This is a genomic window from Streptomyces sp. NPDC058678 (genome assembly GCF_042714835.1).
In the GTDB taxonomy this organism is placed as follows: domain Bacteria; phylum Actinomycetota; class Actinomycetes; order Streptomycetales; family Streptomycetaceae; genus Streptomyces.
Genome location: NZ_JBHXSG010000057.1, coordinates 1 through 56,014 on the forward strand (window position 1 = coordinate 1; position 56,014 = coordinate 56,014).

Genomic DNA, 56,014 nt, shown 5'->3' on the forward strand with positions numbered 1-56,014 from the left:
CGGCGGTTCCGCACCGACCGCCACCGCTCCACGAGCCGCGCGTACGCCTCGCCCGCCGTGACCCCGTCACCGCTTCGTAGCGCCGCGATGCCCTCAGCCACGTCGGCCGCCGAGTGGTCGTCCTCCAGCTCGCCGGCCGGCAGCGTGTGCACCAGGCCGCCGTAGTCCAGCTCCACCAGCGAGCGCGGGTGGAACTCCTCCAGCCAGCGTCCGACGTCCACCAGGCCGTCGATCAGCGGCCCCTCGTCCATGGCCTCCCTGAGCGCCCGCAGGGCCCGGGCCACGCGCCGCCGGGCCTGCACCATCGGCGTCCGGTACCGCAGCGCCGGGGGGACCTCGCCGGAGCCCTTGTCGAAGCGCCGTTCCTCGTCGGAGACCAGCACGAACCAGCTCAGCGGCACCTGCCAGGTCGCCGTACGGATCCAGGGCCGGGCGTCCGGGTTGCGGGCCAGCCAGCGCTCGTAGTCCAGGGCCGCCTGGCGCCGTACGACCTCGGGCAGCACCGCTTCCAGGACAGGCCGGGGCAGTTCCTCGCCGAGCTCGCCCAGGGCCTGCCAGCCGCGCAGCCGGGTGCGCCACGGGCACACGCACACCACCCCGTCGACCTCCAGCACGAACGCGTCGCCGCTCTCGTGCACCGGCACCGCGATGGGCGGGGTGGGCAGCAGATCGGCCAGGGAGCGGCGGAGTTCGTCCTGGTACGAGGGACGGTCGGGGCGGCGGGCGTAGCGCGTCCAGTGGTCGCGCTCCGGTTCCGGGAAGGCGGCCAGCGGCTCGTACACGCGCAAATAGGTCGCGTACGGGACGATCACCGAGGACACCTTGGGCACGCCTGCTCCCTCCCCCGCCGTCTGCCAGGAAAACCTGCGAAACCCGCACACGAACGAGCGGGAAAATCATGCAGATCGTCGCACGGACGTACTCCAGGAGGAGGTGATCCCGCGCACTGCGCGGCGCCCGGGGACACCCAGGGCCTAATCTCATGCTCACAGCCCCCGCCACCCTTACGGGAGCTGGTCACCGACCGCCGCTCTTTACTTCAGGAGTCACCACAGTGACCGACGTAACCGGCGCACCTGCTGATGTACTGCACACCCTGTTCCACTCGGACCAGGGTGGCCATGAGCAAGTCGTGCTCTGCCAGGACCGTGCCAGCGGTCTCAAGGCCGTCATCGCGATCCATTCCACCGCCCTGGGCCCCGCGCTCGGCGGTACGCGCTTCTACCCGTACGCGAGCGAGGCGGAGGCCGTCGCCGACGCGCTGAACCTCGCCCGCGGGATGTCGTACAAGAACGCCATGGCCGGTCTCGACCACGGCGGCGGCAAGGCCGTGATCATCGGCGACCCGGACCGGCACAAGAGCGAGGAGCTGCTCCTCGCGTACGGCCGGTTCGTCGCCTCGCTCGGCGGCCGGTACGTCACCGCGTGCGACGTCGGCACGTACGTGGCCGACATGGACGTCGTGGCGCGAGAGTGCCACTGGACGACCGGCCGCTCGCCCGAGAACGGCGGCGCCGGCGACTCGTCCGTGCTGACCGCCTTCGGCGTCTACCAGGGCATGCGCGCCTCCGCGCAGCACCTGTGGGGCGACCCGTCCCTGCGGGACCGCCGGGTCGGTGTCGCGGGCGTCGGCAAGGTCGGGCACCACCTCGTGGAGCACCTGCGTGCCGAGGGCGCCGAGGTCGTGATCACCGACGTGCGCGAGGAGGCCGTACGGCGGATCCTCGACCGGCACGCGTCGGGTGTGACGGCCGTCGCCGACACCGGGGCGATGATCCGGCTCGAAGGGCTCGACGTCTACGCCCCGTGCGCGCTGGGCGGGGCCCTGAACGACGACTCCGTGCCGGTGCTCACTGCGAAGATCGTGTGCGGCGCGGCCAACAACCAGCTCGCCCACCCGGGCGTCGAGAAGGACCTCGCCGACCGCGGGATCCTCTACGCGCCGGACTACGTGGTGAACGCCGGCGGTGTCATCCAGGTCGCCGACGAGCTGCACGGGTTCGACTTCGAGCGGTGCAAGGCGAAGGCCGCGAAGATCTTCGACACCACGCTGGCCATATTCGCACGTGCGAAGGCCGACGGGATCCCGCCGGCCGCCGCGGCCGACCGGATCGCCGAGCAGCGGATGCACGAGGCCGCCGCCGCCCGCCGGGGCGCCGAGATGACGCCCGCGGCCATCTCGCGGGTTTGACCGGTACCCGTCGGCGCACTCTTAGAGAGAACTCTCACGTTCGTCGGCGGGTCGGCCGCGAAAAGGTGGTTAAAATCGCGGTTGACCAGCGAGGACGGGGCACCTCGCGGGTTCTGGGTCCGGGCACGTCCTGCGGGCGACGTACCGTATGGGCGTGGGCTCAGGTACCGTGGATGCCCTACGGACCGGTCTCTCCACGGAGAGTCCGTTCCAGATCATGAACGCGTGTCAAGACTCTGGGGCCGTCGAGCCCCGTCACCGAGGGGGTCGAGCCATGGGGCGCGGCCGGGCCAAGGCCAAGCAGACGAAGGTCGCCCGCCAGCTGAAGTACAACAGCGGCGGGACTGACCTGTCGCGTCTGGCCAGCGAGCTGGGCGCTTCGACTTCGAACCAACCTCCGAACGGCGAGCCGTTCGAGGATGACGAAGACGAAGACGACCCGTACGCCCAGTACGCGGATCTGTACAACGACGACGATGAGGACGAGGACGGCGAGTCCGGTCCCGCGTCTCAACGCCGCGGCGCTTGACGATTCAGCTCTGCGTGACCCGGTCCAGCGGCTTCCACCGCCGGACCGGGTTTTGCTCTGCCCTCGTCAGCACCAGGCGTCGTCGGGATCCGTAGGAATCAGACGGCGTAGTCGCCGATCATCTCCGCGCCCGTGGCGTGCTCGCCGCGGTCCGTGATCTCACCCGCGACCCATGCCTCGACCCCGCGGTCGGCGAGGGTGGCCAGGGCCACGTCCGCCGACTCCTCCGGCACGATCGCGATCATGCCGACGCCCATGTTCAGGGTCTTCTCCAGCTCAAGGCGCTCGACGGAGCCGGTCCGGCCGACGACGTCGAACACCGGCGCCGGGGTCCAGGTGGAGCGGTCGACGATCGCGTGCAGCCCGTCCGGGATGACGCGGGCCAGGTTGGCGGCGAGTCCGCCGCCAGTGACGTGCGAGAAGGCGTGCACGTCGGTGGTGCGGGTCAGTGCCAGGCAGTCCAGCGAGTAGATCTTGGTGGGCTCCAGGAGCTCCTCGCCCAGCGTGCGACCGAACTCCTCGATCCGCGCGTCCAGCGACAGCCCGGCCTGGTTCAGCAGGACGTGCCGAACGAGCGAGTACCCGTTCGAGTGAAGACCGGAGGCCGCCATGGCGATGACCGCGTCACCCGTACGGATGCGATCCGGGCCGAGAAGACGGTCGGCCTCCACCACGCCGGTACCGGCGCCGGCGACGTCGAAGTCGTCGGGGCCCAGGAGACCGGGGTGTTCGGCCGTCTCGCCGCCCACCAGTGCGCAGCCGGCGAGGACACAGCCCTCGGCGATGCCCTTGACGATGGCGGCGACCCGCTCGGGGTGGACCTTGCCGACGCAGATGTAGTCGGTCATGAACAGCGGCTCGGCGCCGCACACCACGATGTCGTCCATGACCATCGCGACCAGGTCGTGGCCGATGGTGTCGTAGACGCCCAGCTGGCGTGCGATGTCGACCTTCGTGCCGACGCCGTCCGTGGCGGAGGCGAGAAGGGGACGCTCGTAGCGCTTGAGGGCGGAGGCGTCGAAGAGGCCGGCGAAACCGCCGAGGCCGCCGAGGACCTCGGGGCGCTGCGTCTTCTTCACCCACTCCTTCATCAGCTCGACGGCGCGGTCGCCCGCTTCGATGTCGACGCCCGCCGCTGCGTAGCTGGCACCAGTTGTCTCAGACATGACGGTGAAAACTTTCGTGTCGTACTGCAGGTGAGCAGGTGTAACGGCTTTGGGGCTGGGCTTTGCGGGCTGGGCTCTACGGGCCGTCTACGGGCGACGGATCGCGTCGGCCGCGGCCGTGGCGGCGGGGCCGGCGGCCAGCTCGGTCTCCAGGAGCTGCTTGCCGAGCAGTTCGGGGTCCGGGAGGTCCATCGGGTACTCGCCGTCGAAGCAGGCGCGGCAGAGGTTCGGCTTGGCGATGGTGGTCGCCTCGATCATGCCGTCGATGGAGATGTAGGAGAGGGAGTCGGCGCCCAGCGAGGTGCCGATCTCGTCGATCGTCATGCCGTTGGCGATGAGCTCCGCGCGGGTGGCGAAATCGATGCCGAAGAAGCACGGCCACTTCACGGGAGGCGACGAGATCCGGATGTGGACCTCCGCCGCGCCGGCCTCGCGGAGCATCCGCACCAGGGCGCGCTGGGTGTTGCCGCGCACGATCGAGTCGTCGACGACGACCAGACGCTTGCCCTTGATGACTTCCTTCAGCGGATTCAGCTTCAGGCGGATGCCGAGCTGACGGATCGTCTGGGAGGGCTGGATGAACGTACGGCCGACGTACGCGTTCTTCACCAGTCCCGCGCCGAAGGGGATGCCGGAGGCCTCCGCGTAGCCGATGGCGGCGGGGGTGCCGGACTCCGGAGTCGCTATGACCAGGTCGGCGTCGACCGGGGCTTCCTTGGCGAGCTTGCGGCCCATCTCCACGCGGGAGAGGTACACGTTGCGGCCGGCGATGTCGGTGTCGGGGCGGGCCAGGTACACGTACTCGAAGACACAGCCCTTGGGCTTCGCTTCCGCGAATCGGGATGTGCGCAGACCGTTTTCGTCGATCGCGATGAACTCGCCCGGCTCGATCTCGCGGACGTAGGCCGCACCGCAGATGTCGAGGGCGGCGGACTCGGAGGCGACGACCCAGCCACGCTCCAGGCGGCCGAGGACCAGCGGGCGGATGCCCTGCGGGTCACGGGCGGCGTAGAGGGTGTGCTCGTCCATGTAGACGAGCGAGAAGGCGCCCTGGACCTGCGGGAGGATCCGGATGGAGGCCTCTTCGATGGTCAGCGGCTTGCCGTCGTCGTCGACCTGGGCCGCGAGGAGCGCGGTGAGCAGGTCGGTGTCGTTGGTGGCGGCCACCCGGGTGGACCGGCCGTTGGTGTCCTTGGGGAGGTCGGCGACCATCTCGGCGAGCTGCGCCGTGTTGACCAGGTTGCCGTTGTGGCCGAGCGCGATGGAGCCGTGCGCGGTGGCACGGAACGTCGGCTGGGCGTTCTCCCACACGGAGGCACCGGTGGTCGAGTAGCGGGCGTGACCGACCGCGATATGACCCTGGAGCGATCCGAGCGAGGTCTCGTCGAAGACCTGGGAAACGAGGCCCATGTCCTTGAAGACGAGGATCTGGGAGCCGTTGCTGACCGCGATTCCCGCGGATTCCTGGCCCCGATGCTGGAGGGCGTAGAGCCCGAAGTAGGAGAGCTTGGCGACCTCTTCGCCCGGAGCCCAGACACCGAAGACGCCGCAAGCGTCCTGGGGGCCCTTCTCACCGGGGAGCAGGTCGTGGTTGAGTCGTCCGTCACCACGTGGCACGTTCCCGAGTGTAGGCGAGGTCGTCCACTGGTCCGAATTGGGGAATGTTCGGCGCTGGGCTGCGGTGAAGGATCACTTGCCGACGACTGCGGTGACGATCTTGTCGTTTTCGCTGGTCAGCGTGAGAGTTCGGTGATCCACCCGGTAGCTCACGGTGCTGTCGAAGAGACTCAGCAGCTCCTTCTCGACGTTCATGAGTGAGGCGTCGCACATCATTCGGGTGGTGGACGGAGCGCCGAGGGTGATATGTCCGTCGCGGACGGTCGCCGTGGCGTTCACCTTGTTGCAGCCGAGGCTGCCGGAGACCTTGCCGGCCTTCTTGTCGAAGGTGAGGTGGGCCTTGCTCTTCGCGGCGGGGGAGGTGACCTGCCACTTCGTGCCGTAGAAGGAGGCGTCGGTCGCCCTGGTGAGGTCGACGCGGTCACCGGCCTCGGTGGTGAGGGTCAGGTGGTCGTCCTCGACCTCGGTCTTCAGGGCGCCGTCCACGAGAGTGCGGGCGAGGGTCCGCTCGAAGTCCATGGGCTTGCCCTCGCAGGCCATCTCGGTGGTCATGGGGTCGCTGAGCCTCACGCTGTCGCCCTCCACTGCGGCCTTGGCGTTGAAGTGGTTGCAGCCGTAGTTGCCGGCCGCCTTGCCGTCGGCGATCTCGACGTGCGCGTCCGAGGGGGCGGTGTGGGTGGTGCCGTCGACGGTGACGCTGTCGATGGTCCAGTGGACGCCGGTGACGGCTGGGGCGGCGCCCACCGAGCCGCCGTCGGCCTTCTCACTGCCGCAGGCCGCGGCGAACGGCACGAGAGCCACGGCCGCGGTGAGGGCCAGTCGCTGCTTCTGCCGGTGCTGGCGGGTGTCCCTCGGCGTGACTTGCTGCCTGTCCTTCTGCGTGTCCTTCTGCCTGTACATGCCGATTCGACGGGGCGGGTGGGGTGGTTGGTTCCCCTCTGCCGCCGTTCAGCCGCCGTCAGCTCAGCAGCGGCAGCAGTCCGCCGAGGTCCGCCCGCTCCCCGCTCGCCCTGACCTTCGCCGCGTCGAGCGCGTCCTTCCAGGTCAGGCGCCCGGTTGCGAGGCGGATCCAGGTCAGCGGGTCGGTCTCGACGACGTTCGGCGGGGTGCCGCGGGTGTGCCGGGGCCCCTCGACGCACTGGACGACGGCGTACGGCGGGATCCGTACCTCGGTGGAGCCGCCGGGGGCCTTCACGGCGAGCGCGTCGGCGAGCAGCCGGGTGCAGGCGGCGAGGGCCTGGCGGTCGTACGGGACGTCCAGGCCCGGAACGGCCGCGTTCAGGTCGTCGGTGTGGACGACGAGTTCGACGGTTCGGGTGACCAGGTAGTCCGCGAGGCTGATGGCGCCGGTCCGGGTGGCGAGGAGGCGGACCCCGGGGGCGCTCGCGAGGGCTTCCCTGAGCCGCTGTTCCGTACCGGCGTAGAGGACGTCGAGGTCGGGGTTGGCCCCTGCCAGCTCCTTCGTGTCCTCGGCGATGCCGGCGGCGCGTACGGCGGTCGCGAAGGGCCAGTCCAGCAGAGCGAGTTCCGCCTTGGGGGGCTCCGGGCGGTGAAGGTTCCGGCTGACCGTCTCGACGGCCATCGTGAGGTGCGCGGCCAGGTCCCGCACGGTCCAGTCGCCGAGCCGGGTGGGGGCGGCGAGCTGGTCGGGCGTGAGAGCGAGTACGGCCTCTCGTACGTTCCCGAACTGGGCGAGCACGGCCGCACGGATCTTGGCGGGGTCATAAGCGCGGGGGCGCTTCTTGGCCGGTGGCATGAGGGTCAGCCTAGGCGGGCTGCGATGTCGTCGCGGGTGCCTCGAACGTCTCGCGGTTGCGGGGGACGCCGATTCCGCGCCACGTGAAGGGGATGCCCCGGGCGGTGTCCGGGTCCGGGCCGTCCATCAGCGGGAAGTGGAGGTGGGGCTCGGTGGAGTCCCGAGTTGCCGCAGCGGACGAGCGACTGCCCGGCCCGCACCCCGTCAGTCCATGCCCGGGAACTTCAGGTCCGTGCAACTGCGGCGGGCGGCGACATCGGTGACGTATCCCCGGAAGAGCTGCATGAGGTGGGGGGCCGCGCGCGCGGACCACGAGTCGTAGCCGTAGTGGAGGCGCAGGACGTGGACGGCGGGGGAGCCGTCGCACACCGAGGAGGCCCACCACAGGCCCGTGTCCTCGTGGCGGCCCGCGGTGCCGGGCTCGATCGGGGAGTCGGTGGCCTTGTGGGAGCCGGTGTCGCCGACGAAGACGTCCGGGGTGTCCTGGTCGTAGAAGGTCTGGACGTCGGCCCACCACGCCTCGTCCCGGTCACCGGTGGGCGCGTCGCCTTCGTCGACACCCTCGGTGCCGGCGTAGGCCGCGTCGAACAGGGTGCGGGCCCGGTCGGTGGACAGCCGCAGGGCGCAGCGCTCGCGCCAGGCGTGCGCGTCGGCCGGGGCGCCCATCGCCTCGTCCGGCAGCCAGAGTTGCTCGTCCGGAAACCACTCCGTGCGTGCGTACCAGGCGCAGGTGCCGTCGGCCCGTCCGGCGGCCGTGAACTCCGGGACCGGCGGCAGGTCGGCGGAGGGCTCGGGCAGGCGGTCGGAGCAGCCGAGGCGGTCGGCGAGGCGGTTGGCCGCGGTGACGGCGACGGAGGCCATGCGGTCGCGGTCGCCGGAGGTGGCGGGCTTCGGGTAGTACGGCGGCGTACCGGTGTACGCCGCCGAGGCGGTGACCTCGATCCGCTCCACCGCCCTGCCCCGGTACGTGCCGTCGGAGCAGTTCAGCCGCACGGTGGCCTCACTCGGCCCGGCGAGGCCCGACGCCCCGTCCCCGATGGGCACGTCGGCGCGGGCGAACCGCTCGGCGAGCTCGGAGCCCGGCTCGGAGACGATCACGTCACGGCCGCTGCCGGGACCCGCGTCGACCCGTGCCTGGAAGAGGAGCGCGCCGTAGGCGTCGCCGTCCTCGCCCGCGTTCTGTATCAGGCAGTCGGACGGCAGGGCGTCCAGGTCGAGGGAGGCACGGTTGCGCAGGACCGTACTGGCGTGGTCCATGCCCCGCACCTCGCCGACCGGCACGAGGTCCGCGCACCCGGCGCCCACCGCGCGATACGTCCGCCACTCGTCCCACAGCACCGGCCCGCTCCACCCGCCGCCGGCGACAGCGACCAGACACAGCAACACGTTGACGCACTTCCGCACCCGTACCCGCACCCGCACCCGCTCCCCCGTCCCCCACCACCACGGACTGCCGAAATTAACAGCCGCCACTGACAACGCACGGGAAGGCCCCGCCCTACTCCTGGAACCCAGGAGCCGGACGGGGCCTTCCGTACGCGTACTTATGCGAGCAGCGCCGGGATCGTCCGCTCGTGCACCTCGCGCAGCTCCTCCAGCGACAGCTCGAACTCGCCCTGGAGCTCGACCGTCCCACCGTCCACGACACCGATGCGGGTGACGGGCAGGCCGCGCGCGCCGCACATGTCGTTGAAGCGGAGCTCTTCCGAGCGGGGCACGGCGACGACCGCGCGGCCGGCCGACTCCGAGAAGAGGAAGGTGAAGGCGTCGAGCCCGTCCGGTACGACCAGACGCGCGCCCTTGCCACCGAGCAGCGCCGACTCGACCACGGCCTGGATCAGGCCGCCGTCGGACAGGTCGTGCGCGGAGTCGATCATGCCGTCGCGGGAGGCGGAGATCAGGATCTCGGCCAGCAGGCGCTCCCGCTCCAGGTCGACCTTCGGCGGCAGGCCGCCGAGGTGGTCGTGCACGACCTGCGACCAGGCCGAGCCGCCGAACTCCTCGCGGGTGTCGCCGAGGAGGTACAGCAGCTGCCCCTCCTCCTGGAAGGCGACCGGCGTACGGCGGGCCACGTCGTCGATGACGCCCAGGACCGCGACCACCGGGGTGGGGTGGATGGCCACCTCGCCCGTCTGGTTGTAGAGGGAGACGTTGCCGCCGGTCACCGGGGTGCCGAGCTGCTGGCAGGCGTCGGCGAGACCGCGGATGGCCTCCGCGAACTGCCACATGACCGCCGGGTCCTCGGGCGAACCGAAGTTCAGGCAGTCGGAGACGGCGAGCGGCTTGGCGCCGGTCGTCGCCACGTTCCGGTACGCCTCCGACAGCGCCAGCTGCGCACCCGCGTACGGGTCCAGCTTCGCGTAGCGGCCGTTGCCGTCCGTCGCGATGGCGACGCCGAGGCCGGTCTCCTCGTCGATGCGGATCATGCCCGAGTCCTCGGGCTGGGCCAGCACCGTGTTGCCCTGCACGAAGTGGTCGTACTGGGAGGTGATCCAGGACTTGGAGGCCTGGTTCGGGGACGACACCAGCTTCAGGACCTGGTCCTTCAGCTCCTCGCTCGTCTGCGGGCGCGGCAGCTTGTTCGCGTCGTCCGCCTGGAGCTCGTCCTGCCAGGACGGGCGGGCGTAGGGACGCTCGTAGACCGGGCCGTCGTGGGCGACGGTGCGCGGGTCGACGTCGACGATCTTGCCGCCGTGCCAGTAGATCTCCAGGCGGTCGCCGTCGGTCACCTCACCGATGACGGTGGCGATGACGTCCCACTTGTCGCAGATCTCCAGGAACCGGTCGACCTTGCCCGGCTCGACGACCGCGCACATGCGCTCCTGCGACTCGCTCATGAGGATTTCCTCGGGCGAGAGGGTGGAGTCGCGCAGCGGTACGTCGTCCAGGGTCACGCGCATGCCGCCGGAGCCGTTGGACGCCAGCTCGCTGGTGGCGCAGGACAGGCCCGCCGCACCCAGGTCCTGGATGCCGACGACCAGCTTCTCCTTGAACGCCTCCAGGGTGCACTCGATGAGGAGCTTCTCCTGGAAGGGGTCGCCGACCTGGACGGCCGGACGCTTCGACGGCTTGGCGTCGTCGAAGGTCTCCGAGGCGAGGATCGACGCGCCGCCGATGCCGTCGCCGCCCGTGCGGGCCCCGTACAGGATGACCTTGTTGCCCGCGCCGGACGCCTTCGCGAGGTGGATGTCCTCGTGCCGCATCACACCGATGGCACCGGCGTTGACCAGCGGGTTGCCCTGGTAGCAGGCGTCGAAGACGACCTCGCCGCCGATGTTGGGCAGGCCCAGGCAGTTGCCGTAGCCGCCGATGCCCGCGACGACACCCGGCAGCACGCGCTTGGTGTCGGGGTGGTCGGCCGCGCCGAACCGCAGCGGGTCGACGACCGCGACCGGCCGGGCACCCATGGCGATGATGTCGCGGACGATGCCGCCGACACCGGTGGCCGCGCCCTGGTAGGGCTCCACGTACGACGGGTGGTTGTGCGACTCGACCTTGAAGGTGACCGCGTAGCCCTGGCCGACGTCCACGACGCCGGCGTTCTCGCCGATGCCGACCAGCAGGGCGTCGCTCTGCGGGGCCTTCTCGCCGAACTGGCGCAGGTGCACCTTCGACGACTTGTACGAGCAGTGCTCGGACCACATGACGGAGTACATGGCGAGCTCGGCACCGGTGGGCCGGCGGCCGAGGATCTCCACGACCCGCTCGTACTCGTCCTTCTTCAGACCGAGTTCGGCCCAGGGCAGCTCGACGTCGGGGGTCGCGGTCGCGTGCTCGACCGTGTCCAGAGGCGTCCGGCTCATGCGTTGACCAGCTTCTTGAGGATCGAGGTGAAGAAGGGGAGGCCGTCGGTACGACCCGTACCGATCAGCGGCTCGACGGCGTGCTCGGGGTGCGGCATGAGGCCCACGACGTTGCCGGCCTCGTTGGTGATGCCGGCGATGTCCCGCAGCGAACCGTTCGGGTTGAAGTCCACGTAACGGAAGGCGACCCGGCCCTCGGCCTCGAGCTTGTCGAGCGTGTACTCGTCGGCGACGTACCGGCCGTCCATGTTCTTCAGCGGGATGTTGATCTCCTGGCCGGCCTTGTAGTCGGTCGTCCAGGCGGTGTCCGCGTTCTCCACCCGCAGCTTCTGGTCGCGGCAGATGAAGTGGAGGTGGTCGTTGCCGAGCATCCCGCCCGGGAGCAGGTGGGCCTCGGTGAGGATCTGGAAGCCGTTGCAGATGCCGAGGACCGGCAGTCCGGCCTTGGCCTGCTCGATGAGGGTCTCCATCACCGGCGAGAAGCGGGCGATGGCACCGGCGCGCAGATAGTCGCCGTAGGAGAAACCACCGCACAGCACCACGGCGTCGACCTGGTGAAGGTCCTTGTCCTTGTGCCACAGGGCGACCGGCTCGGCGCCCGCGAGGCGGACCGCGCGCTGGGTGTCCCGGTCGTCCAGGCTGCCCGGGAAAGTGACGACGCCAATACGAGCGGTCACTTCGCGGCCTCCGCGACTTCCTCCACCTTGACGGTGAAGTCCTCGATCACGGTGTTGGCGAGGAAGGATTCCGCGAGATCGTGGATGCGGGCGAGCGTGGCCTCGTCGACCGGCCCGTCAACTTCCAGTTCGAATCGCTTTCCCTGACGTACGTCCGAGATGCCTTCGAAACCCAGACGCGGCAGTGCGCGCTGCACCGCCTGGCCCTGGGGGTCGAGGATCTCCGGCTTGAGCATGACGTCGACTACGACGCGTGCCACTGGCACTCCCGGTGTTGTGGTGCTGAGCAGGTTCCTGCAGGTGTCTTCAGACTACCCGCACAAAATTTCTACGCGAGTAGAGTTGTAGGAAACTACGTGACGGCTGTCACGATCGGGTATCGGAAGGGCGCCTTCACGAAAAGTTCAGGGAAAGATCCCGAATCGATGCACCACGCCTATTGCGCCTGGGACACGCGGGCAGATTTAGTCGGGCTTCACAATGCAATGCCGGGCACTGTACAAATGAATTGGCAATAGCCGATACTTTGCCCAATAACAGGCGGACAGTCGGCATCTCCAGGACGTCCTGGCACGTCATCGCAGAGATGCCGCACGAAGGGACCGATATTCGTGGCGCAGCGTGTCGTGGTCACTCTCTTTGACGACATCGACGGCTCGGAAGCGGCGGAAACGATCGCCTTCGGACTCGACGGCAAGTCGTACGAGATCGACCTGAACCAGATCAATGCCAAGAAACTGCGTGAGGCGCTCGAGCCGTACGTGGAGGCCGGCCGCAAGCGGTCGAGGTCGGGCAAGGCGTACCGGCAGACGGAGGTGGCTCCCGACCCGGCGGCCGTCCGGGCCTGGGCACAGGCCAACAAGATGGACGTCCCGGCGCGCGGGCGGATCCCCAAGAAGGTCTACGAGGCATTCGCCGCCGCGCAGTGACAGCCGCCGCGGATGTGTCCTCAGGGTCCGTCACCGGGCCCTGAGGACAGCCGACTTGCGCAGCACCCCTCCTGGTCAGCTAGAGTCTGAAGCACGCCGAGGGGCAAGGCCGAAAGGCCCGGTTCCGAAGTACACGCGGGTGTAGTTCAGTAGTAGAACATCCCCCTTCCAGGGGGAAGGCGCAGTGTGCAATTCCTGTCACCCGCTCTGCACCGCCGATCCGACCACTCTTGTGGATCAGGTAGGATGGTGCTCGCGCCGATCGGTGAGAGCCGGTCGGAGGCAATGCGGACGTAGCTCAGTTGGTAGAGCGCAACCTTGCCAAGGTTGAGGTCGCCAGTTCGAACCTGGTCGTCCGCTCCATGAAAAAGACCCCGGTCGTTGACCGGGGTCTTTTTCGTGCTCCTCCTGCGCCCGGTGCGTGTGCGCGGCGCGCGGTCTTCTGACATTTGTCATGCCGACTGATGACAGCCCGCACTGCCGCCGGGCCCGTGCCGGCGGAACGCTGAAGGCATGGAAACCGACGAACACGATCACGTGATTGAGGTCACTGACCTGCGGCGTGTGTACGGGGGCGGGTTCGAAGCGGTCCGCGGAATCTCCTTCTCCGTGTGCCGCGGCGAGATCTTCGCCCTGCTGGGCACCAACGGGGCGGGCAAGACGTCCACGGTCGAGCTGCTGGAAGGGCTCGCGCGGCCGGCCGGGGGGCGGGTGCGGGTCCTCGGCCGTGATCCCTACGCCGAGCGGGCCGTCGTACGGCCTCGGACGGGTGTGATGTTGCAGGAGGGCGGCTTTCCGTCCGAGCTGACCGTCGCCGAGACCGCGCGGATGTGGGCGGGGTGCGTGAGCGGGGCCCGGCCCGAGGGGGAGGCTCTCGCGCTGGTCGGGCTGGAGAGCAGGGCGGGCGTACGGGTGAAGCAGTTGTCCGGGGGTGAGCGGCGGCGCCTGGACCTCGCGCTCGCGCTCCTCGGCAGGCCCGAGGTGCTGTTCCTGGACGAGCCGACGACCGGACTGGACGCCGAAGGGCGCCGGGACACCTGGGAGTTGGTGCGCGCGCTGCGCGACGGCGGTACGACCGTGCTGCTGACCACGCACTACCTGGAGGAGGCCGAGGACCTCGCCGACCGGCTCGCCATCCTGCACGAAGGGCGGATCGCGGTCGCGGGCACACCGGCCGAGGTGACCGCCGCGCAGCCGTCCCGGATCTCCTTCGAGCTGCCCGACGGCTACTTCCTGGGGGATCTGCCGCCGCTCGGTGAGCTGGGGGTGTGCGGGCACGAGGTCGAGGGGAACCTCGTACGGCTGCGGACGCGGGAGCTGCAGCGGACGGCCACCGGGGTGCTGGGGTGGGCCGACCGGGCCGGGGTCGAGCTGCGCCGCCTGGACGTGCGGTCGGCGTCGCTGGAGGAAGCGTTCCTGGGGATTGCCCGGGCGGCGTCTCATGAGGGCCTTGAGGGCGTTGCGGAGTACGTGTCATGAGCGGAGCCGTCACCACTCCGGCGGGGCGCGTCGCGGCGCTCGCGCGGGCCGAGCTGACGCTGTTCGGGCGGAGCAAGGGCATGATCGTCACGGCGGTGTTCGTGCCGCTGGTGCTGCCGGTCAGTGTGCGGTCGGTGGTCGAGGACATGGACCTCGGAGGGTCCGGGCTCAGCGTCGGGCTGGTGCTGCTGCCCGGGGCCGTCGGGTTCTCGCTGCTGTTCGCCGTGTACTCGGCGCTCGTGGGCGTCTTCGTCGGACGGCGCGAGGAGCTCGTCCTCAAGCGGCTGCGCACCGGCGAGCTGCGGGACCGGGAGATCCTCGCCGGGGCCGCGCTGCCGGCCGTCGCCACAGGGCTGGTGCAGTGCCTGGTCCTGGCGGCGGGCTGCTCCGTGCTCCTTGACGTACCGGCTCCTGCGGCTCCTCAACTGGCGGTGATCGGAGTCGGGTTGGGGTTGGTCCTGTGTGCGGTGCTGGCCGCTGTGACGGCGGGCTTGACGCGTACCGTGGAGAGCGCGCAGGTCACCTCCATGCCGCTCGTGATGGCCTCGATGGTGGGATCCGGGGTCACCGTGCCGCTGGAGTTGATGCCCGACAGGGTGGCGTCGGTGCTCGAACTGCTGCCGCTGACACCGGTGATCACGCTGGTGCGTGGCGGGTGGACCGGTGAGCTGTCGGTGTACGAGGCGGCAGGGGCCGTGCTGACCGCGCTGGCCTGGACACTGCTGGGTGTGTTTGCTGTACGGCGGTGGTTCCGGTGGGAGCCCCGACGCTGAGGGACGGGGGGATGGACGTGCGGGGACCGGCCAGGTGGTGGCGGGGGAAGAGCACGCCGGCGAAGGTGGAGACGTACACGCGGTCGACGTTCCACTTCTTCGCGGTGCTGGAGATCGCGGCCGTCGGGCTCACGGGGTTCGGGCAGGTCGAGCTGTGGCTCGCTGTCTGGCTGCTGCTGATGGTGGGCGTGCACGGGGTGGTGTGCGCGGTGACCGCGTCGCGGGCGCTGGACTGGACCCGCGGTCGGCGTGAGCAGCCCGTACGGCTGCTGTGGACGCTCGGCGCGATCACCGCGGCGGTCGCCTGCTCGGCCCTCGCGATCGCCGAGTACGGGCCGGGCGGCGAGGGCGTGGACGGCGCGGCGGGCGGGGTCTTCGGGGTCGTCCTGATCTTCGGCGCCGGCACGCTCGCGCTCGGCGTCCGCAACCGGCGGCGCGTGTACGCGCTCGTCGGCGGCTTCGGAGCCGGCGCCGGAGCCATGTCGCTCGCCCTGGGCTCCCCCGGGGCGGCACTGGGGGCCACGCTGGCCGTCCTGTTCGGCTCCGCGGTCTTCGCCTTCACCTCCGCGTTCTCCGTCTGGCTCCTCAACGCCTTCTACGAACTCGACGAGGCCCGCGAGACCCGCGCCCGGCTCGCCGTCGCCGAGGAACGGCTGCGGTTCGGGCGTGACCTGCACGACGTCATGGGGCGCAACCTCGCCGTGATCGCCCTCAAGAGCGAGCTGGCCGTGCAGTTGGCGCGGCGCGGGCGGGCCGAGTCCGTCGACCAGATGATCGAGGTGCAGCGGATCGCGCGGGAGTCGCAGCGCGAGGTGCGGGATGTCGTACGGGGGTATCGGGAGGCCGACCTCGGCGTCGAACTCGCGGGTGCGCACGGGGTGTTGACGGCCGCGGGGATCCGCTGCGAGGTGACCGGGGGCGAGGTGACGGGGCTGCCGGCCGCGGTGCAGTCGGCACTCGCGTGGGCGGTGCGGGAGGCGACGACCAACGTGCTCCGGCACGGGGACGCCGGGTGGTGCGCGGTCGGGGTCCGGGAGAGGGAGGGGCGGGTGGTCCTGACGGTGGAGAACGACGGGGCGTCGGTTCCTTCCGGTGCGAGTGGGAATGATGGGGCGCCCGTTCCTTGCGGTGCCGGCGGGAACTACGGGGCGTTCGTCTCTTCCGATGACGGGGCGGCCGTCTCTTCCGGTGCCGGTGGGAACGACCGAGCGTCCCTCCTCTCCGGTTCCGGGGGTTCGGGGTTGGCCGGGCTGCGGGAACGGCTGGCGGCGGTGGAGGGAACCTTGGAGGCGGGGCCGGTCGACGGGGGGCTGTTCCGGGTGGTGGCGGAGGTGCCGTTGATCACGACAGGTGCGAGTGAGGTCATGGCATGACCTCTCCCGTACGACTGCTCCTCGCCGACGACGAGCACCTCATCCGGGGGGCGCTCGCCGCGCTGCTCTCGCTGGAGGAGGATCTCGTCATCGTGGCTGAGGCGGCGACGGGGCCCGAGGCGTTGGCCATGGCCCGTGCGCACGTCCCCGATGTCGCCGTACTGGATCTGCAGATGCCCGGCGCGGACGGTGTGAAGGTCGCCACATCCCTGCGGGCCGACCTGCCCGACTGCCGGGTGCTGATCGTGACCAGTCACGGGCGGCCCGGGCACCTGAAGCGGGCCCTCGAGGCGGGTGTGCGGGGATTCGTGCCGAAGACCGTCAGCGCGCAGCGGCTCGCGGAGATCATCCGCACGGTGCACGCGGGGAACCGTTATGTCGACCCGGAGTTGGCCGCCGACGCGATCTCCGCCGGGGACTCACCGCTGACCGCGCGGGAGGCGGAGGTATTGGAGCTCGCCGCCGACGGGGCGCCCGTCGCGGAGATCGCCGAGCGGGCCGCGCTGTCGCAGGGGACCGTACGGAACTATCTGTCCTCGGCCGTCTCCAAGCTCGGCGCGGAGAACCGACACACGGCGGTGCGGCTCGCCCGGGAGCGAGGTTGGGTATAGTTGCTCTCGCGCCACGGCGCAGTGCGGACGTAGCTCAGTTGGTAGAGCGCAACCTTGCCAAGGTTGAGGTCGCCAGTTCGAACCTGGTCGTCCGCTCTCTTCGAAGAAGCCCCCGGTTTTCACCGGGGGCTTCTTGCGTGGGCTACGACCAGCTCATGCCCGTCAGACGCTCGTACGCCTCCACGTACTTTTCCCGTGTCGCGGCCACGACCTGCTCGGGCAGCGGCGGCGGGGGCTGCTCGCTCTTCCGGTCCCAGCCGGACTCCGGCGAGGTGAGCCAGTCGCGGACGTACTGCTTGTCGTACGACGGCTGCGCGCGCCCCGGCTGCCACTGGTCGGCCGGCCAGAAGCGGGAGGAGTCGGGGGTGAGGACCTCGTCCGCGAGGACCAGGGTCTCGCCCTCGAAGCCGAACTCGAACTTGGTGTCCGCGAGGATGATCCCGCGGTCCCGCGCGATGTCCCGGCCCCGCGTGTAGACGGCGAGGGTGGCCTGCCGCAGCTGGGCGGCGGTGTCGGCGCCGACCTGGCGGGCGACCTCCTCGTAGGAGACGTTCTCGTCGTGCTCGCCGACCTCGGCCTTGGTGGCCGGGGTGAAGATCGGGGCGGGCAGTTCCGAGCCGTCGACGAGGCCTTCGGGGAGGGCGAGGCCGCAGACCGTACGGGACTCGTTGTACTCGAGCAGGCCCGAACCGGTGAGGTAGCCGCGGGCCACGCTCTCGATCGGGACCATCCGGAGGGACTTGCAGATCAGGGTGCGGCCGGCCCAGTCGGCGGGGGCGCCCGCGGGCAGGTCGGTGCTCAGGACGTGGTTGGGGGCCAGGTCGGCGAGCTGGTCGAACCACCACAGGGAGAGCTGGGTGAGGATCCGCCCCTTGTCGGGGATCTCGGTGGGCAGCACCCAGTCGAAGGCCGAGAGGCGGTCGCTGGCGACCATCACGAGGTCGCCCGCCTCGTTCCGGTACAGGTCGCGCACCTTGCCGGTGTGCAGATGTACCAGGCCCGGAACCTGGAGCGGCTCGGGCTTTTCTACGAATCCGGACACGGTTCCTCCCCGTGGTGATGTCCAAGTGGCTCGATTCTCCCGTATGCCGGGGATCGGTCTTGGTCCGGGGTGTGTGGAGCGGGGCTCAGTCGTGTTTGCAGATGCGGTCCAGGAGGTTTGCTGTGGCGCGCTGGACTCGGGCGTCGACGTGGCCCGGGCGGTCCAGTGACGGTGTCCACGCGAACGTCCCGGATGCGAAGACCAGGGCGCCGGAGGGGGCGCGGTAGAGGGAGGTCTCCTGGTGGCGGAGGACTCTCTCGCTGTCGGCGTACGGCGAGTGGGCGAGCAGGATGCGGTCGTCGTGCTCGGGCAGCGGGGTGCGTGGGAAGTAGCGGTCGGCCTCGCCCGCGACCAGGCCCTCGATCTCGTCGCCCTCGTGCGCGCCGGTCGCCTCCCACATCCAGTGGTCGGCGTTGCGCACGATCAGCGGGTGCGGCTCGGGCACGTGGCCGGCGTACTGGATGCCGACCACCTGCTGCTCGGGGCGGTCGATCTCGCGCCACAGCACGGGCTTGCCCGGCCCCCGGCGCTTTCTGCAGGTGAGCAGCCGGTCCGGGACGCCGGACGGGGACGGGCCCAACTCCACCTGCCAGTACATGGTGTTGGCGGAGAGGAAGACCAGGCTCGTGCCGTGCTCGCGGGCGCGTTCCACGGTGCGGCGCATGTTCGTCGACCAGTACTCGTCGTGGCCGGGGAAGATCAGGCCGCGGTAGCGGGTGGGGTCGACATGGCCGGCGTGCAGGTCGCGGGCGTCGGCGTAGGCGAGGTCGTAGCCGTAGCGCTCGGCCCAGCGGATGAAGTCGTAGGCGTGGCCCACGTGGAGGGGGAGACCGGCGCCCGCGTACGGGCGGTCGAAGGAGATGGTCGTCGCGGCGTCGGCCTCGCCGAGCAGTCGGCCGTTCCCGTCCCAGGCGTGGTAGAGGCTGGCGCCGGTGCGGCCGTCCTCCGGATAGAGGTTGTACGCCTGCCAGGTGATGTCGGGCAGCAGGAGGAGCAGGTCGGCCGGGTGGTCGTCGCGGACGGTGAACGGGATGTGGGAGCGGTAGCCGTCGGCGGTGGTGAGGACGGCGACGTACGCCCCGATGCTCCAGTAGCTCGGGATCTGCAGGCGCCAGGACAGCCACCAGTGGTGGCAGGAGACCGTACGGTCCGCGGTCAGCGGCGAGGGCTGCACGATGCCCGAAAGGCGGGGGCTGGTGGTGATCTTCGAGGCGCCGTCGCCGCCGTAGTGGCCGATGCGGTAGACGTCGACGGCGAACTCCTGCGGCGGGTCGACGGTGATGTGGAAGTCGACGGCCTCGCCCGGGGCGACCGCGCCGGTGGAGATGAAGCCCTTGATCTGGCGGCGGACGTCGTCGGCGGAGCGGGGGCCTCCGGCGGCGCGGGGGGCGGGCACGCGGGGGCCCATTCGCGTCGGCTGCTGAGGTGTGTCCACGTACCAGGGGACCACCTGGCCGGTGTCGTCGAAGTACGTCTCAGTGCCGCGGAGCCAGGGGACAGGGCCCTGGCCGAAGGGGTCCGTCACGGCGTGCGCGAGTGCTCCCGACTCCCAGCGCCGGATCGGCTCCGATCCCATGGTGGCTCCCCTCCTTCGCGCCCCCGTACGCCTGTGTCGCCTGTGCCGTGTGGCCTTGTGCCGTGTGGCCTTGTGGCCTTGTGGCCTTGTGCCGTGTGGCTGACGTCTTGCGGCTGTCCTGTTGCGTTGCTGTCGTGTTGCGTTGCTGTCGTGTGCCGTAGGCCCTTGCCGTGTGCCCGATCGGTCCCAGCACATCACATTACGCACGCATGCGGTCACTACTTGTTGCGAATTGGCCGGAAGTGGAATCGCAGAGTCCGGTACGAGGGGCGTCGTTCGCGCCGACCTTCGCCGCTCGGAGAGGGCTCGGTCAGACGAGGCGGACCGGCTTCTCGGGGCGTATCCCCGACTTGACCAGCCACGCCTGCAGAGGGGCGGGGTCGCCGTCCTCCACGAGGCTGAGCACGCGGGGGGCCAGATCTGCCGCGCGTTCGCCGTTGACCATGAGGGACGGGCCGTCCAGCCAGTCGAGGCCCGGCGTCGCGCCGGCGGTGTCCATCGCGGCGCAGCACACCATCGCGGTGACGTGATCGGTGAGCAGCTCGCGGGCGGTGCGGGGTGGCTGCAGAGGGAAGAGGGGGAGCGAGCCGTCGTCCCAGAAGGCGGTGTCGGGGCTGCCTGCGCTGCTCTGGCCGGGCGTGGGGGGGCCGCCGGCCGCCGAGGTTTTCGCGGATGCCGATGCCTCTTCGCGGGCTATTTCGGCGCTGAGGCGGGCGGCGAGGGCGGCGCTGCGTTCGGTGCTGGGGAGGTCGTCGTCGGGGTCGGAGTCGGTTCCGGGGGCGGTGCCGGGATCGGTACCGGGATCGGTACCGGGATCGGTGCCGGGGGTTGGGGTGGCGTTGGCGTTGCGGGCCGTGGGCTCGGTCAGCTCAGTCATCCTCGCCGGCCTGGTCTCCCCGGTCTCCCCGGTTGGCCCGGTGGGCCGGGTGGGCTCGTGGGGGTGGGGCGCTGTGCGTCGGGTGCCTTCGGCCGGGGGTGCCTCGACGCTTTTGCCGGGCTCGCCGGGAAGGGCGTCTGCGGTGGCCCTTGGGGTGGCCGGGGTCCCCGAGGTGCCCAGGGTGTCTGCGGTGTCCGGGGCGTCTGCGGTGCTCGGGCTGCCCGGGGTCCCCGAGGTGTCCGGAGTGTCTGCGGTGCCCGGGGCGTCTGCGGTGCTCGGGCTGCCCGGGGTGCCCGGGGTCCCCGAGGTGCCCAGGGTGTCTGCGGTGTCCGGGGCGTCTGCGGTGCTCGGGCTGCCCGGGGTCCCCGAGGTGTCCGGAGTGTCTGCGGTGCCCGGGGTCCCCGACGTGCCCGGCGTCCCTGCGGTCTCTCCGCCGCCGCCCGTGGCCTGACTCGGCGCGACATCCGTGGGGTCGTCCACGTGGCGTTCGGCCTCGGGAGTGGGCCTCGTGGCCGTCGGTTCCGTCAGGTGGTCCATGACGCGGGCCAGGGTCGGGCCGCCGTCGGGGTCCGGGGAAGAGGGGTCGGGGGTGCGGCGAACGCCCAGGGCGTCCAGGACGCGGTGGAGGCGGGCCGCGTCGGTGCGCCACTTACGGTCGACGACCTCGTCCGGGTACTCCTGCCAGTCCACCGGGGCCCAGTCACGGCCGGGCTCGGCGGGGCCGCCGTGGAAGAGACGGGCGGCGAGCAGTGAGGCCGCCTCGTCCACCGTGCCGGGCTCTTCGAGCAGGTCGCAGGCGGGGCGCTCGCCCAGGCGGGAGGTGAAGCCCTCGGCCAGCCGGTCGCGCCGGGACAGCTCGGTGAGGGCCGCGACTACGCCCGCGTCCAGCCGGGAGGGCCAGCGGCCCATCCGCCAGGCGGGCAGCGCGACCCGGGTCAGCAGTCGGTCCCAGCCGGCGTACGCCAGGCCCACCTGTTCCTGGGCGACGATCCGGAGGCCGTAGTCCACAGCCTGTGCACGCTCGGCCGCCGCGGCGGCCACCCCGCGCTCCATCTCGCCGGCATGGCCACGGCAACTGCGCAGCAGCAGTCGGGCGACCCAGCCGACGCCCGCGAGCACCGGGCGGACGAAGGCGCTGCGGCCGGGCGCCGAGGTGACGGCCACCGCCGCGTCCAGGCCCCGTACGAAGCGTCGGGCCGCCGCTATGTCCGGGTGCGCCGAAGGCCCTGTACCGGCGACGACGGGGGCGAGGACCGCGCGCAGCTCGCCCACGCGCATCCACCACAGGAACGGGGAGCCGATGACGAGAACGGGTGCCGCGGCGACACGTCGGTGGTTGCCGCGGACGCCCGCTATCTCGTCGTGGTCCTCGCGCGGGGGCGGGCCGTGGGCACGGTGGGTTCGGTCCTCCAGCCAACTGTCGCAGTCCGGGGTGAGCGCTATGGCGGAGGGCACCGGGACGTCGAGACGGTCGGCGAGGTCGCGCACCATGCGGTAGAGGTCGGGGGCCGACTCCTCGGCGATGGCGACCGTCGGGCTGACGGCGGGGCGGGCGCGGGCGACGACCAGGGCGATGGCACCGGCGGCGAGCAGGACGATGACGGCGGTGACGGACATCGTCCACCGCGCGGCGCCCCAGCCGGGACCCACGAGGTGGCCGGTGGAGCCGCCGGCGAGCAGCACCACGGCGACGGCCGCGGGCAGCAGCGCGACGGCCAGCGCCCGGCTGCGGATGCGCAGCACGGCAAGAGCTCGAGAACGCGCTGCCTGCGCGCCCGCCTCCACACCCATACCGGTCATGACCGGACCTCGCCCCCTCCCTGCCGTCCTGCCCGCCCGGCTGTCTGCCCGGCTCTCCTGGCGTTGCTCACTCCCCCACTGTGGCACCGGCCACCGACATCGCAATGCCGGTGGGCCAAGTGCCGGACCGCTTGCGCCGCACCCTAGTTGGGGCCCCGGCCCCCGTCAGCCGGATGGGGCATCGGTCACTCGATGGAATGGCTTTGGGGAGAGGTGGATGACGGACCGCAAAGATCAGGCCCCGGATCCTGAGACGGATCCGGGGCCTGCGGGGTTCATCGACGCCCCGGAATTCCAGGGGAACTCGGGGCTTTCGGGCGCTTCGGAGGCTCTGGGGACTCCGGCTTCTCGGGCCCCCGGGCGCCGGGACTTACGCCCCCGCGACCTTCGCCGCGATATCCGTACGGTGCTGGGAGCCCTCGAGGTTGACGCGGGCGACAGCCCGGTACGCGCGGTCGCGGGCCTCGGTGAGGTCCTCGCCGACCGCCGTGACGGACAGGACGCGGCCGCCGGCGCTGACGACGGCGTCGCCCTCTTGCCTGGTGCCGGCGTGCAGGACGTACGCGTGCGGGGCGTCCTGGGCGGCCACCTCGTCCAGGCCGGTGATCGGGTCGCCGGTGCGCGGGGTGCCGGGGTAGTTGTGCGAGGCGATGACCACGGTGACCGCGGCCTCGTCGCTCCAGCGCAGGGGCGGCAGATCGGCGAGGTTGCTGGTGGCGGCGGCCATCAGCACGCCGGCGAGCGGGGTCTTCAGCCGGGCGAGCACGACCTGGGTCTCGGGGTCGCCGAAGCGGGCGTTGAACTCGATGACCCGCACACCGCGACCGGTGATCGCGAGACCGGCGTAGAGCAGGCCGGAGAAGGGGGTGCCGCGGCGGCGCATCTCGTCGACGGTGGGCTGGAGGACGGTCTCCATGACCTCCTCCACCAGCTTCGGGTCGGCCCAGGGCAGCGGGGAGTACGCGCCCATGCCGCCCGTGTTCGGGCCCTCGTCGCCGTCCAGCGCGCGCTTGAAGTCCTGGGCGGGCTGGAGGGGCAGGACCGTCACGCCGTCCGTGATGGCGAAGAGGGAGACCTCGGGGCCGTCGAGGAACTCCTCGATGACCACGCGCTCGCAGGCGTTGGCGTGCGAGGTGGCCTCATCGAGGTCGTCGGTCACGACGACGCCCTTGCCGGCCGCCAGCCCGTCGTCCTTGACGACGTACGGAGCGCCGAAGGCGTCGAGGGCCTCGGCGACCTCTTCCGGGTTCGTGCAGACGTACGAGCGCGCGGTGGGTACCTCGGCTCCCGCCATGACCTCCTTGGCGAAGGCCTTCGAGCCCTCGAGCTGCGCGGCCTCCTTGGAGGGGCCGAAGACGGGGAGGCCCGCCCCGCGCACGGCGTCGGCGACCCCGGCGACCAGCGGCGCCTCCGGGCCTACGACGACCAGGTCGGCGCCGAGCCTCACGGCCAACGCGGAGACGGCCGCGCCGTCGAGCGCGTCGACCGGGTGCAGTTCGGCGACCTCGGCGATGCCGGCGTTGCCGGGAGCGCAGTACAGCGCGCTGACGTCGGGGTCGAGGGACAGAGAACGGCACAGGGCGTGTTCGCGGGCACCGCTGCCGATGACGAGGACCTTCACGGGGTCAGCCTAACGGGAGGAAGGCGAAGTGGTTTGTGCGGGCTTCCGAACGGGTGGGGGGTGAAGAATTGTGGTTTTCTCCAAGGCGAGATCACTACTCGTGCGAGAACTCCTCCACCACCGTCGCCCCCAGCTCCTTCACGATGAGTTGGTGGCCGGACAGGGCCGACTCGTCGAGATCGGGGTCGTCGTCCTCCGGGATGTCGTCCTCGGGGGAGACCGGGGGCGGTTCCGGGGCGGACGGCCGGGGGGCGGGGGCGCCGGTGGAAGGGGGTGCCGAGGTGGTCGGCGTGGGTGCGGTGGGCGTGGGCTGGGGGGATGCCGGGCGCTGTGGGGCAGTGGCGCCACCGCCGTAGCCGCCGCCTCCGCTGCCGTAGCCGCCGCCTGAACCGCCGTAGCCGGCGCCGCCTCCGCCGCCGTGGCCACCGTTGCCCGTGGGTCCGCCGGTGGCCGGGGGTGCCGAGCCGCCCGAGGGGTCGACGATCGCCTCGATCTTCCACTGCACGTTGAACTGCTCGGCCAGCGCCTGCTTCAGCACGTCCTCGCTGCCGCTGCCGGAGAAGTTGTCACGGGCGCCGGCGTTGATGAAGCCGAGCTGGAGGGTGGTGCCGTCGAAGCCGGTCACCTGCGCGTTCTGGCTGAGCAGGATCCAGGTGAACCGGCGGCGGTTCTTGACGGCCTCCAGGATGTTCGGCCAGAGCGTGCGGGGGTCGAGGCCGCCGGTCGGGGGGGCGTAGGCGGAGGCGGGGGCCGCAGCCTGGGGGGCCGCCTGGGCGGGAGGGGAGGGGGCAGGCGCGGGGGCGCTGCTCTGCGCGGCCGGGGGCTGTCCGCCGCCGGCGGGCGACGCGGTGGGCCAGCCGCCGGGTCGTCGACCGCCGCCCGCGGGCGCGGCGGTGGGCCACGCGCCGGGGGCGGGGGATGCGGCGGCAGGGGTGGGTGCCGGGGGAGGCGACTGGGGCTGGGGCCGCTGAGGCTGTTGGCTCTGCTGGACCTGCGGGGCGGGCTGATTCTCGGGCTGAGGTGGCCGCTGGGCCTGCTTGTCCTGAGGCTGAGGTGGCTGCGGTGCGTGGTCGGGACCGGCCGGGCGGTCGGCGGGAGCGGCAGATGCTCCAGCCGCCCCCACTCCTGTGGGCGTCCCCTGCTCAGAGGGCACGCCCGACGCGGCGGCCCCGGCGACGGCGGGCGCCCCGGAAGCTCGTACGGCGGCCCGAACCGCAGCCGGACCACCCCCCGGCGGAACCGGCGGAACCGGAGCAACCCCCGCCGCCGTTCCTCCCACCGCTCCCCCGTACGCATGCGCGTCCGGCCCGGGCACGTAGCCCATCGCCGGCGCACCGCCGCCCGTGGAGAAGTTCACGCCGCGCTCGATGCGGTCCAGACGGGCCATGACCGAGCGCTCGTCGCCGTACGCGGCGGGCAGCAGCACGCGTGCGCAGATGAGTTCGAGCTGGAGGCGGGGGGAGGTGGCGCCGCGCATCTCGGTCAACCCCGCATTGACGAGGTCGGCGGCGCGGCTGAGCTCGGCGGCGCCGAAGGTGGAGGCCTGGGCCTGCATCCGCTCGATGACGTCGGCGGGGGCGTCGATGAGCCCCTTCTCCGCGGCGTCCGGCACGGCGGAGAGGATCACCAGGTCCCGCAGCCGCTCCAGCAGGTCGGCGACGAACCGCCGGGGGTCGTTGCCCCCCTCGATGACATGGTCGACGACCTCGAAGGCGGCGGCGCCGTCACCGGTCGCGAAAGCCTCGACGACGGAGTCGAGAAGCGACAGGTCCGTGTAGCCGAGCAGGGAGGTCGCCATGGCGTACGTCACACCGTCCGCCCCCGCCCCGGCGAGCAGCTGGTCCATGACGGACATCGAGTCACGCACGGACCCCGCACCGGCCCGCACGACGAGCGGCAGCACCCCGTCCTCGACGGGGATCCCCTCCCGCCCGCACACCTCGGCGAGGTACTCGCGCAGCGTCCCGGGAGGCACGAGCCGGAACGGATAGTGGTGCGTCCGGGACCGGATGGTCCCGATGACCTTCTCGGGCTCGGTGGTGGCGAAGATGAACTTCAGATGCTCGGGCGGCTCCTCGACGACCTTGAGGAGCGCGTTGAAGCCGGCCGACGTGACCATGTGGGCCTCGTCGATGATGTAGATCTTGTACCGGCTGCCGGCGGGCCCGAAGAAGGCCTTCTCCCTGAGGTCACGGGCGTCGTCCACACCACCGTGCGAAGCGGCGTCGATCTCGATGACGTCGATGGAGCCGGGGCCGTTCCTCGCGAGGTCCTGGCAGGACTGGCACTCCCCGCACGGCGTCGGCGTGGGCCCCTTCTCGCAGTTCAGGCACCTGGCCAGGATTCGCGCGCTGGTCGTCTTGCCGCACCCGCGCGGACCGCTGAACAGGTACGCGTGATTGACCCGGTTGTTCCGCAGCGCCTGCTGCAACGGGTCGGTTACATGCTCCTGCCCGATGACCTCGGCGAACGACTCCGGGCGGTAGCGGCGGTACAACGCGAGAGACGACACGCATACGAGGTTATAGGCGCCCACTGACAACGAGCCCCCCGCGACGGACGCGACGGCTCGGACAGCACCCGAAGCGTCCCGGCAAACGAAAGCGCCCCCCACGCACCCGCCAGAGCCAACCTACCCTTGCTGCCTTCCGGCCCTGGGGGAGTTCAGTCAGATAGCGCCGCGTGAGGGGCTGCGCCAAGGCTACAGGATCCGAGCGGGGGGAACGAGTTCGCGAGCACGCCTCAACGTCTTGTATTGTTTGCGGCGGAGGATTCGCCTAGTGGCCTAGGGCGCACGCTTGGAAAGCGTGTTGGGGGCAACCCCTCACGAGTTCGAATCTCGTATCCTCCGCCAGTGCCTCACCGGGCACGACTCGAAGGGCCCCACCGTTCGCGGTGGGGCCCTTCGACGCGTAGTAGTGCGTTTCTGCCCTTTCGCGCCGCGATTGACGCGGCCCGCAAGCCGCCAACGCCCGCCAACGCCCGCCAAGGGGAACCTTCCCTCATATGGCACCCGCGGATCACGCGGATACGCCATCCTCGGACCCGGCACTGGGGCTCCGGCCCCGCTTCGACGCTCCCTGGTCTGACGAGGTGCACCCCGCATGAAGTCCCGATCAACGCTGGCGACGTGGCTGGGCAGCCTCGACGCCTCTCGTCTGGCACGCGTGCTCGGGACGCGGAAGGACGCCGTGTCCCCACCGGAGCCGCGCTCGGTGGGGGAACTGGCGGACCGTCTTCAGCGCCCGGGATCGGTGGCGCTGGCCCTGCCGCGGCTCGCGCTGCCGCACCTCCAGGTGGCCGAGGCGCTGGCTGCACTGGGTGCGCCCGCATCGCGCGATGCCCTGGCGGAACTGCTGGGAGCGGCGGAATGCCGAACCACCCACGAACTGGAGGCCGTGCTGGAGGCGCTGGCCGATCACGCTCTGGTCTGGCCGGACGGCGCGGGAAGGCTCCGCATGGCCGGACCGCTGCGGCAGGCGTGGGACACGCCCCTGGGGCTGGACGCTCCGTTGGAGGAACTGCTTGCGGGCACGACCTCCGACGAGTTGCGCGGCATGCTGGCGACGCTGGGAGTCAAGCCGCCGGGCACCAAGGCGCAGCGACTGTCCGCACTGTTGGAACACCACAGCGACCCGGCACAGATCGCCTCAGTGGTCGCCAAGGCCCCTGCGGCAGCCCGGGAGCTGCTCGAACGCCGAGCGGGGGCTGCGCCGGGGGAGCCAGCGCAGTTCATCACGTGGGGACATGCGAGCCCCGGCCTCGAACCGGGCACCCGATGGGCACTGGACCGAGGGCTCCTGATCCAGGACCGTCACCGCTACGGTCCGGCCCGGGTGCCTGCCGAGGTGGCGCTCGCGCTGCGCGGGCCCGGCTGGCACGCGCCGTTCGAACCCGTCCCGCCTTCCGCGCGATTGGTGCCTGTCACCCTGGCGGAGGTGGACCGCGAGGCGTCAGCTGTGGCCTCGGGTTTCGCTGCCCGTGCCGCCTCGGTCCTCTCGGCCTGCTCCGCAGCTGCGCCGGCCCGGCTGAAATCCGGTGGGGTCGGCGCGCGGGAACTGGCCCGGATCGGCAAGGCCGCTCAGGCCGACGACGCCGTCGTACGCCTCGTCCTGGAGACCGCGTACGCTGCCGGGCTGCTGGGTCGGGACGGCGATCGTGTAGTGCCCACCGAGGCGTACGACGCCTGGGCGGAACAGGAACCCCCGGAGCAGTTCGCCGTACTGCTTCAGGCATGGCGGAACCTGCCGCTCACCCCCACCCGAGCGCGCGACGAGGACAACAAGGCGCTTCCCTCTCTCGCGGGAGCACCGCCCTGCAGCGGCTGCGTGCAAGCCCGCCACGGACTGTTGGCCGCAGCCGTACAGCTCCCGACAGGGCAGGGCATGAGGGTCGCCTCGGATCTGGGGCCCCTGATCGCCTGGCACCGACCGCTCGCCGACTCATCGCCCCAGGACGGAACGCCGTTCGCCGCCGTGATCCGTGAGGCCGAACTGCTCGGTGTGCTCGCTCGTGGTGCCCTGTCCCCCCTCGGCGCCCACCTGTGGGCCGACGAAATCCCAGAACTGGGCATCGCCTGCCGACGGCTGCTGCCCCCGGCCACCTCAACGGCCCGGATCGGGGCCGACCTCACCGCCGTCGTCACCGGCACACCGTCCGCGCGGCTGGCCGCGCTCCTGGACTCGGTCGCCGAACGGGAGGCCGGCGGCACGGCATCGGTGTGGCGGTTCAGCGCCGGCAGCATCCGCCGGGCTCTGGACGCCGGCCGTGTCCCCGACGACCTCACAGCCGACCTGGCCGCTGCCGCTGCCGGGCCTCTGCCACAGCCGTTGTCGTACCTGATCGCCGACACCGCGCGCGGCCACGGGCGAGTGCGCGTCGCCCCCGCCGCCTGCGTCCTCCACGGCGACGATCCCGCCCTCCTGGCGGAACTCGCTGCCCACCGCAAGCTCGCCAAGCTTGGGCTACGGCAGCTGGCGCCGACGGTGCTGGTCAGCCGCAGCCCACTCGACACGACTCTCGCCGCGCTCCGGGCCGAGGGATACGCCCCTGTCGCCGAGACCACCGAGGGCACGGTGCGCATCGAAAGAGCCCGGCCTCTGCGGGCCGCCGCTTCCGTTCCGGCTCCGCGCGGCACCAACGGAAAGAACGGCGGCCGGATCGCTGCCACGAGCGCGGCGAAGGCGCCCGCCGCCGTCCGCCCGACCACCTTGGCGGCCCAACTGCTGGCCGCCCCGCCAACGACTCCCGATCCGGCGCCGTTCGATGGAGGAGTGCCCTTCGCCACGGACACCGAGGAGATCGTCGCAGGGTCGGCGAAGCGCCTGCCATACAGCGACGTCCGCCAGCTCGCCCACGCCATCGATACTGGTCAGGCCATCACCGTCGAGTACGTCGCCACCTCGGGCAACCGGACCGTGCGCACCTTGAGCCGCCTGATGCTCGATCCGCCCTGCCTCGAAGCCTGGTGCCACCTTCGGGACGCCGAGCGCGTCTTCACCCTCTCCCGCATCCACGGCGTCATGAGCCCTGTGCCCGAATGGGAGGGGAGATAGCGGGGGGATAGTGTCGGTGTAGATACTATCTCTGTCGATACTATCTCTACGGGAAGGTTACCGTGCGTCGCTTCATCGGGCGGAACCGCGAGCTGAACGTGCTCCACAACGCCTTCCAAGCCGTTCACGGTGCCGCCGGGTCGGCGAAGCCAGGCCAGTGCATCCTCATGCGGGGGAGACGCCGGGTCGGCAAGTCCAGCCTCGTCGAGGAGTTCCTCCGGCGCACCGAGGCGCCGAACCTCTTCTTCACCGCGGCGGGTGGCACGGCGGAGGACGAACTGAAGGAGCTGCTCGACGCTGTAGCCAGATCCACTCTGCCGGAGCGGGAACTGTTCTCGGAGGAGACCCCGGAGCAGTGGAACTCCGCATTCAGGCTCCTGGCGGAGATCCTGCCCGACGACAGCCCGAGCGTGGTCGTCATCGACGAGGTTCCGTACCTCATGGACCGCATGGACGCCTTCGAGGGCATGCTCCAACGGGCGTGGGATCGCCTGCTCTGCCGTAAACCCGTACTGCTCCTCCTGGTCGGATCCGACCTGTCGATGATGGAGGCGCTGAACAGCTACGACCGCCCCTTCCATCAGCGCGGCCGGGAGATGGTCGTAGGGCCGCTGAACCCGGCCGACATCGGCGAGATGCTCGGACTTCCCCCGGCGGACACCCTCGACGCCGCCCTGATCACGGGCGGCCTCCCGCTGATCTGCGCGGAGTGGCGGCCCGGAGCGGATGTCTGGGAGTTCCTCCGCGACTCGCTGGACAACCCGATCTCGGCGCTGCTGGTCTCCGCCGAGCGCTCACTGGCCGCGGAGTTCCCACCGCAGGTGATGAGCAGGGAAGTCCTGCGGGCCATCGGAAGCGGCGAGAGAACCTTCACCAACATCGCGCGGGCCGCGGGCGGTATCGCCCACACCACTCTCACCCGAGCCACGGATGTCCTGACAGAGAAACGAGTGGTGGCCGCCGAACTGCCTCTCTCACCGCGGCCCTCGAAGGAACGCCGCTACCGAGTGGCCGACCCCTACCTGCGCTTCTGGCTTGCGTTCCTGGATCCGCACATGGCGGAGATCGAGCGGATGCGGGGAGATCTCACGCTGAGCCGGATCAAGGAGCGGTGGACGAGCTGGCGGGGCCGTGCGATCGAACCCCTCGTCCGGGAATCCCTCGCCCGCCTCCTGCCGGACGATTTCCTGCCCGCCACCCCGGCGATCGGCGGCTACTGGACTCGCAGCAACGACGTCGAAATCGACTTGGTGGGCGCCGACCGGCAGCCGGTGGCCAAGCAGCTGCTCTTCCTCGGCTCGGTCAAGTGGCTGGAGAACTCCGCCTTCGACAGCCACGACCTGGCCGCGCTGCAGAAGCACCGGGCGGCGATCACCGACGAGCCCGTACCGCTCGTTGCGGTCTCCCGCAACGGGGCCGACTGTTCCGGTCTCCAGGTGACGTACGGCCCCGAGGAACTGCTCAGCGCCTGGCGCAGGGCGTGAGCAGAGGGTGGTCCCCCGCGCTTGCCGTATTTTCCGGCCCGCGCAGATCATGGCCGACATCGGGCTTTACCGGGCAGAAGGCCCTGCGGACATGAGGTTGTGCGCTACTGGCCGTGACGAGGCGACGTCTGGCGCGGTGGCAGAGTCAGTGTGATTTGTCGGACGAGCTGCTGGAAACATGCCAGGGACGCGACGGCAGGCAGGGCGGCTCCGGCGATACCGGTGAAGGTCCGGTCGGCCTGAGCTACGCACAGCATGATCGCGACGGAGGAGAACAGCAGAACGATGAACCATGAGTGCGCGGCCCGGCGCCGATGCAAGGCAGTCCGGAGGATGGAGAGAGACGCCACCATCCAGGGGCCGTACACGAGAAGAGGCCACTGAGGGATCATCTCGCTTTTCGTACCGGACGAGATGTTCTGCAGAGGCCCGTATGCCACCATGCCGCCGAAAACGCTGACCATCGCCACGATGACGGCAACAATTGCGATGATGACGAAGCTGCCGGTCTGCAACCACTTGACTCGGACGTTTCGGGCTCGGATCTTCCGATGCCCGGAGGAAGAGCGTCGAATGGGCGGAAGCTGAGCGGTGATCTGCGCCAGGTTCCCCATCGGGTCGGTGAAGCCGACGTCGGACGGGGAGTCGCTGCGAGGCGGCGGCGCCACGGCCGGCTGCTCCGCCGGAACGGCCTCCTGCAGGAGGTAGGCAAGCTCCTCAACCGGGTCCCAGCCCGGGTCGGGGGGTCCCAAGGGAGCCCCTGTGTGAAGGGCATCGACAGGACTGCCACGCCAGTCAGTACCCGGCCCATATGAAGATGTGCCGGAATGCCATTCACGCCGCGCAAAGGAGGGATCCGCATAGTCGTGATTCATGGAAATCCGCCCCCGTCAGGCGCGGTCCGCATGACAGCCGGACTTTTCCTGATCGCGCCACCGCTGATTGAGTTCCTCCTGGGCCGTCTCCAGCAGATCGAGGAACTCGCGGAGCAAGGACTCGGTGACCTGGAGTTTTACCCGCACGCCGTCGCTGTGCAAGGTGCCACACGACTCAAGCGCCGAGTGTGCCAGGCCAGGCACGTAAGTGTATTTCCGCACTGTCACATCACGGTTCGTAGGAAGTTCATTCTTCCCCGTGCCGCGGTGGGGCAAGCCATGGGACCCTGCTTTCGTCATATCCCGTTAACGCCACACCCTCTCCTCCAGATGCGCGGCAAATGAGTGACCCTGGGGCGGGGGAAAGGTGCGGAGAACGTTTTTTAATTAATGCCATCCGCGCCTCGATCCGCACCTTATGGGTCGAGCGGGTTGTCTTCTCAAACAATCTCCTTGAGCAGGAAAATAGGATTCTCCGCCAGTACTGACCTTCACAGCGTCACCTCGGGACGACCAGGGCCGGCCGTCTCCGTCCCGGGCAGCGGGCAGCGGGCAGCGGGCAGCGGGCAGCGGGCAGCGGATGATGGGCGGCATGCTTATCCGTATCGATGCCTTCGACCTGCCCGGGCTCACCCGACCGGCCCCCGCCGACGGCAGCACCCCCGCCTACGGCAACGTCCACGTCGCCGTGCAGCGCCGCGACCGGCCGGCCGAGCTGCTCGACCCGCAGCGGGGGGACGCCGCGTCGGCGACCTGGACTCTGGAGTGCTCGGCGGTCGTCTCGCCGAGCGGTGTCGAGGTGAAAGGGCCCTATGTGCAGAACCGTCTGGGGCACCGGTTCATCTACCTGTCCTGGGGGACGGTCGACGAGGCGGGCCTCTTCACGATGTTCCGGCGTGCCAAGCTCATGCTCGACGCCGTCCCGGCCGACGTACTCGCCGCCGCCGCACCCGACGGCCTGCTGGTCGCACGGCTCGGCCTGACCGACGCGTCGGGCGGGCCCCTGTGCGCACGGATCACGCCTCCGCACGTCAGCTGGACCGCTGAACCGGCGGCCGGCCACGCAGGCCCGGGACATGCCGCGCGCGATCAGTGAGGCCGGGCGGGCCCGCCCGGTCCGCGCTCAGGACTGGTACGGCTGCTGCTGCGCCTGCCCGTACTGCTGACCGCCCTGGCCGCCCGCGCCCTGCGCCTGCAGCTGCTCCGCCTGTTCCTTGGTCACCTTCTGTTCCGCGCCGCAGAAGGTGCACTGCGTCGTGTACTTCGTCGAGAACGGGAACAACGGCACGAAGAACAGCGTGAACTTCGTGACGCGCTTCCTGAGCGTGTGCGCGGCGGGGTTGCCGCACTGGCCGCACACCAGGGTCAGTATCGCGAGCTGGTACAGATAGCCCTTGGTGCCGAAGATGATCATGCCGGGTTCCTTCCCGAGTCAGTACCTGCCGACACAGTGCCGGCGAGCGGCAAGGTGCGGTCACGGATCACAGTGTCCTGCACTCCGACGCCCGGCGCGGATGATCGGGCTCCTGAGGCGTCGCGTTCCTGCCCGGCGGCTGGGTAACCGCTCCCCATGGGTGACATCCTCGTCGGCACGTGTTCCTGGACCGACCGGGCCCTCGTGGGCAGCGGGTGGTATCCCGCCGGGCAGCGGGACGCCGAAGGGCGCTTGCGGTACTACGCGGGGCGGTTTCCGGTGGTGGAGGTCGACTCCAGTTACTACGCGTTGCCCGGGGAGCGGAACAGCCGGTTGTGGGCGGAGCGGACGCCGGGCGGGTTCGTGTTCGACGTGAAGGCGTTCTCCCTGCTCACCGGGCATCCGACCAGGGAACGGTCCCTGCCTGACGGGTTACCCGCCGACGCCGGGGATCCTGTCGTGCTCGACGAGGTGTGGGCGCGGTTCGCCGCCGGGATCGGGCCGCTGCGGGAGGCCGGGCGGCTCGGGGGCGTGCTGTTCCAGTTTCCGCCGTGGTTCCGGCCGGGGGCGCGGGCCGAGGCGTTTCTGGAGGAGTGCGCGGTGCGGACGGCCGGGTGGCCCCTCGCCGTGGAGTTCCGGCATCCGGCGTGGTGGAGGAGCGAGCCGGACGGCCGAGGGGGACCGGACGGACGGGCGGAGGCGACCGCCTCGCTGCTCGCGCGCCTCGGCTTCGCCGCCGTCGGTGTCGACATGGTCCGGACGCTGCCCTCCTCGATACCGCCCGTCACGCCGGTGACCTCGCCGCGCCTGTCCGTCGTGCGGTTTCACGGGCGCAGTGCCGCCTGGGGGACCGGGAGCAAGGAGGACCGTTTCCGGTACGACTACTCGCGCGCCGAACTCGAGGAATGGGTGCCCCGCTTACGCACCCTCGCCGGCCGGGTCGGCCAGCTCCACGTCCTCTTCAACAACTGCTGCGCCGACTCCGCCGTACGCGCCGCCGAGACGATGGAGCGGCTGCTCGTCGGTCGGGCCCTGCCTAGCCCACGATCCGCACCCTCTTCGACTCGCTCACCTGATCGATTTCCGTGACCCGGACCGTCACCTTCATCTGCCAGTCACCGGCGATGGGGAGGTTGACGGTGTTCGTGGCCCAGTAGCCGCCCTTGTCGGTGAGCCGGGCGTCGATGGGGCCGATGTCCTGGGCGGGGAGGGTGAAGGAGAGGCGGAGCTCGGGAACGGTGGAGATGCCGTCGTCGGGGCCGTAGACGACGGCTTCCACGCGGTTGTCGCCGGTGCGGCCGGGGTCGAGGGTGATCTGCACCTTGCCCTGGCCGCCGGGGATGCCGACGTCGAAGGGGATGGTGGTGACGGAGGCGGTGGGCAGGCCGGTGGTGGACGCCGTTTCGGCGGCTTCGGCGGCCGCTCGGCCCGGCAGGGTGCCGGTGAGGACGGTCGTGATCACCAGTACTGCCACGCCCACGGCGACTTCGGCCAGGACCGACCGGCGCAAGGAGCCGTGGTGCGTCGTCGACGGGGAGCGGGGGTCGTCGGCAGGTTCGCGCGGTGGCAGCGGAGGGCCACCCACCGGCTCCGGGACGCGTTCGGGTACGGCCACTTCCGTCTGCACCAGCCTCGCCGTCCACCGCCGCGAGACGCTCGCCGCCGCCAGCAGCACGACCACGGCGGCGAGTTTGGCGACCAGGAGGCGGCCGTAGGTGGTGTCGGTGAGGGCGTTCCCGGAGCCGAGGCCCCGCCAGGACTGGTAGACGCCGGTGACGACCAGGACGGTCACCGACCCATGGGCCAGGCGGGAGAAGGAGGCCACCACCGATGCCGGGACGGCCGCCTGTGAGCGGTACAGCGAGGTCAGCAGTGCCGTCAGGCCGCCCAGCCATACCGCCATCGCGAGGACGTGCAGGACGGACGACGTCATCGCCACCGGCACCTGGATGCCGGCCGACGCGTGCTCGCCCGCGGCCCACGTCAGCGCCAGGCCGACGCAGAGGGCGGCGCCCGCGGCGAGCCACGCGCGCGACAGCGACCCGCGCCGCAGCAGTCGTACGACGAGGACGGCCGCCGGCAGGAGGAGGGCCAGGCGGGCCAGCAGGACCAGCCCGGGGCGGGTGGTCAGGGTGCGGGCGAAGGCCGAGGGGTCGAGGGACGGGGCCGTGCCCGACTCGTACGGGGCGCGCAGCACCAGCAGGCCCACGGTGGAGGCCAGCAGGGTCCACCAGCCCGCTCGCAGGAGCGCCCGCAGGGGGGTGGGGTCCGGGGGGCGGCAGGCCGTCAGGAAGACGGCCGTGCCGATCAGCAACGCCGCGGCCAGGTACGCCAGGTAGCGGGCGATGTTGTACAGGCCTGCCGTCGCCGGGTCCTCGGCGGGGTCCGTGCCGACCACCGCCGTGGTCGCGGAGGGCTTGCCCACCGAGAAGGTGAACGCCCCGGACACCGGGTGGCTGTCCGCCGACACCACCCGCCAGGCCACCACGTACGTGCCCTCGGCGAGCTTGGCGGGCAGGGTGACCCGGGCCGTGTCGGAACCCTCGGGTGCGTGCTGGGCCTTGCCCGTGCGCAGGCGGTGGTTGCCGGGGTCCAGGACGCGGAAGGAGTCCTCCAGGAGGCCCACGGACTCGGTGAAGGTGAGGGTCAGGTGGCGGGGGGCGGACTTGAGGACGGTTCCGTCCTTGGGGTCGGTGTCGCGGAGAGCGGCGTGGGCCGCCGCGGGCCCCGCGCTGCCGAGGAGGAGCAGGACCAGCACGGTGCCCAGCAGCACCAGCCCTTGAAGTCCCCGGCGTCCTCGGCCCGCGCCTGCCCTGAACTCACCCGCACGCTCCACGTCTCTTCTCCGTCTGTGGACTTGCCGCCTACCGGACAGGTACGGACACGGGAGCCGGAACGCTCACCACGTCGGCCGTGCCGTCACCCCGCCGTCCACCACCAGGTCCTGCCCGGTGATCCAGGAGGCGAGCCGCGACGCCAGGAACACGCACGCGTCGCCGACGTCCTCCGGGCTCCCCAGCCGGCCGAGTGGCGCCGCCCGCTCCCATCGCCGTACGCCGTCCGGCCAGGCCTCCGCCAGCCCTGCCCGGTCGATCAGGCCGGGCGAGACCGTGTTGACGCGGATGCCGTGGGGGCCGTACTCCAGGGCAGCCGCCCGCGCGTGCATCACCACGGCGGCCTTGGAGGCTGCGTAGTGGGCGTGGTCGGCGGCCGGGTGGCTCGCCTCGATGGACGCGATGTGGGTCACGGAACCGGAGGGCGCCCCCTGTCCGCGCATCACCTCCACCGCCGCCTGCGTGCACGCGAAGACGCTCGACAGGTTCGTGTCCACCACCGCCCGCCACTGCGCCGCCGTCATCCCGGGCAGCGCCCGCGTCGGCTGGACGCCCGCGTTGTTGACCAGCGCCGTCAGCCGGCCCTCGCCCCACTCGGCGGCCTCCCGCACCAGGCGCCGGCACTCCTCCTCGTCGGCGAGGTCCGCCCGCAGGACGACGGCCCGCCCGCCCGCGTCCCTGATGCGGGACGCCGCTTCGCGGGCCGGCTCCACCGCGGTACGGCAGTGCAGGGCGACCGCCGCGCCCTCCTCGGCGAACCGCAGGGCGATGCCCCGTCCGATGCCGCCGCCCGCGCCGGTGACCAGTGCCACGTGCCCTTCGAGGAGTCTCATGGACGGCACAGTCCCGCGATCCGGTCGGCCCGCGCCGGGTAACGCGCCGCCAGCTCCGCCGCGTTGCCGTGCTCGTAGTCCTCGTAGGTGAATCCGGGCGCCATCGTGCAGCCGAAGAAGGTCCACTCCCCGCCCGCCGCCACCCGTCCGCCCATCCAGGTGCCGCCGGGGACGGTGAGCTGCGGGTGCTGGCCGCCGAGTACGTCCGGTCCGAGGACGGCGGTCGCCGTCGTGCCGTCGGGGGCGAGGAGCAGGAGTTCCAGCGGGTCGCCCAGGTAGAAGTGCCAGATCTCGTCGGTGGGCAGGCGGTGCAGGGCCGAGAAGTCGTCCGCGGTGAGCAGGGCGACTATCGCCGAGCCCGAGGGCCGGCCGTCCGGCAGTTCCGGTCCGGCCCAGGTGCGTCGGAACAGCCCGCCCTCGCGGGGGATGGGCTCCAGACCGTAGTGGGCGACGAGGTCGTCTGGGGTCACGCCGGGAAGGCTACCTCCCGGTTCAGGAACGCGAGTTGGGCGTGCTTCTTGGGCAGGTACACGTCCGGGAGGTCTATCTCCGGCAGGACGACGACCGGGCCCGCCTCGAAGCCCTGCTTCAGGAAGCGCGCGATGGCCTTCTCGTTGCGCACGTCGGGGTCGACCACGACGCGTGTGCGGTCCAGCCCCTGCAGCACGTACGACGTGACGGCGGTGAGCAGCGCCGACGACCAGCCGGGGCTCGCGCCGTTCAGCCCCGCGGGCGCCAGCAGCAGGTGGACGCCGATGTCGCCGGGGCGCGCCTGGTAGCACTCGCTGACGCGGTCGGCCTCCGGCTCGTAGGTCTGGAGGAGGGCGACCGGTTCGCCGTCCTTCAGCACCAGGAAGGCGTGGTGCGTGTCGAGGGTGTCCATGTGGGCGTAGATCTCCGCGACCTGGTCCCTGCTCAGCCCGGTCATCCCCCAGAAGGACGCCCGTTCCTCACTCACCCACGCGTGGACGACCTCGGCGTCGGCGGCCGCGTCGAGGGGCAGGACGCGGACGGTGCCGAAGCCGTCGACGGTGTGCTCGTGGACGGGCTCGCGGGTGGGGGCGTACGCGTCAGACATCGGTCTCCTTCTTCAGTTGCCGCCAGTCGGTGACGACCGGCACGAGGTCTCCCCTGAGCCACAGGGGGAGTTGGTCACGGTGATGGGCCGAGCCGGGCACTCCCGAGGCGCCGAAGGGCACCACCCACAGGCTGTCCTCGCGCCGGGCCAGGTCCCACACGTAACGGGCCGCCGGGCCGCGCGCGCTGATGTCGGTCCAGCCGGGCACGGCGGAGGTGCACAGCACGCAGTCGTGGTCACCGGACAGGCCCGGCCCCTCGTCGGGCGTGCCGGTGAGCGCCCGCCAGGCGAACAGGCGGTGCGTGTCACCCCAGGTGGCGGGCGGGTTCCCGACGGCGGCCACCTCCTCCACGGCCGTACGGACGGTCTCCGCGCGGTCGATGCCGTACAACTCCTCGGCCCGCAGCAGGTGTTCGAGCGCGAATCCGATCCGCGGGACGAGCGCGAGCCACGGCAGGAAGACCTCCGGGTACGCGGGCGGGGAGGTCAGCGCGGCGAACGCCGGGTGGGCAGCGAGATGGCGTACGACCGCGCCGCGCACGGCCGCGTACAGGGCCGCGTCCGTGCTGTCGGCGTCCATGTGGCGGTCCCAGCGCAGGAGGGTGTCCCTGAGGGCGGCGGCCTCGGGAGTCAGGCCGTCCAGCGCTTCCAGGTGGTCCAGCAGCGGTTCGGCGGAGGCGAGTCGGGTGTCCATGTGGATGGCCGGCATGTCGGCGGGCGACCAGTGGTCCTTCTCCGCGAGGAGGGCGGTGATGCGGTCGGCGCGGTGGGGCGGGGCGAACTCGACGCCGAGGGGTGCCGCCGGTCCGCGCTGGTTGGCCATCACGGCGATGCCGTCGGTGAGGCCCGCCCGGGGCGTCTCGTGCCAGCCCTGCCAGTCGTGGCCGGGTTCCCAGGCGGGGACGAGGTGCGTGCGGTTGGCGTCGGAGCGCAGCGGCACCCGGCCCGCGACGCGGTGCAGCAGGCCGCCCCCGGTGTCGGCGGCCTGGACGACGTTCACGGGCTCGGCCCACAGGTCGAAGGCGTGGTCGACGTCGGCGACCCGGCGGGCCCGCAGCAGGGGGAGCAGGGCGCTGAAGCCGAGGTCGTCGGTGACGCGGGGCGGGTAGCGGAGGCTGAGCGCGAGCGGGGTGCCGTCGTCGAGTCCCTCGGGGCCGCCGGCGATCACCGGTCCGCGTTCCGTCTCGATGACCTCGACCTCGACCGGCTCCTCCCCCGCCACCTCGACGGTCTCCGTGTGCCGGGCGGCCCGGTGCCAGAGCCCGTCCGGGCCGAGCGCCTCGACGCCGGCGCCGGTGCGGCGCAGCCTCTCGCGGTAGAGGTCCTGGTAGTCGGCCATCGCGTTGGTGATGGCCCAGGCGACCGTGCCGGTGTGGCCGAAGTGGGCGATGCCGGGGACGCCGGGAACGGCGAGGCCGACGACGTCGAACTCGGGGCAGGAGAGGTGGATCTGCTGGTAGACGCCGGGGTCCTCGATGAAGCGGTGCGGGTCGCCGGCGATGACCGCCTCGCCGGTGGTCGTGCGCTCGCCGCCGACCAGCCAGCCGTTGCTGCCGGAGGTGCCCGGGCCGTCGGTGGCGAACAACTGGACGGCGTCCGCTCCCAGGTGCCGGACGACCTGCTCGCGCCACAGCTTGGCGGGGAACCCGGCGAAGAGGATGTGCGTGGCGAGCCAGACGCCGAGCGGGGTCCAGGGCTCCCAGCGGCCGGGGGCGAGGCCGACGCGGGCGAACTCGGGTGCTTCGGTCCGCGCGAGGCCCTCGTTCACGCCGTCGACGTACGCCCGCACCCAGTCCGCCGTCTCCGGGTCCCGTCTCTCCAGGGCGGTGAAGCAGCGTCTGGACGTGTCGTCGAGGCGGGCCCGTCTCGCGAAGAGGTCCCAGGCCAGGGCCTCGGTGCCGAGGAAGGCGGCCGAGCTGCCCTGCGTGCGGTGCCGCTCGACCTCCAGCTGCCAGGCCCGGTCGCGGGCGGTGACCCGGCCCTGGGCACGGGCGAGCTCCCGCGCGCTGCCGGCGCGGAGGTGGGGTATGCCCCAGGCGTCGCGGAAGATCTCGGTGCTCATCCCTGTGCCCTGTCTGTGCTTGGATTCTACGCTTTAGGTTAGGCTTGCCTAACTAAATGGTGGTGGAATCGTACGCGAAGGGTGAAAACGCGATGAGGCAGGGGCACGGCTGGGAGGGCGCGGTCCTCAAGCTGCTGCGCGCGAAGGACTTCGTGTTCACCGTGACCGGTGCGGAGGACGTCACCGGGCACTACCGGCGCGTCCACCTCACCGACGGCGGCATGCTGGCGGCGACCGGGGTCCACCCGACGATGTGGGTGCGGCTCTGGTTCGACAACGCGGGCAGACCGCACCAGCGCGCCTACACCCTGGTCGACCCCGACCCCGCGGCCGGCACCTTCGGCCTGGAGTTCGCCCTGCACGAGGGGTGCGCCAGCGACTGGGCGCGGGCGGCGAAGCCCGGCGACACCATCGAGGCGACGGTGCACGGCACCGACTTCCAACGGCCCGATCCCACGCCCTCGCACGTCTTCGCGATCGGCGACCCGGCCTCGCTGCCCGCCCTCAACTCCCTCCTCGACGCGCTCGCCCCCGCCCCGGCGACCGTCTGGTTCGAGAGCACCCCCGACGGCAGCCCCGACCGCACCTCCGACGGCTCGCCCGGCACCGCCTTCGACGCCGCCCTCGACGGCCTCCCCTTCCGCACCGACCCCGCCCGGCACGACGTACGCCCCGTGCCCCGGCAGGACTCCGGCGCCCACCTGGTCGCCCAGGTGAAGGCGGCCCTGCCCGACCTGCTGAAGGCCAGCCCGGAGCCGTACGTCTGGATCGCCTGCGACACGGCGACGACCCGGACCCTGTCCTCGTACGTCCGCAAGGAGCTGGGCCTGCCCAGGCAGCGGATGCACGCGCTGGGGTACTGGCGGGCCGGCTGACCCTGTATCGGCCGCGGGTACAACCCTTTGCGTGACCTGTGGGTCGTGTGGAACACCTGTTGCCGCACGACCCAGGAGCCCCGTTGCGCAGAGCAGTCTTGGCGACCGCCCTCATCACCGCTGTCGCCGGCGTCACCCTCACCCCGATGACGTCGTCCGCCGCCGCCCCCTACAAGGGTGCCAACACCGCAGCCGTCCAGGACGACTTCAACGGCGACGGCTACCGCGACCTCGCCGTGGGCGCGCCGCACGCGGCCAACGGCACCGTGGAGGAAGCCGGCTCGGTCGTCGTGCTGTACGGGTCGAAGTCCTCGGTCAGCGCCACCCGCCGGACGGTCGTCACCCAGGCGACGGCGGGGGTCCCCGGCGAGCCGGAGAAGTGGGACGAGTTCGGGACCACGGTGGCCAGTGCCGACCTGGACCGGGACGGCTACGCCGATCTGCTCGTCGGCACACCCCGCGAGGACGTCGGCGGCATCGAGTCCCGGGGTTCCGTGACCGTCGTGTGGGGCGGACCGAACGGGCTGAAGGGCGGCGCGAACATCGCCCCGCCCGCCGGGTTCGGGGACGGCAGGACGTACTGCCGCTTCGGCATGTCCCTGGCCACCGGCGACATGAACGGCGACGGCGCTCCCGAGGCCGGCATCGGCTCGGCCTGCTCGGCCGCCTCCTACGGCGGCCCCTTCACCCGCACCGGCGGCTCCGCCTCCCGCTACCTCGAAGGGCGGGTCAACGCCCGTGGCGTGGTGATGGGCGACGTCAACGGCGACGGCAGGGCGGAGCGCTTCTACCTGGCCGGCCCCACCGACGGCGACATCCGCGGCCCGGTGGACCTCGACAGCGGGGCCCCCGACGCCGAGAACTCCCGCGAGACCTGGCCCGTCGAGCTCCCCTACGCCGACGGCCACGCGGGCCGGATCGGCGACCTCAACGGCGACGGCTACGGCGACCTGGTCACCGGCGTCGCGGGCGACCAGTCCCACTTCAACGCACCCGGCGCCGCCCGCAAGGGCGGCGAGATCCAGGTCCTGTACGGCAGCGCCCAGGGCATCACCGGCGCTCAGAAGCCCAAGGTCTTCCACCAGGACACGGCAGGCGTCCCCGGCACCGCGGAGTGGGGCGACTGGTTCGGCCAGTCGCTGAGCCTCGGCGACGTGAACGCCGACGGCTACACGGACGTCCTCGTCGGCTCCCCCGAGGAAGCCGTCGGCACCCGCGCCTCGGCGGGCACGGCCGTCCTGCTGCGCGGCTCCGCCACCGGCCTGACCACCGCCAAGGCGGCCGGCTACACCCAGGACACGGCGGACGTCCCCGGCGCCGCCGAGGCCGGCGACTGGTTCGGCGCCGCCGTCCACCTCGCCGACCTCAACAAGGACGGCAGGGCCGAGACCGTGGTCGGCGCCCCTGGGGAGAACAGCGACGGCTGCCTGTGGATCGCCCGCGGCTCGGCCGCCGGCCCCGTCGCCAAGGGCTCGGTCAACCTCTGCGGCAAGAGCGCCGGCATCACCGTGCGCGGAGTGAAGGGGTACTTCGGCGCGGCGCTGACCAGCCCTCACGTGGAGAGCTGAGGCGCACAGGGGCATGATCGGGGTCATGGACGTCACTCTTCACCTCGCCCAGGACCCCGAGGCCGACGAGCTCCTCGGCCGCTCCCCGCTCGCCGCTCTGGTCGGGATGCTGCTGGACCAGCAGGTTCCGATGGAGTGGGCGTTCAAAGGACCCCGCACGATCGCGGGCCGGCTCGGCGCCGACGACCTGGACGCGCACGAGATCGCCGCACAGGACCCGGAGGCCTTCGCCACGCTCCTGTCGGAGAAACCGGCCGTGCACCGCTATCCGGGGTCGATGGCCAAGCGCATCCAGCAGCTGTGCCAGTACCTCGTCGAGCACTACGACGGGAACGCCGAGCTCGTCTGGAAGGGCGTGACCGACGGGCGGGAACTGCTGCTCCGCCTTCAGGAACTGCCCGGCTTCGGCAAGCAGAAGGCCCAGATCTTCCTCGCCCTGCTCGGCAAGCAGCTCGGCGTGCGGCCCGAGGGCTGGCGCGAGGCCGCGGGCGCCTACGGCGAGCCGAAGTCCTTCCGTTCCGTCGCCGACATCACCGGGCCGGAGTCGCTGACCAGGGTCCGGGCGCACAAGCAGGAGATGAAGGCGGCGGCGAAGGCCGCGAAGGCCGCCGGGAAGTAGCCGCCGTTCGGGTGGCCCGGCCGGCCCGGGGTGTAGGCCGAAGGGGCGGTTCTCACCGCCGGTGGGATGAACCACGTAGGCCGCACGGGGAAATGACTTCCGTGAGCACCGCCGCACCGCAAGCCTTCGGTCCCGCCCGCCGGTGTGCCTGGCTGCGGGTGCTCGTCCTGCTGCTCGCCCTGTGCGTGCCCGGCGCGCACGCGGGCGCACAGGCGGTGCCCACCGCCTCACCGGCCGCCGAGGGCGGTGCGGCGGTCTTCGAGTACGACGCCCTCGACACCGTGCTGCGACCGGTGACACGGGGCACCGGCCGTCCCGCCGTACCGCTGCGGCCCGCTCCCCGCCCGGACGCACCGCACGCCGGCCCGGCCGCCCGGCCCCGGCCCGTGCCGCCGCCGCGCACCCCGGCGGCCCTGCACGCCCTGCGCTCGGTGGTCCTGCGCTGCTGACAGAACCGGCTCCCGCCCTCCGGTCCGTCAGTACGACGCAAGGAACCCAGAGAACGCGAGGAACACCGACATGGCGATCGACCCGTACGCCGTCCTGCGCGCCCTCCTGCGCGCCGAGGCCGCACGCAACGCACCGAGGCCCCAGGTGAAGGAAGGGAAACCGCAGCAGCCCCCGAAGGAACAGGGCCGCTGACCCGTCGGCGGAGGCGGTGGCTACCGCCTCCGCCGTGCCGTGCCGAAGACGGAGCGGGTGATCTCGCGCCCGATCCGGGTGCCGATCGAGCGGGCGAGGGACTTGAACATGCCGCTGCCGACGACCTGTCCGACGACGGAGGGTTCCTCCTCGGCCCTCGGCTTCGACGCGGCCCGCATCTCGTCGGGCCCCTTCGCCCCGCGCGCGGCGTTCAGCTTCTCGTACGCCGACTCCCGATCCACAGCCTGTGCGTACCGCGCGTGCGACGGCGACGCCGTGACCGCCTCGTCCAGGGTCGTCGCCTCGACCGGGCCCATCAGGGACTCGGGGGCGCGCAGCCGGGTCGCGGCGACCGGGGTGGGGGCACCTTTCTCGCTCAGCACCGTCACCACGGCCTCCCCCGTCGCCAGCCCGGTGTAGGGATGCGGATCTGCGCGTCCGGCAGACAGTTCCCGCCCCGGAGGAGGGCGCCCAGGTCGAGGGCGGGGCCGGTGAAGGCGTACCCGGAGGCGATCTTCAGGGCCTTCTCGGGAGGGCGGGGGCACTCCCCGGAGCCTCGGGAACGGCGGCCGGCGGAATCGTTTCACCGTCACTCATCTCGAACGCCTGTTCCTGTTTACCCCGATTTGCTCCTCTTTTTCAGCCTGGCACTCCGTCGCCATGGCTGCGCCCGGAAGGTCTTGACCGGTAGGCTTTCCGTGTGATCTTCAAGCGCATCGGAAACGGCCGGCCGTACCCCGACCACGGCCGGGAAAGCACCCGGCAGTGGGCGGACGTCGCGCCGCGCCCGGTCCGCCTCGATCAGTTGGTGACGACCAAGGGCCAGCTCGACCTGGAAACCCTGCTGGCCGAGGACTCCACGTTCTACGGCGACCTCTTCGCGCACGTCGTGAAGTGGCAGGGCGACCTGTATCTGGAGGACGGCCTCCACCGAGCGGTCCGCGCGGCGCTCCAGCAACGCCAGGTGCTGCACGCGCGCGTGCTCGAACTCGACTGAGCCGCTCCCCGGTGACGGGTTGGCCCTTTCGGGTTCTCCTGCACCGCGTCCAATGATCATCTAGTAGGAATCGTCGCCCGGGCGCACTACGCTGCGCCCATGAGCATGCTGACTCCCCCCGGCATGGGCGGCCAGTACCGGATCACGGGAGACAAGTACCCCCGCATGCGCCGGTCCCGGTGGCGCGGCAGGTTCGCCCTCGGGCTGGTTGCCTCCGTCGCCGCGCTCGGGCTGGCCGGATGGGGCACCCTGCAGCTCATCGACGTCTTCACCGGCGGCGGCAAGAAGGCCGAGGCGGTCGGCCCCAAGGCGGACTGCGGCTCCCGGGCGACCCCGTCGGCCTCCCCTTCCGCCGGCACCACGGTCAAGCCCGCCCGGATCACGGTCAACGTCTTCAACGCGACCCCCCGCAGCGGCCTCGCCAAGAAGACCGCGGACGAGCTGAAGAAGCGCGGCTTCAAGATCGGGGACGTGGGCAACGCGACCAAGGAGTTCGACAAGAAGGTCAAGGGCACCGGGCTGCTGCTCGGCCCCACGTCCTCCCTGAACACCTCGCTGCCCGTCCTCGCCACCCAGCTCTCCACGGCCGAGCGCCGCACCGACGCCGCCCGTAAGGGCACCGAGCTCGACCTGATCATCGGGACCGGCTACAAGGACCTGAACAGCAAGGCGGACGCCGACAAGGCACTGGCCGCACTGGCCGCGCCCCAGCCGACGTCCACTTCCTCGAAGCAGAACTGCTGAGCCTCGTACGAAGGCCTCCTTCGTACGGCTGCTCGCGCCGAGGCCTACTCGGCCGCCCCGTACATCCGGTCCCCCGCGTCGCCCAGGCCCGGCACGATGTAGCCGTGCTCGTTCAGGCGCTCGTCGACCGAGGCGGTCACGACCGTGACCGGGGTGCCCGCGAGGTCGCGCTCCATGAGCTCGACGCCTTCGGGGGCGGCGAGGAGCACCACGGCGGTGACGTCGTCCGCACCACGCTTGATCAGCTCCTGGATCGCCGCGACCAGGGTGCCGCCGGTGGCGAGCATCGGGTCGAGGACGTACACCTGGCGGCCGGAGAGGTCCTCCGGCATGCGCGTGGCGTACGTGGACGCCTGGAGCGTCTCCTCGTCACGGATCATGCCCATGAAGCCCACCTCGGCGGTCGGCAGCAGCCGGACCATGCCCTCCAGCATGCCGAGGCCGGCCCGCAGGATCGGCACCACCAGAGGGCGCGGGTAGGAGAGCTTGACGCCCGTGGTCGAGGCGACCGGCGTCGTGATGTCGACCTGCTCGGTGCGCACGTCACGCGTGGCCTCGTAGGCGAGCAGGGTGACCAGCTCGTCGGCGAGCCGGCGGAAGGTCGCGGAGTCGGTGCGCTGGTCGCGCAACGCGGTGAGCTTGTGGGCGACCAGAGGGTGGTCGACGACGTGGAGACGCATGGCGCTAACAGTAACCGGGAACCGCGCCGCACTCCGTTAGACCTTGCGCTGGCATCAAACCGCCCATCAGGGGGAAAGTGGGAGGGACGTACCAGGGTGGTGTGCCTATGCCTGACCGCTATACCCGAGAGGAAGCGTCGGCCCCGAGGACCGACGCCGAGCGCCGCCGGCGCCGCGCCCAGTTCCTGCGCGACCTTGCCGAGGCCCGCGAACTGCGCGACCGCGTCCAGCCCCGCCGCGCCAAGACGGCCCGGCTGCGACACGCGATGCGCATGCGGACGTTCCGTTGGTGAGAACCCGGTAGGAGCCAAGACACGCCGACGGGGCCGCCGAGTTGGAAGAGCTCGGGGCCGTCCCGCTCCGTCCGGGTGGCCGTGCGTGGGCGCCTGGGAAAGCCGCGTACGATCCGCTGTTGGCGGCAACGAGTGCGCTGGTGAGACCTCGAACGGGCCCTCCGCTGCCACGAGATCGGCGGCAGCCGGACACACAGGGAGCCGAAGACGTCCCCTGAGCGCCATGTTTCTGCCACGATTCCGAGTGGGTGGGGCTCGGAGCACAGCTCTCCCCGCCCACAGCCTCCGCCGGGGGGATTCCCAACCGGCACGCCTATGACCAGTGGGAGAGTCACGGTGTACTTCGCCGCACTGCTCGCGCGCACCGAAGACGGGTGGGAAGCGAGCGACACGGAGCTCGACAATGTGGAGACCCTGTCGGATCTGGCCGACCTGGCTCGGGAAGCCTCTCCCGACGAGGACACGGTGCTCGTGCTGATCGAACAGGAGGACGCCTGGTTCGGCGTCGTCCGCATCGACGGTGAGGAGGACCCGCGCATCTACGTCTCGGACGCGGCAGCCGCCGCCCGCAGTTCGTACGGGGAGATCCTGCTCACCGACGAACTGCTCGGCAGGGATCCCGACGAGGTCCAGACCGACCTGGACGCCCTCGATCTCGACGGCACCGAGGACGGTGAGGACGAGGAGGACGGTGACGCCGAGGACGGCGGCACCGGCGAGCTCGTGCCGCACGGCCCGGTCGGCGACATCCGGATCCTGGACGACCTCGGCGTCGGCGAGAAGGACCTGAAGTCGCTGTCGCAGGACGCGGTCACCGAGATCGCCGAGGCCCTGGGCGCCTCGGAGGTCCTGGAGGCCGTCCGCTGACCTCACCGACCGCAGGAACGGCACCGGACCCGGTGCGCGACCCGTGGCGGGCCGCGATGCGGCTCGCCCTGGAAGAGGCCGGACGGGCCGGCCGGGGCGGTGACGTCCCCGTCGGCGCCGTCGTGCTGTCCGGCGACGGCAGGACCGTCCTGGCTGCCGGGCACAACGAACGCGAGGCCACCGGCGACCCGACCGCGCACGCGGAGGTCCTGGCGATCCGCCGGGCGGCCGCCGGGCTCGGCGGGTGGCGGCTGGCCGGCTGCACGCTCGTCGTGACGCTGGAGCCCTGCACGATGTGCGCGGGCGCGATCGTGCAGTCCCGCGTGGACCGGGTGGTCTACGGCGCCCGCGACGAGAAGGCGGGCGCGGCCGGGTCCCTCTGGGACGTCGTCCGCGACCGTCGGCTCAACCATCGCCCCGAGGTGATCGAGGGTGTGCTCGCCGGGGAGTGCGCCCGTCTGCTGACCGACTTCTTCCGCTCCCGCTGACGTCCGGTACCGACCGAATACCGATTTCAAACCACGCCCCACCGTGCTGTAAGGTCTCCCTCGGTAGCGTGTCCGAGCGGCCGAAGGAGCTCGCCTCGAAAGCGAGTGTGGCGCAAGTCACCGAGGGTTCAAATCCCTCCGCTACCGCAGAAGAAGGGCCCCGTCGAAAGACGGGGCCCTTCGTGCGATCATGTGCGCTCGTTGGGGTCAACACCGGAGAAAACAGGGAGGCCGCGATGGCGGTGAACGCGAAGAAGATCGCCGTCTACGTTGCCGTGGTCTTCGTGCTCTACGTGATCATCACGGACCCGGCCAAGGCCGCCGACTACGTCCAGATAGCCTTCGAGGGCATATCGGACGCAGCCAGGTCCATCGGCGACTTCTTCACGTGGCTCGCCGACGGCGCCAAGTAGGAGAAGCGCACATGATCCGCCATCTGGTCCTCTTCAAGCTCAACGAGGGCGTCGAGCGCGACGACCCACGGGTCGTGAAGGGCGTCGAGGCCTTCCGGGCGCTCGAAGGCACCATCCCCGAGATCCGCTTCTGGGAGCTCGGCTGGAACCTCAGCGACCGGCCCATCGCCTACGACTTCGCCATCAACTCCGGCTTCGACGACCTGCCCGCCCTGCGCCGCTACGTCGAGCACCCGGCCCACCAGGCGGGCGTGACGCTGTGGCAGGAGTTCGCCACCTGGGTGATCGCCGACTACACGTACTGAACGCTCGCACCGCTCGCACCCCCCGCATCCGTCACACCCTGAGCAGCCCTCCGCCGGAACGGCGGAGGGCTCTTTTGCTTCATATGCCCCAACTCTCATCTCAACACGGCGCTATGCGGTGCTTGCACACAGTGCACATGTCTTGTGATGCTATGACCGCTTTTGATGGATGAGTTTGACCGTTGAAGAACGATGAAGAGGTGGCGTTGACCGTGTCGGCCAGTACTGCGCCGCCCCAGGAAGTCGTCAAGGTCGTCGAGGTCGCCGAAGTCGCCGAAGTCGCCGAAGTCGCGCCGACCGCCGCGTCGGCCACCCCCGGGCGCAGCCGAGGCGCCGACACCCGGGCGCTCACACAGGTGCTCTTCGGCCAGCTCAAGGGGCTGGTGCCGGGTACGCCGGAGCACAGCCGGGTGCGCGGGGCGCTCATCGAGGCCAACCTCCCGCTCGTGCGCTATGCGGCCGCCCGCTTCCGCTCCCGCAACGAGCCGATGGAGGACGTCATCCAGGTCGGCACCATCGGCCTCATCAACGCCATCGACCGCTTCGACCCGGACCGGGGTGTGCAGTTCCCGACGTTCGCGATGCCGACCGTCGTCGGCGAGATCAAGCGGTACTTCCGCGACAACGTCCGCACGGTCCACGTTCCGCGCCGGCTGCACGAGCTGTGGGTGCAGGTCAACAGCGCGACCGAGGACCTGACCACCGCCTTCGGGCGCACCCCGTCGACCTCCGAGATCGCCGAGCGGCTGCGCATCACCGAGGAGGAGGTGCTGTCCTGCATCGAGGCCGGACGGTCGTACCACGCCACCTCGCTGGAGGCCGCCCAGGAGGGCGACGGGCTGCCGGGGCTGCTGGACCGGCTCGGCTACGAGGACCCCGCCCTGGACGGCGTGGAGCACCGGGATCTCGTACGGCATCTGCTGGTGCAGTTGCCGGAGCGGGAACAGCGCATTCTTCTGCTGCGCTACTACAGCAATCTCACCCAGTCGCAGATCAGCGCGGAACTCGGCGTCTCCCAGATGCACGTCTCGCGGCTACTCGCGCGTAGCTTCCAGCGACTGCGTTCCGCGAACCGGATCGACGCCTAAGAGGAAGACCGGTCGGCTCGTAACCGAATAGGGGATCGAGTCGTCACCGGCAGGACTGAATCGCTCACCAGCGCGGATCCCGGCCTTCTGTGCCGAAATACCGTCAGACCCTCTGTAGGCAGGGCGTATTCACGTCTTGCATGTCGACATGTCACTACAGCGTGTTGCCGACATGTGACATTCTGCCGGAAGCGCGTTTGCCGTGGCTTCGGCTCCGGTATTCAGGTGAAGGCTGATGTTCCTCTACGGAGCGTTCGCCGTACCGTCCCGCGACCCAAAGGGGGTGGCATGTCCGCAGACCAGGGCAGCTCGAAGGTGCTCACGCTCACAAAGAGCGAGCCCGCGCCCGCGCTCGACGACGTAACGGCCGTCGAGGCCGCGCCGGCCCCGGCCCTCCCGACCTCGGGAGCTCTCGACACCCGCACCCTGTCCCGCTCCCTCTTCCTGCGGCTTGCCGCACTCGACGAGAACAGCCCCGAGCGTGCGTACGTACGGGACACGCTCATCGAGCTCAACCTCCCGCTGGTGCGCTACGCGGCCGCCCGCTTCCGCTCCCGCAACGAGCCGATGGAGGACATCGTCCAGGTCGGCACGATCGGCCTGATCAAGGCGATCGACCGCTTCGACTGCGAACGCGGCGTGGAGTTCCCGACGTTCGCCATGCCGACGGTCGTCGGTGAGATCAAGCGGTTCTTCCGCGACACCTCCTGGTCGGTCCGCGTCCCGCGGCGCCTCCAGGAGCTGCGGCTCGCCCTCACCAAGGCCAGCGACGAGCTCGCCCAGAAGCTGGACCGCTCCCCGACCGTCCCCGAACTCGCCGCGGTACTGGGCGTGTCCGAGGAGGACGTGGTCGACGGCCTCGCGGTCGGCAACGCGTACACGGCCTCCTCGCTCGACTCCCCGGCCCCCGAGGACGACGGCGGCGAGGGCTCCCTCGCGGACCGGCTCGGCTACGAGGACACGGCCCTGGAGGGCGTGGAGTACCGGGAGTCGCTGAAGCCGCTGCTGGCCAAGCTGCCGCCGCGCGAGCGCCAGATCATCATGCTGCGCTTCTTCGCCAACATGACCCAGTCGCAGATCGGCGAGGAGGTCGGCATCTCCCAGATGCACGTCTCCCGGCTGCTGACCCGGACACTGGCACAGCTGCGAGAGGGGCTCATCTCCGACTGAGTCTCGGGGCTGGGCCTCGGGCCGAATCTCGGGACTGTGGAAGCCCTCACTGCGTAGCTTCCTGTGTGACGGGCGTCAGCCACCCTGGCGCGATGCTTCGAAAGACCCGTTCCGGACGGACACCTGGCCGTCGGTGCGCCTGACCGGCGCGTCGGCGGCCGTCGTCCTGTCGGGTCTCGTGGCGGGAGCGGAAGCGGGTGGCCGCGCAGCGCGCGAGCGGGAGGCCGGTCTCGATGAGCGCTCCGCGCGGTGCGTGGCCCGCGCGCGGCGGCGGCGGTGACTACGTCGCCACGGACGCGGCAGGCGGTCCGCCCCGGGGCTCCGGTACGGCGGTGGTGCCGACGGGGCTTGACGCTGGTGTCGCTCGACGACGACGCCCGGTTTCGACCGGGCGACACGGGCAACCCGGCCGGCTCCGGACACCACTGCGGAGGGCAGCTGGGAGCCCGGCCCGGTCGGCATCGGTGCGCCCTGCTCCACCCGAGGGCGCCAAGTCCGGTCGTACGACGGCGAGTCCACCACCGGCGTCACCGACGGCCACCCCTGCCAGTCCCGCCGCCCTCAGCCGGGCGGGCCCGTGCGTGCGGCCACGGACGAGCGGTGGTGCGTCACGGTGCCCGAAAGCACCGAGATTCCGCGGCTGTTGCCTTGCGGGACACACGACTTCGGCGCACTCGGCGTCGACCGGGCGACGCCGAGTGCGCCGAAGGCACGCAGGTGAAGACGAGGGACGGGTCCGTCCAGGGGGAGTGGGACGTTACTTGAGCGCCAGCCAGGCCACCGCCGCAACGATCGCCACCGCGGCGACGATGCCGATGATCAGGCCGAGGCGGGGACCGCCCGAGGAAGAGGGAGCCGCCTGCTGCTGCCGGCCCTGAGGGGCCTCGTCGACGAACGCGCGGAACATCTGGGTGCTGCCGGCGGGGTCGTGGTTGCCCTGGGGGCCCTGCGTGTTAGCCATGCCCCGAGACCCTAGCGAATCCGGGGGTGTGGCCCAAGTGGGGGCTCCGGGTCCGCACCGCATCCCCTCAGCTGTGTGTTTACGACAGCAATACTTGCCTTTGCCAAGTTTTTGACGGCGACCACCCGCTCCTTATTTGCCTGTAACAACCAACCGGTTCTATGGTTGCCCTAAGCAACAAACACGGGAGGTGTGTGATGGCCGAGCAGGCGCAGTACGAGGAGCTGATCCGTCAGTTCAGCGCCTTCGGCGCCGTGCGCCGGGAGATGGGACGGGTCATGCCGTCCGACTGCCCGAGCGGTTCCGCCGCCGTGCTCACGCTGCTCGGCCGTCACGGGGACATGCGCATGAGCAAGCTCGCGGAACTGCTCGCCGTGGACATGTCGGTGACCAGCAGGCATGTGGCCCATGTGGCCCAGCGCGGCTGGATCGACCGCTCCCCCGACCCGGCGGACAAGCGCTCCCGCATCCTGCACCTCACGCCCGCGGGCCAGGCGCGGCTGGCGGAGATGTCCCGGCTGACCTGCCGGATGCTCGCCGAGCGGCTGAGCGACTGGAGCGACGACGAGGTGGCCCAGCTGACCGTGCTGATGGCACGGCTCCGGGCCAGCTTCGACGACTGCCGCGGCTCGCACGCCCCGCACGCCTCGCCCACCTCGCTCCCCTCTGACGTGGAGCCCCGGCCGCCCACCGCTCCCGTGGCCGAGGAGTCCCCCCGTACACCCGCGATCACCAAGTAAGAGAAGGAAGTCCATGGCAACGACCACACCAGCCGGTGTGCGGGCCCACGCCAAGCCCGGGGGAGGCTCCCCGGACGGCGTCCAGATGACGCACCGGCAGATCATGGAGGCGCTCTCCGGGCTGCTGCTCGGAATGTTCGTGGCGATCCTGTCGTCCACGATCGTCACCAACGCCCTCCCCGAGATCATCGGCGACCTCGGCGGCGGCCAGTCCGCCTACACCTGGGTCGTCACCGCCGCGCTGCTGTCCATGACGGCGGCCACGCCCCTGTGGGGCAAGCTCTCCGACCTGTTCAGCAAGAAGGCTCTCGTCCAGATAGCCCTCGTCATCTACGTGCTCGGATCGGCCGCCGCGGGTCTGTCGCAGAACCCCGGCATGCTGATCGCGTGCCGCGTGGTGCAGGGCATCGGCGTCGGCGGTCTGTCCGCCCTCGCGCAGATCGTGATGGCCGCGATGATCTCCCCGCGTGAGCGCGGGCGCTACTCCGGCTACCTCGGCGCGACTTTCGCCATCGCCACCGTCGGCGGTCCGCTGCTCGGCGGTGTCATCACCGACACCAGCTGGCTCGGCTGGCGCTGGTGCTTCTACGTCGGTGTGCCGTTCGCGGTCATCGCGCTGATCGTGCTGCAGAAGACCCTGCACCTGCCCGTCGTGAAGCGGGACGTGAAGGTCGACTGGGGCGGCGCGTTCCTCATCTCCGCCGCGGTCTCCGTGCTGCTGCTCTGGGTCACCTTCGCCGGTGACAAGTTCGACTGGGTGTCGTGGCAGACGTACGCGATGGTCGGCGGCTCGGTCGTGCTCGGCCTGCTGTTCGTGCTCGTCGAGTCCAAGGCGAGCGAGCCGATCATCCCGCTGCGGCTGTTCCGCAACCGCACCATCACCCTGTCCTCCATCGCCTCGCTCTTCGTGGGTGTCGCGATGTTCACCGGCACGGTCTTCTTCAGCCAGTACTTCCAGCTGGCCCGCGACAAGTCGCCGACGATGTCCGGCGTCATGACCATCCCGATGATCGGCGGCCTGTTCGTCTCGTCGACGGTCTCCGGGCAGGTCATCACCAAGACCGGCCGCTGGAAGGCCTGGCTGCTGGCCGGCGGTGTGCTGGTGACCGCGGGTCTGGGTCTGCTCGGCACGATCCGCTACGACACCGAGTACTGGCACATCGCGATCTTCATGGCGCTCCTGGGCCTCGGCATCGGCATGATGATGCAGAACCTGGTGCTGTGCACGCAGAACCAGGTGGACCCGGCCGACCTCGGCGCGGCCAGCTCCACGGTGACGTTCTTCCGGTCCCTCGGCGGTGCGGTCGGCGTCTCGGCGCTGGGCGCCGTCATGGCCAACCGGATCACCGACTACGCCAAGGACGGCCTCACCACTCTCGACCCCAAGTACGCGGCCGCCGCTGCCGGTTCCAACACCAGCAGCAGCATCCCGGACATGGACAGCCTGCCCGGCCCGCTGCGCACCGTGATGGAGAGCGCGTACGGCCACGGCATAGCGGACGTCTTCCTGATCGCCGCGCCGCTCGCGCTGGTCGCCTTCCTCGTCACGCTGTTCATCAAGGAGGTTCCGCTGCGGACCTCGGGCGGGCTGGCGCAGGCCGCGGCGACGAAGGCTCCGGCCGCCGGGGCCGAGGCCGCCGCCACCGCTCCGGTCGCCGAGGAGAAGGTCCCGAGCCGGGCCGTCGCCGAGACGAGCACCGAAGCCGGTCCGCAGGGCACGCAGAGGCTCGCGGCCGTCGCCACCGTCGAAAGGGAGACCGCACCGGTGTCCGGTGGAATCGCGGTCCGCGGCCATGTCCGCGGTGTCGAGAGCGCGCCCGTCCCGCAGGCCGCCGTCACGCTGATCTCGCTGGCGGGACGGCAGCTGGGCCGGTCGGTCGCGCGGGCCGACGGTTCCTACGCGGTGGACGCGCCGGGTGCCGGGTCGTACGTCCTGATCGCCTCCGCCGACGGGTTCCAGCCGCAGGCGTCCACCGTGGTGGTGGGCGACGAGCCGGTGTCGTACGACATCCTGCTCAGCGGCACCAGCGGGCTCAGCGGTGTCGTGCGGGCCGCGCAGGGCGCGCTGCCCGTCAAGGAAGCCATGGTGATCGTGACGGACGTGCGCGGTGACCTGCTGGCCACCGTCGCCACCGGCGAGCAGGGCGAGTTCGCCTTCGCCGAGCTGGTGCCGGGGACGGTGACCGTGGCGGTGAACGCCGCCGGCTACCGGCCGCGTGCCCTGCCCGTCGAGATCGGCGGCACCGGGGTCACCCGGATCGAGGTCGACCTCGATGCCGGAGCCCAGCTCCAGGGTGTCGTACGGGCGCCGCACGGTCCGCTGGCCGACGCGCGGGTCACGCTCGTCGACGCGGCGGGCAACGTGGTCGGGACGTCCACCACCGGCACGGACGGGGCGTACGCCTTCACCGACCTGGACGGCGGCGACTACACCGTCATCGCGACGGGGTACCCGCCGGTGGCGACCGCCCTGACCGTGAACGGCCGCGGAGTCGACGACCACGACATCGAACTCGCCCACCCCGGCGAGTAGTCAAGCTCCGGCCCGTGGCGGCGTGCGCACTCCGAGCGGAGGTGCGCACCGCCACGGGCCGGTCTCAGTTGAGGAGTTACGAGAGATGGGACTGACCGCGAAGATCCGTACGCGGGACGGGTGGGCCGTGTCGCACGCGGTCGTCACGGTGACCGACATGACCGGCTCGCAGGTGCTGCGTGCCGAGGCCGACGGGGACGGGACGGTGCGGGACGCGACCGAGCTCGCGCCGGGGGCGTACACCGTCATCGTCACGGCGGTCGGATACGCGCCCGCCGCCGCGAGCGCCCTCGTCACCGCGAGCGGGCGGGCCGAGGTCGGCACGGTGACGCTGGCCCGGCAGGGCGGCACCGAACTGCCGCCGCCCGGGCCGTGGACCGTCGATCCGGCGCACTCCAGTGTGGCCGCGGTGGCCCAGCACCTGGGCATCTCCAGCGTGCACGGACGGTTCACCGACTTCACGGCCTCGATCGAGGTCGCCCCCGACGACGTCACCAAGTCCCGGGTGGAGGCGGTCATCCGGGCCGCGTCCATCGACACCGGCAACGGCATGCGGGACACCCACCTGAGGTCCGCGGACTTTCTCGACGTCGAGCGCTTCCCGGAGATCACCTACCGGTCCACGGGGCTGACGCCGGCCGGTTCCGACCGCTGGACGGTCCACGGAGAACTGGCACTGCACGGAGTCGTACGACCCGTGGACCTGGACCTGGCCTACCTCGGCACGGGCTCGGACCCCTGGGGCGGCACCCGGGCGGCGTTCCGGGCGACGGCCCAACTGCGGCGCGAGGACTTCGCCATGGACTACAACCAGGTCGTCCAGGCGGGCATCGCCGCCATCGGTACGACCCTGAAGGTGGAGCTGGACATCCAGGCGGTGCAGGGCGAGTCGCTCCCGCAGGCCTAGAGCCCGTCCGGCGGATCAAGTCGCAGGAAATCCGCGGCGGCTCATCGACGCAGGTGAGCCCCGCGTCTGCGGCATGATCCGCCGGACAGGCCCTAGTACTCCAGCAGCGTTTCGCTATCTGGCCTGGTCAGAGGCATCGTCGGGAGTGTAGTGGGCTGGTGGCATGTCA

52 protein-coding genes, 5 tRNA genes, 1 other RNA gene and 2 pseudogenes are annotated in these 56,014 nt (G+C 71.1%); 33 read left to right on the forward strand and 27 right to left on the reverse strand.

The window, feature by feature from the left end; genetic code table 11:
* On the reverse strand, positions 1–830 hold an 830-nt coding region (locus ACFWWR_RS36710), incomplete at its 3' end, for a hypothetical protein (RefSeq protein WP_384307904.1).
* 224 nt (positions 831–1,054) lie between these two features.
* Here ACFWWR_RS36710 and ACFWWR_RS36715 point away from each other — a divergent pair.
* Positions 1,055–2,191, forward strand: coding sequence for a Leu/Phe/Val dehydrogenase (locus tag ACFWWR_RS36715; protein WP_384307907.1), 1,137 nt, complete (start codon positions 1,055–1,057; stop codon positions 2,189–2,191).
* A 274-nt stretch (positions 2,192–2,465) separates the two neighbouring features.
* Positions 2,466–2,720 carry a DUF3073 domain-containing protein gene (locus tag ACFWWR_RS36720; RefSeq protein WP_383862712.1) on the forward strand — a complete coding sequence of 85 codons (255 nt, stop codon included), beginning with the start codon at positions 2,466–2,468 and terminating at the stop codon, positions 2,718–2,720.
* Between the two features lie 98 nt (positions 2,721–2,818).
* Here ACFWWR_RS36720 and purM read toward each other — a convergent pair whose 3' ends face one another.
* The 9 genes and pseudogenes from purM to purS form a co-directional block, all read right to left on the reverse strand.
* On the reverse strand, positions 2,819–3,886 hold the full coding sequence (gene purM / locus ACFWWR_RS36725) for a phosphoribosylformylglycinamidine cyclo-ligase (RefSeq protein ID WP_384307910.1): 1,068 nt from the start codon (positions 3,884–3,886) through the stop codon (positions 2,819–2,821).
* Between the two features lie 87 nt (positions 3,887–3,973).
* Complete coding sequence (gene purF, locus ACFWWR_RS36730; protein WP_383862706.1) at positions 3,974–5,503, reverse strand: amidophosphoribosyltransferase; 1,530 nt, start codon at positions 5,501–5,503, stop codon at positions 3,974–3,976.
* A 72-nt stretch (positions 5,504–5,575) separates the two neighbouring features.
* A complete protein-coding gene (locus tag ACFWWR_RS36735; RefSeq protein ID WP_383862703.1) occupies positions 5,576–6,403 on the reverse strand; it encodes an META domain-containing protein in 828 nt (275 codons plus the stop codon).
* A 58-nt stretch (positions 6,404–6,461) separates the two neighbouring features.
* Positions 6,462–7,259 (reverse strand): sterol carrier family protein, encoded by a 798-nt coding sequence (locus ACFWWR_RS36740; RefSeq protein ID WP_384307913.1) that lies wholly within the window; start codon positions 7,257–7,259, stop codon positions 6,462–6,464.
* Between the two features lie 10 nt (positions 7,260–7,269).
* Positions 7,270–7,465: pseudogene (locus ACFWWR_RS36745) on the reverse strand (M23 family peptidase); the annotation flags it as partial.
* Positions 7,464–8,732, reverse strand: coding sequence for a hypothetical protein (locus tag ACFWWR_RS36750; RefSeq protein ID WP_384307916.1), 1,269 nt, complete (start codon positions 8,730–8,732; stop codon positions 7,464–7,466). The pseudogene ACFWWR_RS36745 and the gene ACFWWR_RS36750, both read right to left, overlap by 2 nt.
* Positions 8,733–8,803: 71 nt before the next feature.
* Complete coding sequence (gene purL / locus ACFWWR_RS36755; RefSeq protein WP_383862695.1) at positions 8,804–11,062, reverse strand: phosphoribosylformylglycinamidine synthase subunit PurL; 2,259 nt, start codon at positions 11,060–11,062, stop codon at positions 8,804–8,806.
* Complete coding sequence (gene purQ, locus ACFWWR_RS36760; RefSeq protein ID WP_384307919.1) at positions 11,059–11,739, reverse strand: phosphoribosylformylglycinamidine synthase subunit PurQ; 681 nt, start codon at positions 11,737–11,739, stop codon at positions 11,059–11,061. Before purQ ends, purL begins: the two co-directional genes overlap by 4 nt.
* The gene (gene purS / locus ACFWWR_RS36765; RefSeq protein WP_217235954.1) at positions 11,736–11,999 is read right to left on the reverse strand and encodes a phosphoribosylformylglycinamidine synthase subunit PurS; all 264 of its coding nucleotides are present in this window, start codon (positions 11,997–11,999) and stop codon (positions 11,736–11,738) included. The genes purQ and purS overlap by 4 nt, the downstream gene beginning before the upstream one ends.
* A gap of 351 nt (positions 12,000–12,350) precedes the next feature.
* Between purS and ACFWWR_RS36770 the strand changes: the two genes are divergently transcribed.
* The 8 genes from ACFWWR_RS36770 to ACFWWR_RS36805 all read left to right on the forward strand — a co-directional run bounded on the left by ACFWWR_RS36770 (position 12,351) and on the right by ACFWWR_RS36805 (position 17,000).
* A complete protein-coding gene (locus ACFWWR_RS36770) occupies positions 12,351–12,668 on the forward strand; it encodes an Lsr2 family protein (protein ID WP_383862689.1) in 318 nt (105 codons plus the stop codon).
* 135 nt (positions 12,669–12,803) lie between these two features.
* Positions 12,804–12,875, forward strand: a tRNA-Gly gene (locus ACFWWR_RS36775).
* 80 nt (positions 12,876–12,955) lie between these two features.
* A tRNA-Gly gene (locus ACFWWR_RS36780) sits at positions 12,956–13,031 on the forward strand.
* 150 nt (positions 13,032–13,181) lie between these two features.
* Positions 13,182–14,147: an ABC transporter ATP-binding protein gene (locus ACFWWR_RS36785; RefSeq protein ID WP_384307921.1), complete on the forward strand. Its 966-nt coding sequence runs from the start codon at positions 13,182–13,184 to the stop codon at positions 14,145–14,147.
* On the forward strand, positions 14,144–14,920 hold the full coding sequence (locus tag ACFWWR_RS36790) for an ABC transporter permease (RefSeq protein WP_383862683.1): 777 nt from the start codon (positions 14,144–14,146) through the stop codon (positions 14,918–14,920). The genes ACFWWR_RS36785 and ACFWWR_RS36790 overlap by 4 nt, the downstream gene beginning before the upstream one ends.
* Before the next feature lie 17 nt (positions 14,921–14,937).
* Positions 14,938–16,293, forward strand: a complete 1,356-nt coding sequence (locus ACFWWR_RS36795) for a sensor histidine kinase (RefSeq protein WP_383862885.1) — start codon at positions 14,938–14,940, stop codon at positions 16,291–16,293.
* On the forward strand, positions 16,290–16,904 hold the full coding sequence (locus ACFWWR_RS36800) for a response regulator (RefSeq protein ID WP_383862680.1): 615 nt from the start codon (positions 16,290–16,292) through the stop codon (positions 16,902–16,904). The genes ACFWWR_RS36795 and ACFWWR_RS36800 overlap by 4 nt, the downstream gene beginning before the upstream one ends.
* A 23-nt stretch (positions 16,905–16,927) precedes the next feature.
* Positions 16,928–17,000: transfer RNA gene (locus ACFWWR_RS36805), tRNA-Gly, on the forward strand.
* A 46-nt stretch (positions 17,001–17,046) separates the two neighbouring features.
* Here the strand turns inward: ACFWWR_RS36805 and ACFWWR_RS36810 are convergent.
* The 6 genes from ACFWWR_RS36810 to ffs all read right to left on the reverse strand — a co-directional run bounded on the left by ACFWWR_RS36810 (position 17,047) and on the right by ffs (position 26,515).
* Positions 17,047–17,946, reverse strand: a complete 900-nt coding sequence (locus ACFWWR_RS36810; RefSeq protein WP_384307924.1) for a phosphoribosylaminoimidazolesuccinocarboxamide synthase — start codon at positions 17,944–17,946, stop codon at positions 17,047–17,049.
* 85 nt (positions 17,947–18,031) lie between these two features.
* Positions 18,032–19,522: a N,N-dimethylformamidase beta subunit family domain-containing protein gene (locus ACFWWR_RS36815; RefSeq protein ID WP_383862674.1), complete on the reverse strand. Its 1,491-nt coding sequence runs from the start codon at positions 19,520–19,522 to the stop codon at positions 18,032–18,034.
* A gap of 310 nt (positions 19,523–19,832) precedes the next feature.
* Positions 19,833–22,199, reverse strand: coding sequence for a hypothetical protein (locus tag ACFWWR_RS36820; protein ID WP_384307926.1), 2,367 nt, complete (start codon positions 22,197–22,199; stop codon positions 19,833–19,835).
* A 370-nt stretch (positions 22,200–22,569) separates the two neighbouring features.
* Positions 22,570–23,820 (reverse strand): phosphoribosylamine--glycine ligase, encoded by a 1,251-nt coding sequence (gene purD, locus ACFWWR_RS36825; protein ID WP_383862668.1) that lies wholly within the window; start codon positions 23,818–23,820, stop codon positions 22,570–22,572.
* Positions 23,821–23,914: 94 nt separating this feature from the next.
* Positions 23,915–26,332, reverse strand: coding sequence for a DNA polymerase III subunit gamma and tau (locus ACFWWR_RS36830; RefSeq protein WP_383862666.1), 2,418 nt, complete (start codon positions 26,330–26,332; stop codon positions 23,915–23,917).
* Positions 26,333–26,416: 84 nt separating this feature from the next.
* An RNA gene (ffs, locus tag ACFWWR_RS36835) (signal recognition particle sRNA small type) lies at positions 26,417–26,515 on the reverse strand.
* Positions 26,516–26,586: 71 nt separating this feature from the next.
* Here ffs and ACFWWR_RS36840 point away from each other — a divergent pair.
* From ACFWWR_RS36840 to ACFWWR_RS36850, 3 genes are all read left to right on the forward strand, one after another.
* Positions 26,587–26,674 (forward strand) — tRNA-Ser (locus ACFWWR_RS36840).
* Positions 26,675–26,924: 250 nt separating this feature from the next.
* Positions 26,925–29,375, forward strand: coding sequence for a helicase-associated domain-containing protein (locus tag ACFWWR_RS36845; protein ID WP_384307929.1), 2,451 nt, complete (start codon positions 26,925–26,927; stop codon positions 29,373–29,375).
* 62 nt (positions 29,376–29,437) lie between these two features.
* On the forward strand, positions 29,438–30,859 hold the full coding sequence (locus tag ACFWWR_RS36850) for an ATP-binding protein (RefSeq protein ID WP_384307932.1): 1,422 nt from the start codon (positions 29,438–29,440) through the stop codon (positions 30,857–30,859).
* Between the two features lie 104 nt (positions 30,860–30,963).
* Here the strand turns inward: ACFWWR_RS36850 and ACFWWR_RS36855 are convergent, their stop codons facing one another.
* Together ACFWWR_RS36855 and ACFWWR_RS36860 are read right to left on the reverse strand one after the other, a co-directional pair.
* Complete coding sequence (locus ACFWWR_RS36855) at positions 30,964–31,611, reverse strand: DUF2637 domain-containing protein (RefSeq protein ID WP_383862609.1); 648 nt, start codon at positions 31,609–31,611, stop codon at positions 30,964–30,966.
* Positions 31,612–31,749: 138 nt separating this feature from the next.
* Positions 31,750–31,881, reverse strand: coding sequence for a hypothetical protein (locus tag ACFWWR_RS36860; RefSeq protein ID WP_384307935.1), 132 nt, complete (start codon positions 31,879–31,881; stop codon positions 31,750–31,752).
* A gap of 445 nt (positions 31,882–32,326) precedes the next feature.
* On the opposite strand from ACFWWR_RS36860, the gene ACFWWR_RS36865 reads away from it, so the two are divergent.
* The gene (locus tag ACFWWR_RS36865; RefSeq protein WP_383862604.1) at positions 32,327–32,830 is read left to right on the forward strand and encodes a DUF5990 family protein; all 504 of its coding nucleotides are present in this window, start codon (positions 32,327–32,329) and stop codon (positions 32,828–32,830) included.
* A 27-nt stretch (positions 32,831–32,857) separates the two neighbouring features.
* On the opposite strand, the gene ACFWWR_RS36870 is transcribed toward ACFWWR_RS36865, so the two are convergent.
* Complete coding sequence (locus tag ACFWWR_RS36870) at positions 32,858–33,148, reverse strand: zinc-ribbon domain-containing protein (RefSeq protein ID WP_383862601.1); 291 nt, start codon at positions 33,146–33,148, stop codon at positions 32,858–32,860.
* A gap of 156 nt (positions 33,149–33,304) precedes the next feature.
* Here ACFWWR_RS36870 and ACFWWR_RS36875 point away from each other — a divergent pair, with 156 nt between their 5' ends.
* The gene (locus ACFWWR_RS36875; protein WP_384307938.1) at positions 33,305–34,237 is read left to right on the forward strand and encodes a DUF72 domain-containing protein; all 933 of its coding nucleotides are present in this window, start codon (positions 33,305–33,307) and stop codon (positions 34,235–34,237) included.
* On the opposite strand, the gene ACFWWR_RS36880 is transcribed toward ACFWWR_RS36875, so the two are convergent.
* From ACFWWR_RS36880 to ACFWWR_RS36900, 5 genes are all read right to left on the reverse strand, one after another.
* Positions 34,185–35,921: a copper resistance CopC/CopD family protein gene (locus ACFWWR_RS36880; RefSeq protein ID WP_383862876.1), complete on the reverse strand. Its 1,737-nt coding sequence runs from the start codon at positions 35,919–35,921 to the stop codon at positions 34,185–34,187. The genes ACFWWR_RS36875 and ACFWWR_RS36880 overlap by 53 nt on opposite strands.
* A gap of 126 nt (positions 35,922–36,047) precedes the next feature.
* On the reverse strand, positions 36,048–36,815 hold the full coding sequence (locus ACFWWR_RS36885) for an SDR family NAD(P)-dependent oxidoreductase (protein ID WP_384307941.1): 768 nt from the start codon (positions 36,813–36,815) through the stop codon (positions 36,048–36,050).
* Positions 36,812–37,285: a cupin domain-containing protein gene (locus tag ACFWWR_RS36890; RefSeq protein ID WP_383862592.1), complete on the reverse strand. Its 474-nt coding sequence runs from the start codon at positions 37,283–37,285 to the stop codon at positions 36,812–36,814. Before ACFWWR_RS36890 ends, ACFWWR_RS36885 begins: the two co-directional genes overlap by 4 nt.
* Entirely contained in the window at positions 37,282–37,893 is a 612-nt protein-coding gene (locus tag ACFWWR_RS36895) for a GNAT family N-acetyltransferase (protein ID WP_383862589.1), read from the reverse strand. The genes ACFWWR_RS36890 and ACFWWR_RS36895 overlap by 4 nt, the downstream gene beginning before the upstream one ends.
* Positions 37,886–39,955: a penicillin acylase family protein gene (locus tag ACFWWR_RS36900; RefSeq protein ID WP_384307944.1), complete on the reverse strand. Its 2,070-nt coding sequence runs from the start codon at positions 39,953–39,955 to the stop codon at positions 37,886–37,888. Before ACFWWR_RS36900 ends, ACFWWR_RS36895 begins: the two co-directional genes overlap by 8 nt.
* A gap of 92 nt (positions 39,956–40,047) precedes the next feature.
* Between ACFWWR_RS36900 and ACFWWR_RS36905 the strand changes: the two genes are divergently transcribed.
* From ACFWWR_RS36905 to ACFWWR_RS36925, 5 genes are all read left to right on the forward strand, one after another.
* Positions 40,048–40,830, forward strand: a complete 783-nt coding sequence (locus ACFWWR_RS36905; RefSeq protein ID WP_384307947.1) for a siderophore-interacting protein — start codon at positions 40,048–40,050, stop codon at positions 40,828–40,830.
* Positions 40,831–40,913: 83 nt separating this feature from the next.
* Positions 40,914–42,398, forward strand: a complete 1,485-nt coding sequence (locus ACFWWR_RS36910) for an FG-GAP-like repeat-containing protein (RefSeq protein ID WP_384307950.1) — start codon at positions 40,914–40,916, stop codon at positions 42,396–42,398.
* A gap of 25 nt (positions 42,399–42,423) precedes the next feature.
* On the forward strand, positions 42,424–43,017 hold the full coding sequence (locus ACFWWR_RS36915) for an HhH-GPD-type base excision DNA repair protein (protein ID WP_383862580.1): 594 nt from the start codon (positions 42,424–42,426) through the stop codon (positions 43,015–43,017).
* A gap of 101 nt (positions 43,018–43,118) precedes the next feature.
* Positions 43,119–43,466 carry a hypothetical protein gene (locus ACFWWR_RS36920; RefSeq protein ID WP_384307953.1) on the forward strand — a complete coding sequence of 116 codons (348 nt, stop codon included), beginning with the start codon at positions 43,119–43,121 and terminating at the stop codon, positions 43,464–43,466.
* A 70-nt stretch (positions 43,467–43,536) separates the two neighbouring features.
* Positions 43,537–43,659, forward strand: a complete 123-nt coding sequence (locus ACFWWR_RS36925; protein WP_383862574.1) for a hypothetical protein — start codon at positions 43,537–43,539, stop codon at positions 43,657–43,659.
* A gap of 20 nt (positions 43,660–43,679) precedes the next feature.
* On the opposite strand, the pseudogene ACFWWR_RS36930 reads toward ACFWWR_RS36925, so the two are convergent.
* Positions 43,680–44,075, reverse strand: a pseudogene (locus tag ACFWWR_RS36930) (helicase HerA-like domain-containing protein); the annotation flags it as partial.
* Between the two features lie 284 nt (positions 44,076–44,359).
* On the opposite strand from ACFWWR_RS36930, the gene ACFWWR_RS36935 reads away from it, so the two are divergent.
* Both ACFWWR_RS36935 and ACFWWR_RS36940 read left to right on the forward strand, forming a co-directional pair.
* Positions 44,360–44,656, forward strand: a complete 297-nt coding sequence (locus ACFWWR_RS36935; RefSeq protein WP_003999914.1) for a type II toxin-antitoxin system VapB family antitoxin — start codon at positions 44,360–44,362, stop codon at positions 44,654–44,656.
* Positions 44,657–44,755: 99 nt separating this feature from the next.
* Positions 44,756–45,400 (forward strand): LytR C-terminal domain-containing protein, encoded by a 645-nt coding sequence (locus ACFWWR_RS36940; RefSeq protein WP_384307956.1) that lies wholly within the window; start codon positions 44,756–44,758, stop codon positions 45,398–45,400.
* 44 nt (positions 45,401–45,444) lie between these two features.
* Here the strand turns inward: ACFWWR_RS36940 and upp are convergent, their stop codons facing one another.
* A complete protein-coding gene (gene upp / locus ACFWWR_RS36945) occupies positions 45,445–46,080 on the reverse strand; it encodes a uracil phosphoribosyltransferase (protein WP_383862569.1) in 636 nt (211 codons plus the stop codon).
* 107 nt (positions 46,081–46,187) lie between these two features.
* On the opposite strand from upp, the gene ACFWWR_RS36950 reads away from it, so the two are divergent.
* The 8 genes from ACFWWR_RS36950 to ACFWWR_RS36985 all read left to right on the forward strand — a co-directional run bounded on the left by ACFWWR_RS36950 (position 46,188) and on the right by ACFWWR_RS36985 (position 50,704).
* On the forward strand, positions 46,188–46,373 hold the full coding sequence (locus ACFWWR_RS36950) for a hypothetical protein (RefSeq protein WP_383862567.1): 186 nt from the start codon (positions 46,188–46,190) through the stop codon (positions 46,371–46,373).
* A gap of 336 nt (positions 46,374–46,709) precedes the next feature.
* Positions 46,710–47,240 (forward strand): hypothetical protein, encoded by a 531-nt coding sequence (locus ACFWWR_RS36955; protein ID WP_383862873.1) that lies wholly within the window; start codon positions 46,710–46,712, stop codon positions 47,238–47,240.
* A 56-nt stretch (positions 47,241–47,296) separates the two neighbouring features.
* A complete protein-coding gene (tadA, locus tag ACFWWR_RS36960; RefSeq protein WP_383862870.1) occupies positions 47,297–47,728 on the forward strand; it encodes a tRNA adenosine(34) deaminase TadA in 432 nt (143 codons plus the stop codon).
* A gap of 62 nt (positions 47,729–47,790) precedes the next feature.
* Positions 47,791–47,875: transfer RNA gene (locus tag ACFWWR_RS36965), tRNA-Ser, on the forward strand.
* Positions 47,876–47,964: 89 nt separating this feature from the next.
* A complete protein-coding gene (locus ACFWWR_RS36970) occupies positions 47,965–48,141 on the forward strand; it encodes a hypothetical protein (protein ID WP_217235915.1) in 177 nt (58 codons plus the stop codon).
* Positions 48,142–48,152: 11 nt separating this feature from the next.
* Entirely contained in the window at positions 48,153–48,446 is a 294-nt protein-coding gene (locus ACFWWR_RS36975) for a Dabb family protein (protein WP_384307958.1), read from the forward strand.
* 200 nt (positions 48,447–48,646) lie between these two features.
* Complete coding sequence (locus ACFWWR_RS36980) at positions 48,647–49,534, forward strand: RNA polymerase sigma factor SigF (protein ID WP_384307967.1); 888 nt, start codon at positions 48,647–48,649, stop codon at positions 49,532–49,534.
* 288 nt (positions 49,535–49,822) lie between these two features.
* Positions 49,823–50,704, forward strand: coding sequence for an RNA polymerase sigma factor SigF (locus ACFWWR_RS36985; protein ID WP_383862520.1), 882 nt, complete (start codon positions 49,823–49,825; stop codon positions 50,702–50,704).
* 757 nt (positions 50,705–51,461) lie between these two features.
* Here the strand turns inward: ACFWWR_RS36985 and ACFWWR_RS36990 are convergent.
* The gene (locus ACFWWR_RS36990) at positions 51,462–51,665 is read right to left on the reverse strand and encodes a hypothetical protein (RefSeq protein ID WP_383876694.1); all 204 of its coding nucleotides are present in this window, start codon (positions 51,663–51,665) and stop codon (positions 51,462–51,464) included.
* A 197-nt stretch (positions 51,666–51,862) separates the two neighbouring features.
* Between ACFWWR_RS36990 and ACFWWR_RS36995 the strand changes: the two genes are divergently transcribed.
* The 3 genes from ACFWWR_RS36995 (at position 51,863) to ACFWWR_RS37005 (ending at position 55,845) form a co-directional block, all read left to right on the forward strand.
* Positions 51,863–52,405 carry a MarR family winged helix-turn-helix transcriptional regulator gene (locus ACFWWR_RS36995; protein WP_383876697.1) on the forward strand — a complete coding sequence of 181 codons (543 nt, stop codon included), beginning with the start codon at positions 51,863–51,865 and terminating at the stop codon, positions 52,403–52,405.
* Between the two features lie 13 nt (positions 52,406–52,418).
* Positions 52,419–54,938: an MFS transporter gene (locus tag ACFWWR_RS37000; protein WP_384307961.1), complete on the forward strand. Its 2,520-nt coding sequence runs from the start codon at positions 52,419–52,421 to the stop codon at positions 54,936–54,938.
* Positions 54,939–55,023: 85 nt separating this feature from the next.
* The gene (locus tag ACFWWR_RS37005) at positions 55,024–55,845 is read left to right on the forward strand and encodes a YceI family protein (protein WP_384307964.1); all 822 of its coding nucleotides are present in this window, start codon (positions 55,024–55,026) and stop codon (positions 55,843–55,845) included.
* Positions 55,846–56,014 lie beyond the last annotated feature (169 nt).

Coding starts and splice junctions, on each gene's coding strand:
- ACFWWR_RS36720 (WP_383862712.1), top strand. CDS start 2,466: ATGGGGCGCGGCCGGGCCAAGGCCAAGCAGACGAAGGTCGCCCGCCAG.
- purM (WP_384307910.1), bottom strand. CDS start 3,886: ATGTCTGAGACAACTGGTGCCAGCTACGCAGCGGCGGGCGTCGACATC.
- ACFWWR_RS36735 (WP_383862703.1), bottom strand. CDS start 6,403: ATGTACAGGCAGAAGGACACGCAGAAGGACAGGCAGCAAGTCACGCCG.
- ACFWWR_RS36740 (WP_384307913.1), bottom strand. CDS start 7,259: ATGCCACCGGCCAAGAAGCGCCCCCGCGCTTATGACCCCGCCAAGATC.
- purL (WP_383862695.1), bottom strand. CDS start 11,062: ATGAGCCGGACGCCTCTGGACACGGTCGAGCACGCGACCGCGACCCCC.
- ACFWWR_RS36785 (WP_384307921.1), top strand. CDS start 13,182: ATGGAAACCGACGAACACGATCACGTGATTGAGGTCACTGACCTGCGG.
- ACFWWR_RS36790 (WP_383862683.1), top strand. CDS start 14,144: ATGAGCGGAGCCGTCACCACTCCGGCGGGGCGCGTCGCGGCGCTCGCG.
- ACFWWR_RS36800 (WP_383862680.1), top strand. CDS start 16,290: ATGACCTCTCCCGTACGACTGCTCCTCGCCGACGACGAGCACCTCATC.
- ACFWWR_RS36815 (WP_383862674.1), bottom strand. CDS start 19,522: ATGGGATCGGAGCCGATCCGGCGCTGGGAGTCGGGAGCACTCGCGCAC.
- ACFWWR_RS36820 (WP_384307926.1), bottom strand. CDS start 22,199: ATGACCGGTATGGGTGTGGAGGCGGGCGCGCAGGCAGCGCGTTCTCGA.
- ACFWWR_RS36845 (WP_384307929.1), top strand. CDS start 26,925: ATGAAGTCCCGATCAACGCTGGCGACGTGGCTGGGCAGCCTCGACGCC.
- ACFWWR_RS36865 (WP_383862604.1), top strand. CDS start 32,327: ATGCTTATCCGTATCGATGCCTTCGACCTGCCCGGGCTCACCCGACCG.
- ACFWWR_RS36870 (WP_383862601.1), bottom strand. CDS start 33,148: ATGATCATCTTCGGCACCAAGGGCTATCTGTACCAGCTCGCGATACTG.
- ACFWWR_RS36875 (WP_384307938.1), top strand. CDS start 33,305: ATGGGTGACATCCTCGTCGGCACGTGTTCCTGGACCGACCGGGCCCTC.
- ACFWWR_RS36885 (WP_384307941.1), bottom strand. CDS start 36,815: ATGAGACTCCTCGAAGGGCACGTGGCACTGGTCACCGGCGCGGGCGGC.
- ACFWWR_RS36895 (WP_383862589.1), bottom strand. CDS start 37,893: ATGTCTGACGCGTACGCCCCCACCCGCGAGCCCGTCCACGAGCACACC.
- ACFWWR_RS36900 (WP_384307944.1), bottom strand. CDS start 39,955: ATGAGCACCGAGATCTTCCGCGACGCCTGGGGCATACCCCACCTCCGC.
- ACFWWR_RS36905 (WP_384307947.1), top strand. CDS start 40,048: ATGAGGCAGGGGCACGGCTGGGAGGGCGCGGTCCTCAAGCTGCTGCGC.
- ACFWWR_RS36915 (WP_383862580.1), top strand. CDS start 42,424: ATGGACGTCACTCTTCACCTCGCCCAGGACCCCGAGGCCGACGAGCTC.
- ACFWWR_RS36925 (WP_383862574.1), top strand. CDS start 43,537: ATGGCGATCGACCCGTACGCCGTCCTGCGCGCCCTCCTGCGCGCCGAG.
- ACFWWR_RS36940 (WP_384307956.1), top strand. CDS start 44,756: ATGAGCATGCTGACTCCCCCCGGCATGGGCGGCCAGTACCGGATCACG.
- upp (WP_383862569.1), bottom strand. CDS start 46,080: ATGCGTCTCCACGTCGTCGACCACCCTCTGGTCGCCCACAAGCTCACC.
- ACFWWR_RS36950 (WP_383862567.1), top strand. CDS start 46,188: ATGCCTGACCGCTATACCCGAGAGGAAGCGTCGGCCCCGAGGACCGAC.
- tadA (WP_383862870.1), top strand. CDS start 47,297: ATGCGGCTCGCCCTGGAAGAGGCCGGACGGGCCGGCCGGGGCGGTGAC.
- ACFWWR_RS36970 (WP_217235915.1), top strand. CDS start 47,965: ATGGCGGTGAACGCGAAGAAGATCGCCGTCTACGTTGCCGTGGTCTTC.
- ACFWWR_RS36975 (WP_384307958.1), top strand. CDS start 48,153: ATGATCCGCCATCTGGTCCTCTTCAAGCTCAACGAGGGCGTCGAGCGC.
- ACFWWR_RS36985 (WP_383862520.1), top strand. CDS start 49,823: ATGTCCGCAGACCAGGGCAGCTCGAAGGTGCTCACGCTCACAAAGAGC.
- ACFWWR_RS36990 (WP_383876694.1), bottom strand. CDS start 51,665: ATGGCTAACACGCAGGGCCCCCAGGGCAACCACGACCCCGCCGGCAGC.
- ACFWWR_RS36995 (WP_383876697.1), top strand. CDS start 51,863: ATGGCCGAGCAGGCGCAGTACGAGGAGCTGATCCGTCAGTTCAGCGCC.
- ACFWWR_RS37000 (WP_384307961.1), top strand. CDS start 52,419: ATGGCAACGACCACACCAGCCGGTGTGCGGGCCCACGCCAAGCCCGGG.
- ACFWWR_RS37005 (WP_384307964.1), top strand. CDS start 55,024: ATGGGACTGACCGCGAAGATCCGTACGCGGGACGGGTGGGCCGTGTCG.